This window comes from Streptomyces sp. MMG1121 (assembly GCF_001280015.1).
Taxonomy (GTDB): domain Bacteria; phylum Actinomycetota; class Actinomycetes; order Streptomycetales; family Streptomycetaceae; genus Streptomyces.
In genome coordinates this window covers 1-56963 of sequence record NZ_LGDV01000195.1, presented here as the reverse complement: position 1 = coordinate 56963, position 56963 = coordinate 1, and the positions used below count along the sequence as shown (strand labels likewise).

47 protein-coding genes, 1 pseudogene and 1 riboswitch (1 of these 49 running past the window's edge) are annotated in these 56963 nt (G+C 72.0%); of the genes and pseudogenes, 17 read left to right on the top strand and 31 right to left on the bottom strand.

All coding sequences use genetic code 11. From position 1 onward, the window contains the following. The 6 genes and pseudogenes from ADK64_RS22860 to ADK64_RS22835 all read left to right on the top strand — a co-directional run. A protein-coding gene (locus tag ADK64_RS22860) for a GcvT family protein (RefSeq protein ID WP_053661715.1) crosses the window boundary here: on the top strand, window positions 1-2233 show its 3' portion. 227 nt of this gene lie to the left of the window's left edge; the window shows 2233 of its 2460 coding nt (coding positions 228-2460); its start codon lies off the left edge, out of view; it ends in the stop codon at window positions 2231-2233. Between the two features lie 6 nt (window positions 2234-2239). Next, window positions 2240-2752 (top strand): annotated as a pseudogene (locus ADK64_RS22855) (FAD-dependent oxidoreductase); the annotation flags it as partial. A gap of 11 nt (window positions 2753-2763) precedes the next feature. Then, window positions 2764-3894, top strand: a complete 1131-nt coding sequence (locus ADK64_RS22850; protein ID WP_234384681.1) for an aromatic ring-hydroxylating oxygenase subunit alpha — start codon at window positions 2764-2766, stop codon at window positions 3892-3894. After that, a complete protein-coding gene (locus ADK64_RS22845) occupies window positions 3887-5353 on the top strand; it encodes an aldehyde dehydrogenase family protein (protein ID WP_053661713.1) in 1467 nt (488 codons plus the stop codon). The genes ADK64_RS22850 and ADK64_RS22845 overlap by 8 nt, the downstream gene beginning before the upstream one ends. A 19-nt stretch (window positions 5354-5372) precedes the next feature. Continuing rightward, a complete protein-coding gene (locus ADK64_RS22840; protein WP_053661712.1) occupies window positions 5373-6944 on the top strand; it encodes an APC family permease in 1572 nt (523 codons plus the stop codon). An 18-nt stretch (window positions 6945-6962) separates the two neighbouring features. Then, window positions 6963-8513 carry a GMC family oxidoreductase gene (locus ADK64_RS22835; protein WP_053661711.1) on the top strand — a complete coding sequence of 517 codons (1551 nt, stop codon included), beginning with the start codon at window positions 6963-6965 and terminating at the stop codon, window positions 8511-8513. Between the two features lie 3 nt (window positions 8514-8516). Here the strand turns inward: ADK64_RS22835 and ADK64_RS22830 are convergent, their stop codons facing one another. From ADK64_RS22830 to ADK64_RS22790, 9 genes are all read right to left on the bottom strand, one after another. Continuing rightward, entirely contained in the window at window positions 8517-13160 is a 4644-nt protein-coding gene (locus ADK64_RS22830) for a hypothetical protein (protein WP_053661710.1), read from the bottom strand. Window positions 13161-13232: 72 nt separating this feature from the next. After that, entirely contained in the window at window positions 13233-14111 is an 879-nt protein-coding gene (locus tag ADK64_RS22825) for a hypothetical protein (RefSeq protein ID WP_053661709.1), read from the bottom strand. Window positions 14112-14142: 31 nt separating this feature from the next. Beyond that, window positions 14143-15672, bottom strand: a complete 1530-nt coding sequence (locus tag ADK64_RS22820; protein WP_053661708.1) for a hypothetical protein — start codon at window positions 15670-15672, stop codon at window positions 14143-14145. A gap of 69 nt (window positions 15673-15741) precedes the next feature. Further along, window positions 15742-16449: a GntR family transcriptional regulator gene (locus ADK64_RS22815; protein ID WP_053661707.1), complete on the bottom strand. Its 708-nt coding sequence runs from the start codon at window positions 16447-16449 to the stop codon at window positions 15742-15744. Between the two features lie 120 nt (window positions 16450-16569). Continuing rightward, window positions 16570-17514, bottom strand: coding sequence for an SGNH/GDSL hydrolase family protein (locus ADK64_RS22810; protein ID WP_078992792.1), 945 nt, complete (start codon window positions 17512-17514; stop codon window positions 16570-16572). Continuing rightward, the gene (locus ADK64_RS22805) at window positions 17511-18686 is read right to left on the bottom strand and encodes a glycosyltransferase (protein ID WP_053661706.1); all 1176 of its coding nucleotides are present in this window, start codon (window positions 18684-18686) and stop codon (window positions 17511-17513) included. Before ADK64_RS22805 ends, ADK64_RS22810 begins: the two co-directional genes overlap by 4 nt. Next, window positions 18683-19810 (bottom strand): glycosyltransferase family 4 protein, encoded by a 1128-nt coding sequence (locus tag ADK64_RS22800; protein WP_053661705.1) that lies wholly within the window; start codon window positions 19808-19810, stop codon window positions 18683-18685. The genes ADK64_RS22805 and ADK64_RS22800 overlap by 4 nt, the downstream gene beginning before the upstream one ends. 187 nt (window positions 19811-19997) lie before the next feature. After that, window positions 19998-21416 carry a HEAT repeat domain-containing protein gene (locus ADK64_RS22795; protein ID WP_053661704.1) on the bottom strand — a complete coding sequence of 473 codons (1419 nt, stop codon included), beginning with the start codon at window positions 21414-21416 and terminating at the stop codon, window positions 19998-20000. 300 nt (window positions 21417-21716) lie between these two features. Further along, window positions 21717-22109 (bottom strand): ankyrin repeat domain-containing protein, encoded by a 393-nt coding sequence (locus ADK64_RS22790; RefSeq protein ID WP_053661703.1) that lies wholly within the window; start codon window positions 22107-22109, stop codon window positions 21717-21719. A 307-nt stretch (window positions 22110-22416) separates the two neighbouring features. On the opposite strand from ADK64_RS22790, the gene ADK64_RS22785 reads away from it, so the two are divergent. Continuing rightward, on the top strand, window positions 22417-22611 hold the full coding sequence (locus ADK64_RS22785) for a hypothetical protein (RefSeq protein ID WP_053661702.1): 195 nt from the start codon (window positions 22417-22419) through the stop codon (window positions 22609-22611). Window positions 22612-22679: 68 nt separating this feature from the next. After that, entirely contained in the window at window positions 22680-24287 is a 1608-nt protein-coding gene (locus tag ADK64_RS22780; RefSeq protein WP_053661701.1) for an ATP-binding protein, read from the top strand. Between the two features lie 40 nt (window positions 24288-24327). Here ADK64_RS22780 and ADK64_RS22775 read toward each other — a convergent pair whose 3' ends face one another. Continuing rightward, entirely contained in the window at window positions 24328-25830 is a 1503-nt protein-coding gene (locus ADK64_RS22775; RefSeq protein ID WP_053661700.1) for a PLP-dependent aminotransferase family protein, read from the bottom strand. Between the two features lie 102 nt (window positions 25831-25932). Between ADK64_RS22775 and ADK64_RS22770 the strand changes: the two genes are divergently transcribed. The 4 genes from ADK64_RS22770 to ADK64_RS22755 all read left to right on the top strand — a co-directional run bounded on the left by ADK64_RS22770 (window position 25933) and on the right by ADK64_RS22755 (window position 29415). Then, on the top strand, window positions 25933-26586 hold the full coding sequence (locus ADK64_RS22770) for a YczE/YyaS/YitT family protein (protein ID WP_053661699.1): 654 nt from the start codon (window positions 25933-25935) through the stop codon (window positions 26584-26586). Then, window positions 26583-27359, top strand: a complete 777-nt coding sequence (locus ADK64_RS22765; RefSeq protein ID WP_053661698.1) for a glycerophosphodiester phosphodiesterase — start codon at window positions 26583-26585, stop codon at window positions 27357-27359. Before ADK64_RS22770 ends, ADK64_RS22765 begins: the two co-directional genes overlap by 4 nt. 56 nt (window positions 27360-27415) lie before the next feature. After that, the gene (locus ADK64_RS22760; RefSeq protein ID WP_053661697.1) at window positions 27416-28762 is read left to right on the top strand and encodes an MFS transporter; all 1347 of its coding nucleotides are present in this window, start codon (window positions 27416-27418) and stop codon (window positions 28760-28762) included. A gap of 278 nt (window positions 28763-29040) precedes the next feature. Beyond that, entirely contained in the window at window positions 29041-29415 is a 375-nt protein-coding gene (locus tag ADK64_RS22755; protein WP_003977404.1) for an RNA polymerase-binding protein RbpA, read from the top strand. 81 nt (window positions 29416-29496) lie between these two features. Here the strand turns inward: ADK64_RS22755 and fxsA are convergent, their stop codons facing one another. The 4 genes from fxsA to ADK64_RS22735 all read right to left on the bottom strand — a co-directional run bounded on the left by fxsA (window position 29497) and on the right by ADK64_RS22735 (window position 33666). After that, window positions 29497-30048 (bottom strand): FxsA family membrane protein, encoded by a 552-nt coding sequence (gene fxsA, locus ADK64_RS22750; protein WP_053661696.1) that lies wholly within the window; start codon window positions 30046-30048, stop codon window positions 29497-29499. A 69-nt stretch (window positions 30049-30117) separates the two neighbouring features. Next, window positions 30118-30912: a polyprenol monophosphomannose synthase gene (locus ADK64_RS22745; protein WP_053661695.1), complete on the bottom strand. Its 795-nt coding sequence runs from the start codon at window positions 30910-30912 to the stop codon at window positions 30118-30120. Between the two features lie 560 nt (window positions 30913-31472). Next, a complete protein-coding gene (locus ADK64_RS22740; protein ID WP_053661694.1) occupies window positions 31473-33080 on the bottom strand; it encodes an amidohydrolase in 1608 nt (535 codons plus the stop codon). Between the two features lie 145 nt (window positions 33081-33225). Further along, window positions 33226-33666 carry an Lrp/AsnC family transcriptional regulator gene (locus ADK64_RS22735; RefSeq protein WP_053661693.1) on the bottom strand — a complete coding sequence of 147 codons (441 nt, stop codon included), beginning with the start codon at window positions 33664-33666 and terminating at the stop codon, window positions 33226-33228. A 244-nt stretch (window positions 33667-33910) separates the two neighbouring features. On the opposite strand from ADK64_RS22735, the gene ADK64_RS22730 reads away from it, so the two are divergent. After that, entirely contained in the window at window positions 33911-34342 is a 432-nt protein-coding gene (locus tag ADK64_RS22730; protein ID WP_053661692.1) for a hypothetical protein, read from the top strand. A gap of 13 nt (window positions 34343-34355) precedes the next feature. Here the strand turns inward: ADK64_RS22730 and ADK64_RS22725 are convergent, their stop codons facing one another. From ADK64_RS22725 to ADK64_RS22715, 3 genes are all read right to left on the bottom strand, one after another. Continuing rightward, window positions 34356-35447, bottom strand: coding sequence for a phosphotransferase family protein (locus ADK64_RS22725; RefSeq protein ID WP_053661691.1), 1092 nt, complete (start codon window positions 35445-35447; stop codon window positions 34356-34358). 11 nt (window positions 35448-35458) lie between these two features. Then, window positions 35459-36559, bottom strand: coding sequence for a hypothetical protein (locus tag ADK64_RS22720; RefSeq protein WP_053661734.1), 1101 nt, complete (start codon window positions 36557-36559; stop codon window positions 35459-35461). A gap of 344 nt (window positions 36560-36903) precedes the next feature. Beyond that, a complete protein-coding gene (locus ADK64_RS22715; RefSeq protein ID WP_053661690.1) occupies window positions 36904-38076 on the bottom strand; it encodes an acyl-CoA dehydrogenase family protein in 1173 nt (390 codons plus the stop codon). A gap of 332 nt (window positions 38077-38408) precedes the next feature. On the opposite strand from ADK64_RS22715, the gene ADK64_RS22710 reads away from it, so the two are divergent. Beyond that, entirely contained in the window at window positions 38409-39662 is a 1254-nt protein-coding gene (locus tag ADK64_RS22710; protein WP_053661689.1) for a glycoside hydrolase family 18 protein, read from the top strand. A 56-nt stretch (window positions 39663-39718) separates the two neighbouring features. On the opposite strand, the gene ADK64_RS22705 is transcribed toward ADK64_RS22710, so the two are convergent. From ADK64_RS22705 to ADK64_RS22690, 5 genes are all read right to left on the bottom strand, one after another. Continuing rightward, window positions 39719-40378, bottom strand: a complete 660-nt coding sequence (locus ADK64_RS22705; protein ID WP_053661688.1) for a TetR/AcrR family transcriptional regulator — start codon at window positions 40376-40378, stop codon at window positions 39719-39721. Window positions 40379-40459: 81 nt separating this feature from the next. Next, window positions 40460-40609 carry an SCO1431 family membrane protein gene (locus tag ADK64_RS45160; RefSeq protein ID WP_107093056.1) on the bottom strand — a complete coding sequence of 50 codons (150 nt, stop codon included), beginning with the start codon at window positions 40607-40609 and terminating at the stop codon, window positions 40460-40462. A gap of 54 nt (window positions 40610-40663) precedes the next feature. Beyond that, a complete protein-coding gene (locus ADK64_RS22700) occupies window positions 40664-42034 on the bottom strand; it encodes a peptidase C39 family protein (RefSeq protein ID WP_053661687.1) in 1371 nt (456 codons plus the stop codon). Window positions 42035-42224: 190 nt separating this feature from the next. Continuing rightward, the gene (locus tag ADK64_RS22695) at window positions 42225-43754 is read right to left on the bottom strand and encodes an amino acid permease (protein ID WP_234384680.1); all 1530 of its coding nucleotides are present in this window, start codon (window positions 43752-43754) and stop codon (window positions 42225-42227) included. A gap of 77 nt (window positions 43755-43831) precedes the next feature. Further along, window positions 43832-44788 (bottom strand): hypothetical protein, encoded by a 957-nt coding sequence (locus ADK64_RS22690; RefSeq protein ID WP_199829693.1) that lies wholly within the window; start codon window positions 44786-44788, stop codon window positions 43832-43834. A 263-nt stretch (window positions 44789-45051) separates the two neighbouring features. Here ADK64_RS22690 and ADK64_RS22685 point away from each other — a divergent pair, with 263 nt between their 5' ends. After that, window positions 45052-45672: a uridine kinase family protein gene (locus tag ADK64_RS22685; RefSeq protein WP_053661684.1), complete on the top strand. Its 621-nt coding sequence runs from the start codon at window positions 45052-45054 to the stop codon at window positions 45670-45672. A 428-nt stretch (window positions 45673-46100) separates the two neighbouring features. Next, window positions 46101-47963: an AAA family ATPase gene (locus ADK64_RS22680; RefSeq protein WP_053661683.1), complete on the top strand. Its 1863-nt coding sequence runs from the start codon at window positions 46101-46103 to the stop codon at window positions 47961-47963. Between the two features lie 91 nt (window positions 47964-48054). Here ADK64_RS22680 and ADK64_RS22675 read toward each other — a convergent pair whose 3' ends face one another. From ADK64_RS22675 to ADK64_RS22635, 9 genes are all read right to left on the bottom strand, one after another. Next, on the bottom strand, window positions 48055-49128 hold the full coding sequence (locus ADK64_RS22675) for a hemolysin family protein (RefSeq protein WP_053661682.1): 1074 nt from the start codon (window positions 49126-49128) through the stop codon (window positions 48055-48057). Beyond that, entirely contained in the window at window positions 49125-50459 is a 1335-nt protein-coding gene (locus tag ADK64_RS22670) for a hemolysin family protein (protein ID WP_053661681.1), read from the bottom strand. Before ADK64_RS22670 ends, ADK64_RS22675 begins: the two co-directional genes overlap by 4 nt. Window positions 50460-50705: 246 nt before the next feature. Beyond that, window positions 50706-51161 (bottom strand): PH domain-containing protein, encoded by a 456-nt coding sequence (locus ADK64_RS22665; protein ID WP_053661680.1) that lies wholly within the window; start codon window positions 51159-51161, stop codon window positions 50706-50708. Between the two features lie 14 nt (window positions 51162-51175). After that, window positions 51176-52024, bottom strand: a complete 849-nt coding sequence (gene hisG, locus ADK64_RS22660; protein WP_053661679.1) for an ATP phosphoribosyltransferase — start codon at window positions 52022-52024, stop codon at window positions 51176-51178. Between the two features lie 49 nt (window positions 52025-52073). Continuing rightward, entirely contained in the window at window positions 52074-52346 is a 273-nt protein-coding gene (locus ADK64_RS22655) for a phosphoribosyl-ATP diphosphatase (protein ID WP_007491392.1), read from the bottom strand. Between the two features lie 34 nt (window positions 52347-52380). Then, window positions 52381-52866, bottom strand: coding sequence for a 6,7-dimethyl-8-ribityllumazine synthase (gene ribH, locus ADK64_RS22650; RefSeq protein WP_053661678.1), 486 nt, complete (start codon window positions 52864-52866; stop codon window positions 52381-52383). A 24-nt stretch (window positions 52867-52890) separates the two neighbouring features. Then, entirely contained in the window at window positions 52891-54180 is a 1290-nt protein-coding gene (locus tag ADK64_RS22645; protein WP_053661677.1) for a bifunctional 3,4-dihydroxy-2-butanone-4-phosphate synthase/GTP cyclohydrolase II, read from the bottom strand. Next, window positions 54177-54818 (bottom strand): nicotinamide mononucleotide transporter family protein, encoded by a 642-nt coding sequence (locus ADK64_RS22640; RefSeq protein WP_053661676.1) that lies wholly within the window; start codon window positions 54816-54818, stop codon window positions 54177-54179. Before ADK64_RS22640 ends, ADK64_RS22645 begins: the two co-directional genes overlap by 4 nt. Next, window positions 54815-55423 carry a riboflavin synthase gene (locus ADK64_RS22635; protein ID WP_053661675.1) on the bottom strand — a complete coding sequence of 203 codons (609 nt, stop codon included), beginning with the start codon at window positions 55421-55423 and terminating at the stop codon, window positions 54815-54817. Before ADK64_RS22635 ends, ADK64_RS22640 begins: the two co-directional genes overlap by 4 nt. Window positions 55424-55580: 157 nt before the next feature. Next, a riboswitch (FMN riboswitch) is annotated at window positions 55581-55711 on the bottom strand. A 497-nt stretch (window positions 55712-56208) separates the two neighbouring features. Between ADK64_RS22635 and ADK64_RS22630 the strand changes: the two genes are divergently transcribed. Further along, on the top strand, window positions 56209-56961 hold the full coding sequence (locus ADK64_RS22630; protein ID WP_053661674.1) for an SDR family oxidoreductase: 753 nt from the start codon (window positions 56209-56211) through the stop codon (window positions 56959-56961). Window positions 56962-56963: the final 2 nt, after the last annotated feature.

Genomic DNA, 56963 nt, shown 5'->3' with positions numbered 1-56963 from the left:
CGAGAAGTTCCGTTCCCTCGACGTGGACGGCGTCTCCTGCTTCCACCGGGTCGGCGGCCTCGAACTCGCGACGACTCCCGAGCGCCTGGCCGACCTGCACCGCAGGGCCGGTTACGCCGCCGCCTGGGGCATCCGCGGCGAGATCGTCGGCACCGCCCGCTGCAAGGAACTCTGGCCGCTGCTGGACGAGTCGGTCGTCCTCGGCGGACTCCACACTCCCGACGACGGCCTCGCCAGGGCCGTGCTCGCGGCCCGCGCCCAGATGGACCGGGCCACCGCGCGCGGCGCCCGCTTCCTGGACCGCCACACCGTCACCGGCATCGAGCAGCACGGCGGCCGGGTCACCGGGGTCGTCACCGACCGGGGTGCCTTCCCCGCCGACCACGTCGTCTCCGCGGCCGGCTTCTGGGGGCCGGTCATCGGCCGCATGGCCGGCGTCGACGTACCCCTGCAACCTCTCGCGCACCAGTACGCGAGGACGCAGCCGCTCCCCGAGCTGGCCGGCGCCACGGCCGAGGCCTCCAGGCCGATCCTCCGTTTCCAGGACCGCGATCTGTACTTCCGCGAGCACACCGACCGCATCGGCATCGGCTCGTACGCGCACCGGCCGTTGCCCGTGGACCCGTTCGCCGTCCCGGCCTACGACGCGGCGCGTGCCCGGGACATGGAGATGCCGTCCTCGTACCCGTTCACCGCCGAGGACTGGGCGCCGAGCTGGGAGGACTGCCGCGAGCTGCTGCCCGCCCTGCGCGATGCGCAGATCGAGACCGGGTTCAACGGGGTGTTCTCCTTCACCCCGGACGGCATGCCGGTCCTCGGGGAGGCGCGGCGGCTGCGGGGGTTCTGGCTGGCCGAGGCGGTGTGGGTGACGCACTCCGCCGGAGTGGCGAAGGCGGTCGCCGAATGGATGGTCGAGGGGCGGCCGTCCGTCGACGTGCACGAGTGCGACCTCACGCGGTTCGAGGAAGCGCAGCGTTCACCGGCGTACGTCCGTGAGCGCGGTTCACAGCAGTTCGTCGAGGTGTACGACGTCCTGCATCCGCTCCAGCCGATGCAGCGGCCGCGCCCGCTGCGGGTCAGTCCCTTCTACGCCCGTCAGCAGCAACTCGGCGCCTTCTTCCTGGAGGGCACCGGCTGGGAGCGTCCGCACTGGTACGAGGCGAACGCCCCGCTCGTGGACGCCCTCGGCGACCTCCCCGAGCGCGATGCCTGGTCGGCCCGCTACTGGTCGCCGATCGCCGCCGCCGAGGCCCGGGCGACCCGCGAGCAGGTCGCCCTGTACGACATGACGCCGCTGCGCCGCCTGGAGGTGACCGGCCGCGGCGCCCTCGCCTTCCTGGACCGCATGACCAGCAACAACCTCCGCAAGAAGCCCGGCGCGGTCACCTACACACTCCTGCTGGACGAGACCGGGGGCATCCGCTCCGACCTCACCGTCGCCCGCCTCGCCCCCGACCGCTTCCAGGTCGGCGCCAACTCCCCCGCCGACCTGGACTGGCTGCTGCGCCACGCGCCTGCCGACGTGGGGATCCGGGACATCACCGCCGGCACCTGCTGCATCGGCGTGTGGGGGCCCCTGGCCCGTGACCTCGTCCAGCCGCTGACCCGCGACGACTTCTCCCACGCAGGCTTCGGCTACTTCCGGGCGAAACAGACGTACGTCGGGCACGTGCCGGTGACGGCGATGCGGCTGAGCTACGTCGGCGAGCTGGGCTGGGAGCTGTACACCACCGCCGACCTGGGCCTCAGGCTCTGGGACACGCTGTGGGAGGCGGGGCAGCACCTCGGCGTGATCGCCGCGGGCCGCTCCGCGTTCAACTCCCTGCGGCTGGAGAAGGGTTACCGCGCCTGGGGCACCGACATGACCGACGAGCACACCCCGTTCGAGGCGGGCCTCGGCTTCGCGGTGCGCGGGGACAAGGAGGACTTCGTCGGCGGGGCGGCACTCGCACGGGCCGAAGAGCCCGTCCGCCGGCTCACGCCGCTGCTCCTCGACGATCCCGCCGCCGTGGTCCTCGGCAAGGAGCCCGTCTATGTCGGCGGCCGTCCGGCCGGCTACGTCACCAGCGCGTCGTACGGCTACACGCTCGGCCGCTGTGTCGCCTACGCCTGGTTGCCGGCCGGTCTCACCGCCGGGACCGGCGTGCACGTCGAGTACTTCGGCGAGAAGGTGCCGGCCACGGTCGCCGACGAGCCCCTGTTCGACCCGGAGATGAGCCGGATCCGTCGCTAGGAGGCGCCCGTGTCACCGTCTTACGACGTCATGTACTGGTTCCAGCCGAAGGGCGGCACCGGGCCGTTCGTGCCGGACCACCATCCGGTCTGCCTCGGGGAGGACGAGGCCGGCGTCCGGGTGTACGGCTTTCCGGCCATCGACGGGCCCGCACTCGGCGCCAAGGTCGCCTTCTTCAGGAACGGCCCGGTCACGACGCCGGAGACGATCGACCGGACGGTGCACGAGGACGAGGTCCGGGCCATGGCGGATCAGATGTCCCGGTGCATCCCGGATCTGCCGGGCACCTTCCTGAAGGCCGCCACCTGTAGGTACACCACCACCACGGACGAGCACTTCGTGACCGCCCGACACCCCGTCCACCCGGAGTCGGTCACCGTGGCCGGCGGGTCCTCCGGGCACGGCTTCACGTTCGTGCCGGCCGTCGGCGAGATCCCGGCCGATCTGGCACTGACCGGCTCGACCGCCCACCCGATCGGCCTGTCCGACCCCGCCCGCCTCGCCGCCGCGCCCGCCTGAGGAGCCCGCCCGTGACGACGACCCCGACCTCCCCGAGCCTCATCGCGACACTCCCGGGCCGCTACTACACCGACCCGGAGATCTTCCGGCAGGAGCAGGAGAAACTCTTCGAATCCCTGTGGTTCTGCGCGGTCCGCAGCGCCGACCTGGACCGACCGGGAGCCTTCCGTACGGTCCAGGTGGGCCGCGAGAGCGTCATCATCACCCGCACGCGCACGGGTGCGCTGCGCGCCTTCCTGAACGTGTGCCGGCACCGGGGCGCGCGGCTGTGCACCGAGGAGTCCGGCGAGGTGCGCCGCAGTCTGCAATGCCCGTACCACGCATGGACGTACGACCTTGACGGCAGGTTGATCGCCGCGCCCAACTTGATCAAGATGCCGGACATTGATCGAGTCGAGTACGGATTGATCAAGGTGTCTCTGCGTGAATGGCTCGGCTACGCCTGGGTGTGCCTGGCCGTCGAACCGCCCTCCTTCGAGGACACCGTGATGTCCGCGGCCGTGGAGCGGCTCGGCGACGCCGCCGCCATCGAGCACTACGGCACCGAGCGCCTGGCCCTCGGCAAGCGCGTCACCTACGACGTACGGGCCAACTGGAAGCTGATCGTCGAGAACTTCATGGAGTGCTACCACTGCGCGACCATCCACCCCGAACTCACCGAGGTGCTCCCGGAGTTCGCGGACGGGTACGCCGCCCAGTACTACGTCGGCCACGGCGCGGAGTTCGGCGCGCAGATCAAGGGGTTCACGGTCGACGGCAGCGCGGGCTTCGCCAAGCTGCCCGAGGTCGGGCCCGACCAGGACCGCCGTTACTACGCGATCACCGTCAAGCCGACCGTGTTCGTCAACCTCGTCCCGGACCACGTCATCCTGCACCGCATGTTCCCGCTGGCCGAGGACCGCACGGTGGTGGAGTGCGACTGGCTGTACGCGCCGGAGGTGGTGGCGTCGGGCGCGGACGTCGAGAAGTCCGTGGAGCTGTTCCACCGCGTCAATGTGCAGGACTTCCAGGCGTGCGAGCGCACCCAGCCGGCGATGTCCTCGCGCGCGTACCGCGACGGCGGGGTGCTGGTTCCCAACGAGCATCACATCGGGATCTTCCACGAATGGCTCCGGCACCGGCTGGGAGACGCCCATGCCTGACCTCTTCATCGACGGCACGTGGCGCGGCGCCCTGGACGGGCGCACCCGGGAGATCCGCTGTCCCGCCGACGGCTCCCTGGTCGCCGTCGTGGACGAGGCCGGCGGCAAGGACACCGTGGAGGCGATCGCGGCGGCCCGGCGCGCCTTCGACACGGGCCCCTGGCCACGGACACCGGCGACGGAGCGCGGCGACCTGCTGCTGCGGGTCGCGGACCTCCTCGTCCGCGACAAGGACGCCCTGGCCCGCGCCGAATCTCTTGACACCGGCAAGCGACTGGTGGAGAGCCGGTACGACATTGACGATGTGGTCAACTGTTTCCGCTACTTCGCGCGGCTGGTCGCGTGCGAGACCGGCCGGGTGATCGACACCGGCCGCGCGGACGTCGACAGCCGCGTGGTGTACGAACCGGTCGGCGTCTGCGCCCTGATCACGCCCTGGAACTATCCGCTGCTCCAGACGGCGTGGAAGGTCGCTCCGGCCCTCGCGGCGGGCGATACCTTCGTGCTGAAGCCGAGCGAGCTGACCCCGCACACGGCGATCCACCTGCTCCGGCTGCTGGCGGAGGCCGGGCTGCCGCCGGGCGTGGCCAATCTGGTGCTGGGCGCCGGTCCGGAGGCGGGCGCTCCGCTCGGCGACCATCCGGACGTGGACCTTGTCTCCTTCACCGGCGGGCTGCACACCGGCCGCCGGCTGATGGCCGCGGCGGCCGGGACGGTGAAGAAGGTCGCGCTCGAACTCGGCGGGAAGAACCCCGACATCGTCTTCGCGGACGCCGACTTCGAGGCCGCGGTCGACATGGCACTGACGGCGGTGTTCCTGCACTCCGGACAGGTGTGCTCGGCAGGGGCCCGGCTGCTGGTCGAGGACGCGCTGCACGACCGGTTCGTGGACGAGATCGTGCGGCGGGCCCGGCGGATCCGGCCGGGCGGGCCGTTCGACGACCGCGCGCAGACCGGGCCGCTGATCTCGGCGGCCCACCGGGCGAAGGTCGAGGCCTACGTGGCCCGGGGGATCACGGAGGGCGCCGTGCTGCGCTGCGGCGGCGCCCGGCCCTCCGGACCCGGCTTTGACGAGGGTTTCTACTACCTCCCGACCGTCCTGGACGACTGCGCGAGCGGTATGTCGGTGGTCCGGGAGGAGTCGTTCGGACCGGTGCTGACCGTCGAGCGGTTCACCACCGAGGAGGAGGCCGTGCGGCTCGCCAACGACACGGTCTACGGCCTCGCGGGCGCCGTGTGGACCGGGGACGAGGCCCGCGCCGCCCGGGTCGCGGCCGGGCTGCGGCTCGGCACGGTCTGGATCAACGACTACCACCCGTATGTGCCGCAGGCCGAATGGGGTGGTTACAAGCAGTCCGGCTTCGGGCGGGAACTCGGACCGGCGGGGCTCGCCGAGTACCGCGAGACGAAGCACATCTGGCGCACCACCGCGCCGGCACCGCAGGGCTGGTTCGACTGACGGCCAGAGGAGTCCGCTGATGACAGCCACGAAGCAATCGCCAGGCCCGCACGACCACGACGACGCCGAACTCGCCGAGTTCGGCTACCGACCCGAACTCAAGCGCACGCTCGGCAATTTCCACACCTTCGCCGCCGGGATCAGCTACATCTCGATCCTGACCGGCACCTTCCAGCTGTTCTACTTCGGCTACGGCAGCGGCGGACCGGCCTACTGGTGGTCGTGGCCGATGGTGTTCGCCGGCCAGTTCGCGGTCGCCCTGTGCTTCGCCGAACTCGCCGCCCGCTACCCGGTGGCCGGCTCGGTCTACAACTGGTCGAAGAAGATCGGCAACGCCCACCTCGGCTGGCTGGCCGGGTGGATGATGTTGATCGCGTCCATCGTGTCCATCGCGGCGGTCGCGCTGGCCTACCAGTTGACCCTGCCGCAGATCTCATCCACCTTCCAGTTCGTCGGGGACGGTACCGGCAAGTACGACGTGGCCACCAACGCGGTCGTCCTGGCCACCGTGCTGATCCTGTTCACCACGCTGGTCAATGCGTTCGGCGTCAAGTTGATGGCCACGATCAACACGGCGGGCGTGTTCATCGAGTTGATCGCCACCGTCGTACTGATCATCCTGTTCGCCGTCCACATCACCCGCGGCCCGCAGGTCGTCCTGCAGACCAACCACACCGGCGCGGGCTACTCGACCGGCTATCTCGGCGCCTTCCTGGTGGCCTCGCTGGCCTCGGCGTACGTCATGTACGGCTTCGACACCGCCGCCTCGCTCGGCGAGGAGTCCCTCGACCCGTCCCGGAACGCCCCGCGCGCCATCATCCGGGCGATCGTCGCCTCCTTCGTCCTGGGCGGACTGGTGCTGCTCCTGGCGCTGATGAGCGTTTCCAACCTCAAGAGCGGGAAGCTCTCCACGGACGGTCTGCAGTACGTCGTGCTCGACGTGCTCGGTCCGACGGCCGGCAAGGCGATGCTGTGGTGCGTGCTGATCGCGGTCACGGTGTGCGCGCTGGCCGTGCACACGGCCGCCATCCGGCTGGCGTTCGCGATGGCCCGGGACAACAACCTGCCGGCGTCCTCGCTGATGGCCCGGGTCAGCCCGCGCTTCCAGACCCCGGTGCTGCCGGCCGTGATCATCGGCGTGCTGGCGCTGGCGATCCTCGTGGTCAACATCCGCCAGCCGCAGATCTTCACGGTCGTCACCAGCATCGGCATCATCATGATCTACCTCGCCTATCTGGGCGTCACCGCACCGATGCTGGTGGCCCGGCTGCGCGGCACCTGGCGGCCGGCGGGCCAGGGCAGGTTCTCCCTGGGCCGATGGGGACTGCTCGTCAACATCGTCGCGGTGGTGTGGGGCGCGGCCATGACGATCAACCTCATCTGGCCGCGCGGGGCGGTCTACAACGCGAGCGCGCCGTACCACTGGTATCTGCGCTGGGGCGCGGTGCTGTTCGTCGCGGTCATCGCGGGGGGCGGCTTCGCGTACTACTGGTTCGTCCAGCGCCACCGCACCGGCGTGCTCGCCGAACACCGCCTGGAGGCCACGTCCACGGCCCCGTCGAGTCCCCTCGCCGCCCCGGCGGCCGACTGATCCCGGCAAGGAGGTCACATGAGCATCGATGAGTTCGACTACGTGGTGGTCGGCGGCGGCACGGCGGGCAACGTGGTGGCGGCGCGGCTCTCCGCGGACCCGTCCGTGACGGTGTGCGTCCTGGAGGCGGGCCCGAGCGACGTCGGCGACGACGACGTCCTCAGACTGGAGCGCTGGATGGGGCTGCTGGAGTCCGGCTACGACTGGGACTACCCGGTCGAACCGCAGGACAGCGGCAACAGCTTTATGCGGCACGCGCGCGCGAAGGTGCTCGGCGGCTGCTCGTCGCACAACTCCTGCATCGCCTTCTGGGCACCGGCCGAGGACCTGGACGACTGGGCGGCCCACGGCTGCACGGGCTGGAGCGCGGCCGACCTGTTCCCGCTCTACCGCCGGCTGGAGAACAACGACGCGCCCGGCGGTCACCACGGCCGCACCGGCCCGGTGAAGCTGCGCACGCTGAAGGGCGGGGACCCGTGCGGCGCCGCCCTGCTGGAGGCGTGCGCGCAGGCCGGCATACCCACGGTCCCGTTCAACACCGGTACGACGGTGGTGCGCGGGGCCAACTGGTTCCAGATCAACTCCGACGAGAACAACACCCGCCAGTCCTCATCGGTCGCCTATCTGCACCCGGTGATGGGAAAACGTCCGAATCTGGACATCCGCACCGGGGCGCGGGCGAAGAAGCTGGTGCTGGAGGGCCGACGGTGCGTGGGCGCCGAGTACCTGGACCCCGACCTGGTGCACACCCGCACGGTACGGGCCCGGCGCGAGGTGATCGTCTCGTGCGGCTCGATCGACTCCCCGAAGCTGCTGATGCTGTCCGGCATCGGACCGGCCGGGCAGTTGCGCGAGGTGGGCGTGGAGGTCGTCGTCGACTCCCCCGGTGTCGGCGAGAACCTCCAGGACCACCCCGAGGGCGTGATCATGTGGGAGGCGAAGCAGCCCATGACCACCACGTCGAGCCAGTGGTGGGAGGCGGGCATCTTCTACGACACCGAGCCCGGCCTGGACCGGCCCGACCTGATGTTCCACTACGGCTCCGTGCCCTTCGACATGAACACCGCGCGCTGGGGCTACCCCACCTCGGAGAACGCGTTCTGTCTGACGCCCAATGTGACGAAGGCGAAGTCGCGCGGCACGGTTCGGCTGCGCACCCGGGATTTCCGGGACAAACCGAAGGTGGATCCGCGGTACTTCACGCACGAGCACGATGTGCGGGTGATGACCTACGGGCTGAGGCTGGCCCGCCGTATCGCCGCGCAGCCCGCGCTCGGCGGCTGGACCGGCGCTGAGCTGGCGCCGGGTCCGGACGTGCGGACGGACGACGAGCTGCTGGACTACATCCACAAGACGCACAACACCGTCTACCACCCGTCCTGCACGGTGAAGATGGGTGCCGACGACGACCCCTCGGCCCCGCTGGACCCGCGGCTGCGGGTCAAGGGGGTCGAAGGACTGCGGGTGGCCGACGGGTCGGTGATGCCGGACCTGATCGCCGTCAACCCGTGCATCACGACGATGATGATCGGCGAGAAGTGCGCGGACCTGCTGAAAGAGGACGCGTGACCCTCACACCTGCTTCTTGAACATCCTCGTCGCCGTGATCTCGCTGTGCACCGCTTCTCCGGCCCGGGGCTGCTGCGGCAGCCCGGGCCTGAGGTGCTCCTCCACGCTGATGTACTTCAGGCCCGCCCTCAGGTCGGCGTCGTTGCGCAGGCGGATGACCAGCGGGAACTCGGCGAGCGCGGTCGTGTCGAACAGCCCGGTGGTGTACAGCAGCTGCACGCCGAGGGCGTCGGACACGGCCCGCTGGAGTTCCAGCAGGTACGTCGCGTTGGCGCGGCCGATCGGATTGTCCAGGAACAGCGTGCCGGCGTGCCGTTGCTTGTCCCTGCCCCGGTCATTGCTGCGCAGTGCGGCCATCGTGCAGTACAGCGCGATGGCCGCGGTGAGCAGCTGACCCCCGGAGAACACGTCGCCCATCTGGCCGACGGGGACCCGCTCGGCGCGCAGCACGGCGTCGGGCTTGAGGATCTCGACCGCCACGCCCTTCGGCTGGAGCGCGGCGGCGGTGCCCCGCAGCAGCAGGGACATGCCGTCGCGGCGCAGGTCGGAGTTCTTCTTCACGGCCGCGCGCGTGGCCTCGTCGATGACCTCGCCGAGGCGTTCGGTGAGCGTGGCCTGGTTGGGTTCCTCGAAGCGGATGCGCAGGAACTCCTGCCCGGACCACTCACCGAGCCCCTCGGGCAGCCGGGAGAGCCGCTGGGCGGAGCGCAGCGTGGCGAGGGCGGATTCGACCAGCCCGCGCAGCCGGTCCACGATCGACTCCCGGTTGCGCTCCAGCTGCGCCAGCTCGTCGGTCAGGACCCGCAGTCGGGGCGCGAAGGCTTCGGCCCACTTCTGGGCGTGCTCGGGCAGTGCGGCGGCGGGCAGTTCACGGATCTGCTGCCGGGCGGGGGTGCGGACCTGCTCGTAGCGCGTGGAGTTGGCGTGCCGGACCAGGACGTCGCTCGCCTCGCGGACGGCCGCCTCGGCGGCGGACAGGTCGGCGGCGCAGCCGCGCAGCGAGCGGCGGGCCTCGGCCGCGGAGTGCCGGGCCTCCTCCAGGCTGCCGGGGTACGGCTCCGGCTCCTCCTGGTCCTCCTCCGGGACGTGCTCGCGCAACAGGTCACGGAGCATCGCGGCGATCTCGTCGAAGCCGCCGGCCGCGTCCTCGGCGGCCCGGTGCGCGTCCAGCAGCTCGGCGTGCGCCTCGCGGGCCTCCGCCAACGCCTCGGTGCGGGCCGTGAGTTCGGCTGTCGCGGTGCGCAGGAGCGCCTGCGCGTGCTCGGCGTCGCGCGGGACGAGTTCGTCGGCCAGCTCGGTGTGTGCCTCGCCGTCCTCGGGCGCGTGCCGCTCGGCCTCGCCACGCAGCCGGCCGAGCTGCTCGCTCGCGGTGGACATACGGGTCTCCAGGAGCTGCACCAGCTCCTCCGCGCGCGCGGCGGCCGCCTGCCGGGAAGGACCGTCGGAGCCGTCGGGCGACTCCAGCAGCTGCTCGGCGCGGGTGCGGACCTTGTTGCTGAGCCGGTCCAGCTCGGCGCGGGCGGCGCTCTCGTCGCTCTCCGCGCGCGCCTGCTCGGCACGCAGGTCGGCACCGACACCGACCTTCTCGTACACCTGTGAGGCAGCCCGGTAGGCCTCGCGGAGCGCGGGCAGGGACGCCTTCGGGGCGTCCGCGCCGTCCTGCGGTACGTCGTCGGGGGCGCCGGCGATCTCGGAGCGCTCGGCGCGCAGCGCACGGGCGGTGCGACGGGCGTCGTCGGCGGCGCGCTGGGCGGCGCGGCGGTCCTCGTCGGCGGCCCGGGCACGGTCCAGGCAGGACTGGGCGCGGGCCTCGGACTCGGCGGCGTCATCGGCCAGTTCGCGCAGCTTGACCTGCCAGCCGGCGCGCTCGCGGAGCCGGAAGGCGAGGCCGGCGAGGGCGTCGGCGGCACGGCGGGCCTTCTGCGCGGCCTCCTGACGCTCGTCGCGCACCTGGGCGGCCTCGGCGGCGGCCTCGTCGGCCTCCGTGCGCGCGGAGCGGGCCTCGGCCAGTTCCGCCTCGGACTCCTCGGCGAACGCGCGGGCCTCCTCGGCGGCCCGCGCCAGTTCGATGAGACGTCCGGCGGGGCATCCGGAGCGCCAGGAGGCGAGCCGGGCGGCCAGTTCACGGTCCTTGCCGAGCCGCGCGGCCAGGGTGCGGATCTCGTCGTCGCGCTCGGTGGCCCGCGCGCGCAGCGCGTGCCGCTCCTCGTCGGCGGCGAGTTCGTCGTGCATGGCCGGGTTCGGCGGTACCAGGAAGACGTCACCGGAGGAGGCGTCGGCGGCCGGGGGCGGAGCGAGCAGGGCTGCGGCCGTGCCGACGGCCACGGTGGAGCGGGGCAGCAGGGCGGCGGCGCCGAGGGTCTCGCGGGCACGCGCGTGCGTGTCCGGGTCGGTGATGATCACGCCGTCGACCAGTTCCGGCCGGGCGGCGAGCACGCGCGCGTGGTCGGCGGGATCGACGGCCTGCGCGAGATAGCGCCAGCCGGGCAGGGCGGGGATGCCGTGCTCGCCGAGGAACTCCACCGTGGCCAGCACGTCCGGGCCGGGCGGCAGCAGCCCGCCGTCGCCGAGCGCGCCGAGGATCCGGGCGTCGTCGGCGGCCGCGGTGCGCAGTTCGAAGAGGTGTCGTTCGGCGGTCGTCACGGCGTCGTCGAGGAGTTCGCGCAGCTCGTCCGCGAAGCGGTCGAGTTCCTCGGCCAGGAGGGGGCCCTCGGTGGCGGAGCCCGTCTCGGGGGCGGAGCCCCCCCGCGTGTCGTCGTCCGCGTCGGTCCGGGGGCCCGGCACCCGCGCCCGGCCCGGCGTACCCGGCAGGCTCAGCAGTTCGGCGAGCCGCTCCTCGGCGGCCAGCGACTCGGCGAGCCGCTGTTCGGCCTCGTGGGCCCGTCCGGCCGCCGTCGCCGCATCCGCCGCGCGGGCCGCCGTCAGTTCCGCGCGGGACTCGGCGGAGGCCGCCTCGCGCGCGTGCTCGGTGACCTTGCGGGCGGCCTCGCGGGCCGCGTCCCAGGCGGCCACGGCGGTCTTCTCGGCGTCGCTGGCGGCGAGCGCGGCCCGGGCCGGGTCGGCGTCCGGGGCGCTGTCGTCGAGCCAGCCCGCGCGGACCGCCTCCGCGGTCTCCTGCTCGACCTCGGCGAGGCGCTGGCGCAGGTGTCCGGCCTCACTGCGGGCACGCTGCGCCTCGGTGGCGGCGCTGGTGGAGTCCCGGTGGGCGCTGTCGCCGGCCTCCTGGAGAGCGGCCGAGCGTTCCTCCCCCTCGTTGGCAAGGGTCTCGGCGCTCTCGGCTGCCGCGTGCAGGGCCCGTACGAGATCCACGGCGGCCTTGGCGCGGGCGGCGAGCGCGGGCGCGGCGTCCCGCTCGGCCTCCTGGATGGCGGCGGAGACGCGCGCGACACGGTCGGCGGCGGCGCGGTGCCGCAGCGCGGCCTCGGCGGCCTGCCAGGCGGAGTGCAGGGTGCGGGCGTCGGCCAGCTCGCGCTTCTGCGCGGCGGCGGACTTCTCGGCGGCGGCGAGCGCCAAAGAGGCGTGCCGGTAGGCGAGTTCGGCGGCGATCAGGGCGCTGCGCTCGCGCGCGCCCTCCGAGTGGGTGACGGCGTACGCGGCGGCCGTCACGCGCTGCGCGAGGTCGCCGGCCCGCACCCGCTCCCGCACCGCGCGGGCCGACAGCCGCCGGGCCAGCGTGCGGGTGCGGCGCTCGGCGCCGGCGTGGACGTCACGCGCGCGTGAGCGCGCCTCGGCGGCCTCGACGATCCGGCCGAGCAGGTCGACCGACCCTGCGGTGAAGTCCCGTTCGGCGATCAGCTCGGCGCGCCGGCCGAGCTTGTTGCCGAAGCCGCTGACGAGGTCCGCGAGACCGTCGGTGTCCCGGGTGTCGGTGACCGCGCGCAGCAGCAGGTCGGTGAAGTCGGAGTCCTTCTTGACCGCGAAAAGGCCGGCCGCCTCGCCCTCGTCGGCGTTCATCTCCCGCTGGTAGCGGAAGAGTTCGGGGTCGAGGCCGAGGTCGCCGAGGTGCTCGATCCAGCGGTCGTGGATCTCCTCCCAGTGCACCTCCAGGTGCGGGTAGGCCTTGCCCGCCTCCATGAGGGCGTCGCGGAAGCCCTTCATGGTGCGGCGCCGGCCCTGGGCGCCCGAGGCGCCCTCGACGGGCGGCCGTACGGCGGTGGACTCGGCGACCGGCAGGTTGTCCAGGCTCAGGCCGGGGCCGGGCCGGAAGGAGTACCAGGCCTCGGCGAACTTGCGCGGGTCGTTGGAGACCTGCCGTCCGCGCCACTCGCTGGCCTTGCCGACGACGACGCACTCGCCGGTCTGCACATGCTGCCACTCCAGCGCCACGTGCCCGCAGTCGTCGGCGAGCAGGAACTTGCGCAGCACGCCGGAGCTGGCGCCGCCGAGGGTGTTGCGGTGGCCCGGCAGCATCACCGAGAAGATCAGCTTGAGCAGGACGGACTTGCCGCCGCCGTTCTCCAGGAACAGCACGCCCGCGGGCGCGGGCCGGCGCGGCGGGCCGGACGGCTCCTCCTCGAAGAACTCCGCCTGCGTGGGCGCCGGGTCAGGCACGGGCTCGCCCACGCCTCGCAGGTCAAGCACGGTGTCGGCGTAGCGCGCACCGGCAGGACCGATGGAGTAGAGGCGGACCCGGGACAGCTCGTACATGGCGGACTCTCGTAAGTCTGGTGAAAGGTGCGGTGGTTCAGGAGCTTTTGGGGCGGGGCGCCCCTGGGAGCGTCAGGAGTGGAACGGCAGTCCGGCGTCGGCCACCAGCTCCAGGTCCGCGGTCTCCTCGGCCGGCATCAGGCTGGCCGTGCCGTCGGTCACCGGGACGACGCCCAGCTCGAGCAGTTCGGCCATGGCGGCGGTGCCGGCCATGTCGCGGACCTGGAGCTGGTAGCGGGCCGTGGTGCGGTAGGTGCCGCCGCTGTCGTCGCCGGTGCGCTGCAGGAAGCCCGATTCGGTGAGGAACGCCAGGGCCTTCGCGACGATGCCGGTGGTGGAGGCGGCCGGCCGGCGGGCGTCCTTGGTGGCGCCGGTGGCACTGCGTCTGGCCCAGATCCGCCAGGCGGCCTCCAGGTCCGGCGCGTCGGTCGCCGGGTCGGTGTTCTCGCCCTGCTCCTCGGCCCGCTCCTCCAGACGCCGGCAGGCCTGCCGGACGAAGGCGTCGACTCCGTTGACCGTGACGCGGCCGATGTAGGAGTCGTCGGCCAGGTCCTCCGGGCGCGGGAACGCCAGCGCGGCGACGGCGAGATGGGCGAGCCCGTGCAGGAAGCGGTCGCCGGCGTCGGCGGCGGTGCGACGCGCGTAGTCGCCCATGCGGACGGCGAACACCGAATCCTCGGCGGCCGTGACGGCCATCCCCGCGCGCGGGGACACCTCCAGCACGACGAGCCCCAGCCCGGCGGCGACGGCGTCGGCGAGCCGCGCGAACGCCGGGTCCTCGCGGTACCGGCGCAGCAGTTCCGTGTACTCCTGGTCCCGCGCGGGCTGCAGTTTGGGCTGCAGTCCGAAGGCGACGAGCCGCGCCGCGTCGGCGGCGTCGGCGGGGGTGACGGCGGAACCGGCCGGCGCGGCGGCGGGCTCGGGCTCACTCCGGTCGACGTGCTCGGTCACGGTTGGGGCTCCTTGTCGCGTGCTTGCTCACTCATGCTGCTTCCGTCCGGTCCGCCGCCATCCCCGCCGCGTCCAGCAGCGCGGTCCCGACGATCAGGTCGGCACCGCCGAACTCGGGATCGTCCAGCTCGGTCCCGTCGTCGACGGCGAACAACAGCTTCTCCTCGCCCTGCCGGTAGGCGGTGCCGACGGCGGGACTGGCCGCGTGGACCGCCAACAGGGCCACCAGGTAGGCCAGATCGGGATCCCCGGTGCGCCGGGCCTCGGCCAGCAGCCCCGACAGTCTGCGCGGCGCGTCGGCCGGAAGGTCCAGCAGTTCCGTCGCGGCGGCCAGTTGCTCCTCGCTGAACCGGCTGTCGTCCGGTGTGGCGATCAGGTCGGGCTCGGGCATCTCGGCGCCCAGGTGCTCCCGCTCGACGGGCGGCGTCAGCAGTATGTCGACGAGGTCCGCCACGCGCACGCAGACCGGTGTCCGCAGTCCCGTGCCCTGGGCGAAGAACGCGTCCGTGACCCGGATCGCCTGCTCCAGGGGCAGTGGCAGGACGGGGGCGAGGAGATGGCCGTACAGGTCCGTCCCGGACGTCGTGGCCGGCGTGGCGAAAGCCTGCCGGTCCTGCTCGGCGCGGAACAGCGGGCCCGCCTCCAGCAGGCGCGACTGGAGCTGGGTGTGGCGGCGGATGCAGTCCTTGACGATGTCGACGAGTTCGGCGGCCCGGCGCTTGTGCTCGGGCTCCTCGGTCTCGTCGCGGGCCTTGCGGATGTTGGTGAGGATCGCGTTCTCGTGCCGATAGCGGTCGGCGACGTGCTCCAGGGCCTCGGCGATCATGTCGGGCACGGCGCTCAGCCAGTCGACCGCGCGGACGTTGCGCCGGGTGGCCTCCAGGGCCCGGCGCAGGGTCTCGGAGTACTGCACCGTGCGGTAGCGGGCCTGTTCGGCGGCGAGCTGGGCGTCGGCGAGGCGACCGCGGCTGATCAGCACCTCCAGCTTGACCTCGGCGGCGATCTGGGCGCTGGTGACGTCGGTGTCCAGGGCGCCGACCAGGACGTTGACCGCCTCGTCGGTCGTGCGCAGGTAGACAGTGCCGCCGGGGCCGGGGACCTCTTCGATCAGCTTGAAGTCGTAGTCCCGGCGCACGTACGTGCCGTCCGGGCCGAAGGTGCCGTACACCGCGCGGAAGCCGCGGTCGACACTGCCGACGTTGATCAGGTTCTCCAGGACCCAGCGGGCCACGCGCTCGTGCTCGGCGGCCGGCCGGTGCGGGGCCTGGGCGGCGATGCGCGGGATCAGCCGGGCCACGATCTGCTCGTGGTCGGCGCCGGTGTCGAAGTCCATGTTGAGCGTGACGAGGTCGATGGCGGCGAGGGCCACCTCGGCCATCCCGTACACCGAGTACTCACCGGCCAGGTTGGCCTTGCGCGCGTCCAGGTCGTGCAGCGGCGCGGTGCAGGCGAGCGCGCGCAGCCGCCGCGCCAGCCCTTCGTCGGCGGCCGGGCCCGGAGCCGGGCGCGGCCCCGCGCTGAGCTGGGGCGGAACGCTGTCCGTCGATGCAGGCGAAGTCACGGTGCACAGACTAGGTCCTCGGTCTGACATCAACCCAAACGACGCAGAAGCGACGGGGGTCACAGCAGCTCAGGAGGGTCCGGCGGCGTCCTCGCCGACGCGCCGCCGGTACACCTCCACGACCCGTTCCAGCGAGTCCGCGAGATAGGTCTCCAGCAGCCGTTCCGCCGCGTGCCGGTCGCCGGCCTGGAGCGTCTGAAGGATCTGGCGGTTGCGGGCGAGGTACGGCTCGTGCAGCCGGCGCGGGTCGTCCACGACGTGGAAGGCGAGCCGCAGCTCGGCGAAGACGCTGCGCATCAGTTCGTCGGTGCGTTCGCTGCCGGCGAGGGCGACCAGTTCCCGGTGGAAGTGGATGTTGGCGGTGCCCAGCACCTTCCAGTCGCTGCCGGCGGCCGCCTTCTCGCCCTCGGCGACCGCCGCGGCGAGCGCGTCCAGCGGGTACGGCGGCTCGCCGAGTCCGCGGACGACGGCGCATTCGACCAGGGCACGCGCGCGGTAGATGTCCTCGACGTCCTCGACGGTCAGGACCCGGACGAACACGCCCCGGTTGAGCTCGTGCACCAGCAGGCGTTCATGGGTGAGCAGCCGGAAGGCCTCGCGCAGCGTGTTGCGGGAGACCCCGAGCGCCCCGCCGATGCCGTCCTCCGACAGCCGGGTGCCGGGCGGGAAGTACCCCTCGGCGATACGGCTGCGGAGGATGTCCGACACCCGCTCCGCCGTGCTCGTACGCCCGAGGAGCGCCCGGTCGCCGGCCAGTCCCGTCAGCTGCTCTGTCATGCCGGGAATTCAATCGCAGACAGCCGGAACGAGACAACATGGGGATCGCCGGATCGTTGAACGATTCACTATCCGAGCCGTGCGGCCCGGCATCCCGGCCCTTCGGCCCCGTACGCTCCGCTACCCGACGCCGTTCGCCACCACCTCCGCACCCTCGCGGTGGGCGGTGCCCTCGGGCGCCGCGGTGCGGTTCGGGACGGGGACGGTGCGGCGCAGCGTGACCCCGGCGTCCTCGACCGGTGGCTCCGGCAAGGCGGCCAGGGCCGCGGCCACCGCCGCCGACGCGCTCAGGTCGAGGTGGGCACCGGTCCCCTTCGCCCGGTGGCGCATCTCGTCGGCGGCGAGGCGCAGCAGTTGGGGCAACAGGTCCTTGCACCGCCGGACCACCCAGCCGGTGCCCGCGGTGGCCAGCCACAGCAGGCTCGCTGCGCGGGTCGGTACGGGGAACTCCGGCTCGGACGAGGGCGGTTGGCCACCCGCCCGGCCCGCCTCGGCGAGCAGGGCGTGGAAGCGGACGGCGAGCTGCCGGTGCCCGCGCTCGCCCGGATGGAGCCGGTCCGCGCTCCACAGGGCCCGGTCGGTGATCCAGGCGCCGCCCGCCGCGTGCAGGTGGACGGCGCCGTACCGCTCGGACAGCGCGTGGACGACCGTGTTGACCGCGCGCTGCCGCCGGGCCAGCGGGCGGGCGAGGGCGCCCGGGAGGCCCAGCATCGCGCCGGGGTCGGGCAGACAGGCGGTGAGCAGGGTGGCGCCCTGCCGGGTGAGGGCCGCGTAGGCCTCGTCGAGATGGGCGGCCACCGCGCGGATGTCGAAGGTGTGGCGCAGGGTGTCGTTGACGCCTATGACCACGGACGCGATGTCCGGGCGGAGTTCGAGGGCGGCCGGGGTCTGCCGTTCCAGCACGTCCCGGGTCTGCGCCCCGCTGACGGCGAGGTTGGTGAACTCCACCGCCCCGGCGAGCGACGGCGCCAGCAGCGCGGCCCAGCCCCGCCACCCTTCGGTGACGGGGTCGCCCACGCCCTCGGTCAGGGAGTCACCGAGGGCGACGAAACGGACGGCTCTCATGCCACGCCCTCCGGCACGGTGCGTCCGGTGTCCACGCGGCGCAGCACCTCGGCGTCGTGGGCCGCCAGGAACGCCTCCACGGCCGTACCCCAGCCGAAGCACTCCGCACGCGCGCGTGCGGCCTCACGGCGCTCGCGCTCGCCCCGGTCCAGGAGCGTGTCGACGGCGTCGGCGAAGGCCTCGCCCCGGTCGGCCGCGGTCGCGCCCGCGGCGCCGATCACCTCGGGCAGCGCGGAGGACGCGCTCGCCACGACAGGCGTGCCGCAGGCCATGGCCTCCAGGGCGGCCAGCCCGAAGGTCTCCGCGGGCCCGGGTGCGAGGGCGACGTCGGCGGATGCCTGGAGCGCCCCGAGCAGGGCCCGGTCGGAGACGTGCCCGAGGAAGGTCACCGGCAGCCCCCGCTCCCGCGCGCGCTGTTCCAGCCGGGCCCGCAGCGGCCCGTCCCCGGCGACCACCAGCACCGCCCGCCGTCCGCGCCGCAGCAGTGCCTCCAGGGCGTCGAGGGCGGTGCCGGGACGCTTCTCGACGGACAGCCGCGAGCACATCACGAGCAGCGCCTCGTCCACGCGCGCGTACTCGCCACGCACCCCGGGGTCGCGCAGCGCGGGGTGGCGTGTCATCAGGTCGACGCCCAGAGGGGCGCGTACGACGTTGCGCGCGCCGATGCGCACGAACTCGCGCTCGGCGAACTCCGTGGTGCACACCACCCGCGAGTAGACGTGCGCGGTACGGGTGTTGAGGGCGTCGGCGGCCCGGCGGGACAGGTTCTGCGAGAGGCCCCAGGTGCGCAGCACGCCGTCGGCGGTCTCGTGGGAGACCATCACGGCGGGCACGCGCGCGCGGCGGGCCCAGCGGCCGGTCCAGCGCAGGGTCGTCCGGTCGGAGACCTCCAGCCGGTCCGGGGCCAGCTCCTCCAGGACGGCGGCCACGCGCCGCTTGTCGGTGAGGACGCGGTAGCCGCCGGTGCCGGGCAGCGACGGGCCGGGCAGGGTGATGACCCGACCCTGTTCGGTGTCCTGGTCGGTGTGCCGTTCGCCGGGCACGATCAGCACCGGCTCGTGGCCGGCGGCCCGGAAACCCTTGCCCAGTTCGCGCAGGGCGGTGCGCAGGCCGCCGGAGGCGGGGGCGACGAAGTTGGCGAGCCGGACGATGCGCAGGGACGGGCCGGTCATGCCGCCACCGCCGTCCTGCGGGCCGCGAGCACGTCGTCGTAGTGGCCGATCAGCTGGTCACCGACGGCGGCCCAGGTGCGGCCCTCGACCATCGTGCGGGCGGCGACGCCGTGGGCGGCCCGCCGTTCGGGGTCGGCGGCCAGGGTGCGCACCGCCTCCGTGACGGCGGCGGCGTCGCACGGCGGGACGAGCAGTCCGGTGCGCCCGTGGGCGACCAGGTCGAGCGGGCCGCCGGCGGCGGGCGCGACGACCGGGACGCCGCTGGCCATGGCCTCCTGGACGGTCTGGCAGAACGTCTCGAAGGGGCCGGTGTGCGCGAACACGTCCAGCGAGGCGAAGATCCGGGCGAGCTCGTCGCCGGTGCGGCGGCCGAGGAACACGGCGCCGGGAAGCGCCTCGGTCAGATGGGCGTGGCTCGGCCCGTCGCCGACGACCACGACCCGCACGCCCTCCAGCCCGCAGACACCGGCGAGCAGTTCGACGTGCTTCTCAGGGGCGAGCCGGCCGACGTAGCCGACGATCAGCTCGCCGTTCGGGGCGAGTTCGCGGCGCAGTGCCTCGTCACGGTGCTCTGGCTTGAAACGTACGGTGTCCACGCCGCGCGGCCACAGCCGCACCCGGGGCACGCCATGAGCCTCGAGGTCGGCGAGGGCGGCGCTGGAGGGGGCCAGGGTGCGGTCGGCCGCGGCGTGCACGGAGCGGATCCGCCGCCAGGCCGCGGCCTCTCCGGCACCCATGTACGTACGCGCGTACCCGGCGAGATCGGTCTGGTACACGGCGACGGCGGGGATGCCGAGCCGGGCGGCGGCGGCCATGCCGCGGACGCCGAGGACGAAGGGACTGGCGAGATGGACAAGGTCGGCGCGGTGATCGAGCAGAGCCGCGGCGAGGCGTCGGCTGGGGAGGGCGACGCGGACCTGGTGGTAGCCGGGAAGGGGGAGGGAGGGGACACGGACGACCGGGCACGGGGCGTCCGTGTCCGGTGCGCTGCCGGGGGCTGTGGCCGGCGCGACGACGAGCGGGGAGTGACCGCGATCTACGAGGTGCCGGGCGGTCTGGAGCGCGCAGTGGGCCACGCCGTTCACATCGGGGGGAAAGGATTCGGTCACGATGACGACACGCATACGGGTGTTGTCGCCGCGCTGGACGTGGCCGCGTCAACGTCGATCTTTCCGCTCGGGGAACGTCCCATGAGCGTTGGGCTGCACACCCGAGCGGGTCAGCCGGCCGTCATGGCCGCCTGACCCGCGGGTCACCCGCTGTTCATCCGGCGGGCGGTCGTCCGCCCGGGCCGTATGCGTATCTGGGGTGTCAGCCGGTGGCGGCGTCGGGGCCGATGCGGCTGCGTACCGCCGTCTGTACCTCGTCCTCCTCGGCCGGGTCGGCGGCCAGGCGGCGCAGGCGCTCCACGACCCGGGCGTCGCCGGTCTCGGCGTGCCGGGCGGCGATCTCGCGGGTGGTCTCCTCGCAGTCCCACAGGCATTCGACGGCGAAGCCGGTGGCGAAGGAGGGATCGGTGGCGGCCAGGGCGCGGGCGGCGCGGCCGCGGAGGTGGGAGGAGGCCGTCTCACGGTAGACGTGGCGCAGGACGGGGGCCGCGCAGGCGATGCCGAGGCGTCCGGCGCCGTCGACGAGGGTCCACAGGGTGGGTGCGTCGGGTCCCTCCCCGCGTACGGCTTCGCGGAGGGCGCCGAGGACCAGGTCGCCGTCGCGCGCGGCGCCACGGCAGGCGAGGATGCGGCCGGCGGCTGCACCGAGGGGGTCGGGGCGCTGGGCCCAGCGGCGGGCGCGGTCGACGGCGGCGACGCTGCGCATCCGTTCGAAGGCGTCGACGGCGGCCTCCACGACGACCGTCGTGCCGTCGGCGACCGCGGCCTCGATCAGGTCGAGGGCGTCGGAGTCGTTGCTGTCGGCGAGGTAGCGCAGGGCGGTGCAGCGGGCTCCGTCGGTGCCGGTCCGGGCGGCCTGGACGATCTCCGGCCGGTCCTCGGGGCCGGCCACGGCGACCAGACAGCGGGCGGCCGGCACATGGAGGGCGGCGCCGCGGTCCATGCCCTGCTGGGCCCACTCGAAGACGGCACTCACGCTCCATCCGGGCCGGGGACCGGTGGGCCGCATCTGCCGCTGCCAGCGGTCGAAACAGCCGGTCTCCTGCGCGGCACGCACACGCGTGGCGATCGATTCGCGCGGATCCTTGGCCCACAGCCGCCACGGCCGCGGCTCGAAGGCGTCCCGGACGGCGACGGCCAGCTCGGCCTCGCCCTCGGGATCGGTGGCGAAACGGGCCAGGACGGGGGCGGCGAGGGCACGCAGGCCCGCGTCGTCGTCCCTGAGGGCCAGTTCATCCAGGGCCCAGGCCCAGCTGGAACCGTGGGCGGCGTACCTGCGCAGCAGTTCGAGCGCGTCCCGCCTGCCGTAGGAGGCGAGGTGCCCGAGCACGGCGAGGGCGAGGCCGGTGCGGGACTCGTCGGTGTCGAGGACGTCCTCGGGACCGAAGAGGTGGTCCGCGATCGCGTCCAGCTCGCCATTCAGGTCGAGGTACAGGCGCGCGTAGTAGAGGGAGCGGTTCTCCACCTGCCAGTCCTGGCGGGGGTCGCGCAGCACGCACTGGTTCAGCGCCGCGAGCGCTTCCACGCGCGGGGCGGTGAGCGCGTGCAGCGTGCCGTCGCCGCGGCCCCGCTGCAACAGGCCGAGCAGCGTACCGCTCGGCGCTATGAACGGATCGAACATGGGAAACAGCCTCACATCAAGCGTCGACGCAACCGGGGAACACGCACTACCTGGCCGCGTGACACAACGTCGGAGCGCCCGCCGTCTCTTGCTTGCTGTAGACCATTTCTCTCTGCCTCTCGTCGGTGGCCCATGCGGACCGCATCACGGCCCGCGCGGTGCGGCAACACCTGCCCAGCCATCGCGTCCGTGAATCACGTCGCCATGATGACCCGCGGTGTGTGCTGCCGCGACCGTATTTCCGGCGGCCCCGTACCGCCTCCCCCGTTTTCCTTGTCGTACCTGGTCAGGACATGTGCATCAGTGCGCGCCGAACAGTTCCAGGAGTTCCGTCTTGCCGAACATCCGGGCGGTGTCGACGGCCGACGGCGTGCCCGCCGCGGGGTCGGCTCCGCCTTCCAGGAGAGCCTTGATGACGTCGGTCTCGCCCTTGAAGACGGCACCCGCGAGCGGGGTCTGGCCTCGGTCGTTGACGTGGTCCGCCGCCGCGCCGCGGGCGAGCAGCGCGCGCACCGCGTCGGCGTGGCCGTGATAGGCGGCCAGCATCACCAGTGAGTCGCCGCGGTCATTGGTGAGGTTGGCCGGAACACCCGCGTCGACGTACGCCACGAGCGCCTCGGTCTGCCCCTGCCGGGCCAGATCGAAGATCTTGGTCGCCAGCTCCACGACCTCGGGGTCGGGGGCTTCGCTCATCAACGGGACCGCCTCTCCTGGAAACTTCGGTGACTGCACGGAGCGTACGGCAGCGAGCGGAACACGGCCGTACGAGTGAATCGACAGCGTACTGGCTCGCGCGGCACATGACCCGATGTGCCCGAGGTAAAGATCCCCCTCAGCCCCATCGGGCGACATCGACCCTGCTCAACGAGCTGAACCGTTCCGCCAACCGGGGGAAATATGCCGGATTTAACCCAATTGCACCTTTAATCGTATGGATACATCCTGTGATCCTGGAAGAACTCATGGTGACTGTCCCCACCTCGACACCAGGAGGTCTCAAATGATCCTCTCCATGTCCGGCGTCATGATTCTCGGCGTCATCGTTTTCCTGTTCTTCCGCAAGGACGGGCTCAAGGGCACGCACGCCACGGTGACGGCCCTGTTCGGCTTCTACCTCGCCAGCACGGGCATCGCCCCGAGCATCAAGGCCGGCGGCGAGAGCCTGGCGAGCCTGCTCGGCGGCATCAAGTTCTGACCCGGCCCGTCCCGTCCGCACGCCCGCACGCCCGCACGCCCGTACGCACACACCAACAGGAGACAGCAGTGGCCCGGCGCCCTCTCCCCCGCATTCTGAGCAAGGACAGCGCCCAGATCGCCCGGACGCAGATCGCCCGGAGCCGGGAGCTGGCCCGGACGGCGGCCGACAGCGCCACCGACGTCCTCCACCCGCTGATCACCGTCACCCGGGGGCTGCGCCGGCTGGCCTCGGCCGGGCGGCGCAAGTGGGCGGACACCCCCAAGGACAGGCGTGGGCCACTGCTGTTCCTGGTGGCCTCCGTGGTCATGGTCGTCGCGCTGGTGCCGTTCGGACCGCTGCTCGCCGTCATCACCGTGATGGCGACGGCGGCCTGGCACGGCCGCGAGCGCACCCCGCCGGCCCCCGAGGGGCCGGACGAGGCCCAGGTCGAACGGCTCCAGTCCCTCTACGAGGCACTGGTGCCCTACTTCTCGAGCCCCGAGGACCCGGCACCGCTGTACGCGTACGACGGGGAGTGGGAGAAGGCCTTCGCGGACTGCGAGTTCGACGACGGCGGACGTGTGGGTCATCTCGTGATCCGCTACCCCGCCTACTTCCCGGACGGCGAGCCCGAGGCCCGCGCGCGGATCGAGCAGTTGCTCACCGCGAAGGCCGGCCGGGGCCGCGAGTACCGCTTCGCATGGGACGAGGAGGCCAACCGGCTCACCGTCACCGCCCTCGCCCCGCTGCCCACCGACATCGCCGCCCAGCACTTCGTCACCACGCCGGGCGAGACCGTGCTCGGCTTCACCGATCCGGGCGAGGTCCAGCGCACGCTTCCCCTGTCCTACGGAGAGGAACAGATCGACGTCCCGCCGGTCGTCTGGCGCACCGGCGTCCGCTCCACCGAGCCGCACCTGCTGGCCATGGGCCACCCCGGCAGCGGCGTGTCGACCCTGCTGCGCACCGTCGCCGTGCAGGCCCTGCGGCACGGGGACGTCGTGATCGTCGACGGCGGCGGCACCGGCGAGTACGCGTGCCTGACCGGCCGGGACGGCGTCCTGGCCGTCGAGTGCGCCCTCCCCGGGGCGCTGGCGAGTCTGGAGTGGGCCACGCAGGAGACCGAGCGGCGGCTCATCGCCATCAATCTGGCCCGGCAGGCGGGCGACCCGCCACCGGCGGACACCCGGCGGCCCCTGTGGATCCTGCTGGACCGCCCGTCCGTCTTCACGCACCTCGCGGCCTCGGAGGGCCGCGAGGACCCGCAGGCGCTCCTCCAGGTGCCGCTGCGGCACGGCCGCGCGGCGAACGTGACCGTCGTCGTGGCCGAGCAGTTCGAGGCCGCGGAGGCGCTGAGCGACGCGGTCCGGCAGCACACACGCGCGCGTGTGGTGCTCGGGACCGCCGCGTCCCGGCAGGTGGAGGCGGTGCTGGGAGTGCCGCCGCACACGACGCCCCTGGGGCAGGTGCCGCCGGGGCGCGGGTACGCCCGGCTGGGCTCCGGCCCGGTGCACCGCCTTCAGGTGCCGCGCACGCCGGATCCGTACGACGACGCCACGAGCGATGCCGACCGGGCGGCGGTGCTGGACCTGCTGCCGCCACGGGCCATCGCCGTGACGGCGCAACCTCCGGAGCCGACGGATCTGACGAAGCCGACGGTGAGTGCGGAGGCGGTGCGGGTGGAGACCTCGTGAGGCACCGGTGCTCAGCACCCCGTACGGGCGCGCCTTCGGTCTACGCCACAAACGTCCGCGGTGCCTCCGCGCCTCCCGTCGCCCCCGTCTCCACCAGCCGGGCCGCCGCGGCCAGCCGGACCGCCGCCTCCTCCGCCACCGCTCCCCCCACGGTGAACGGCAGCCGCACATAGCCCTCGAAGGCGCCGTCCACGCCGAAGCGGGGGCCCGAGGGGACGCGGACGCCGGTTCGTTCGCCCGCTTCGGCGAGCCGGGATCCGGAGAGGCCGCCGGCGCGCACCCACAGGGTCAGACCGCCCTGCGGGACCGCGAACTCCCAGCTGGGCAGTGAGCGGCGGAGCGCCGCCACCAGCGCGTCCCGGTTCTCCCGGGCCTGGGCCCGGCGCAGCTGCACCGCCTGCTCCCAACCACCGGTGCTGAAGAGCCAGTTGACGGCCAGTTGTTCCAGCACCGGGGTGCCGAGGTCTGCGTACGCGCGCGCGGCCACCAGGCTGCGGATCACGTCCGGAGCCGCGCGCACCCAGCCGATGCGCATGCCCGCCCAGAACGCCTTGCTGGCCGAGCCGACCGTGATCACCGTGGAGCCGGCCGGGTCGAACCCGCACACCGGGCGCGGCATGCCCGCGAAGTCGTCGTCCAGCCACAGTTCGGACATCGTCTCGTCGGCGACGAGCACCGTGCCGGCCGAGCGTGCCGCGTCCACCAACCGGCGCCGCTGGTCGTCGTCGGCGAGCGCGCCGGTGGGGTTGTGGAAGTCGGCGACCACATAGGCGATGCGCGGTGCGGCCTCGCGCAGCACCTGGCGCCAGCGGTCCATGTCCCAGCCGCTGAGGCCCTCGGCCATCGCGACGGGGACCAGGCGGGCGCCGGCCTCACGCATCAGCTGGAGGATGTTGGCGTACGACGGGGACTCCACGGCGATGCGCTCGCCGCGGCCCGCGAACAGGTGGCAGATCGCGTCGATCGCGCCCATCGCGCCGGTGGTCACCATGATCTGCTCGGGCATGGTGGGGATCCCGCGCGCGGTGTAGCGCTCAGCGATCATCGCGCGCAGGGCGGGCAGCCCGGCCGGATAGTCGCCATGTGTGTGGGCGTACGGCGGCAGTTCCTCCAGGGCGCCCTGCACGGCCCGGGTGAGCCAGGGCTCGGGGGCCGGCAGCGAGGCACAGCCCAGGTCGATCACCGAGCCCAGCGCCTCCGGGGGCAGCGGTTCGAGACCGCGGGCCGGAATCGGGTTCCCGGCCGGTACGGCCGTCCAGCTGCCGGCGCCGCGCCGGGACTCCAGGAAGCCCTCGCTGCGCAGCGCCTCGTACGCGGCCGCGACGGTGGTGCGGCTCACGGACAGGGCGAGGGCGAGTTCACGCTCGGCGGGGAGGCGGGCGGCGACCGGCACGCGCCCTTCGAGCACCAGCAGCCGGACGCCGTCGGCCAGGGCGCGGTAGGCGGGCGGGCGTCGGGTGCCGGGGCCGGCCGGGCGGTCCTGCTGGGAGTTCAGCAGCCGGGCGAGTTGCGCGGCACCCATCGCAGAGGTCCACTGCGCCATGACAATCAGTCCACCTTCCCCGAATTGGCCATGGATGACTCTCCATCCCACGCCACAGAGTGTCATGTGTCAGGCCACCGCCACCACCCAGGGGGGTATCCCGTGTCCACTCCGGACCGTCTCGGACGACGGTTGATCCAGCTGTACGCCGGCCTCGCGCTCTACGGCGCGAGTTCCGCGCTGCTCGTGCGGGCGGGTCTGGGCCTGGAGCCCTGGAACGTGCTGCACCAGGGGCTCGCGGAGCTGACCGGGCTGACCATCGGCGTGGTGTCGATCATCGTGGGCGCGGCGGTGCTGCTGCTGTGGATCCCACTGCGCCAGCGCCCGGGCCTCGGCACCGTCTCCAACGTCTTCGCCGTCGGCCTCGCGCTGGACGGGACCCTCGCGCTGGTCCCGGACGCGCACTCCCTCGCCGTACGCGTCCCGCTGCTGCTCGCGGGCATCGTGCTGAACGGCGCGGCGACCGGTCTGTACATCTCCGCGCGCTTCGGACCCGGCCCGCGCGACGGGCTGATGACCGGGCTGCACCGGCGCACCGGCCGTTCGGTCCGGCTGATACGGACGTTGCTCGAGGTGGCGGTGGTGGCCACCGGGTTCGCCCTGGGAGGCACCATCGGGATCGGCACCGTGCTGTACGCGGCGTCCATCGGCCCGCTGGCCCAGCTCTTCCTGCGGGTGTTCGCCGTCCCTGCGGCATCGACCCGAAGCACGGTCGTTGCCGCAGCGACACCGGAACGAGTGATACTGCGTCCGTGACCCTCACGACACCGCCGCGCCGCCACCCGTACCTCGACCACCCGGGCCCCATAGCCTTCGCCCACCGGGGCGGGGCCGCAGACGGGATCGAGAACACCGTGGTGCAGTTCCGGCGCGCGGTCGAGATGGGCTACCGGTACATCGAGACGGACGTGCACGCGACCGCCGACGGCCGGCTCGTCGCCTTCCACGACTCCACCCTGGACCGGGTCACCGACGGGGCGGGCCGGATCGCGGATTTGCCCTGGGAGGACGTGCGGCACGCGCGCGTGGGGGGCCGTGAACCGGTGCCGCTGTTCGAGGAGTTGCTGGAGACCTTCCCCGAGGTCCGCTGGAACGTCGACGTCAAGGCGGAGCCCGCTCTGCGGCCCCTGCTGGACCTGATCGAGCGCACGGACGCCTGGCACCGGGTCTGTGTGGGCTCCTTCTCCGAGGCGCGCGTGCTGCGCGCCCAGCGGCTGGCCGGGCCGCGCCTGGCCACGTCGTTCGGCACGCGCGGGGTGCTCAGCCTGCGCCTGCGCTCATGGGGCCTGCCGGCCGCCGTGCGCCGCTCCGCCGTCGCCGCCCAGGTGCCCGAGGCCCAGTCCGGCGTGCCGGTGGTCGACGAACGCTTCGTCCGCGCCGCCCACGCGCGCGGGCTGCACGTGCACGTGTGGACGATCAACGAGCCGGAGCGCATGCACCGGCTCCTGGACCTGGGCGTCGATGGCATCATGACCGATCACATCGACACGTTGCGCAAGGTCATGGAGGACCGCGGCGTCTGGGTCTGACCACCCGGCCGCCAGGGCCCGAGCCTTCGCAGGAGCACGGGGAAGCGAGGGCACGGGTGGGAATCGACACCGTGCGCACGGGGGCGGCGGACGAGACCGGCGCCCTGCGACGCGAGCAGCGCGGCTGGTACGTCTACGACTGGGCCTGTTCGGTCTATTCGACCAGCGTCCTGACGGTCTTCCTGGGGCCCTATCTCACCGCGGTCGCCGAGCGGGCCGCGGACGCCGACGGCTATGTGCATCCGCTGGGCGTACCGGTCCGCGCGGGCTCGTTCTTCGCCTACTCGGTGTCCCTCTCGGTGATCCTCGCCGTCGTGCTGATGCCGCTCGTGGGCAGCGCGGCCGACCGCACCGGTCGCAAGAAACCACTGCTCGCGGCGGCGGCCTACACAGGTGCTGCCGCGACGACGGGCATGTTCTTCCTCGACGGTGACCGGTATCTGCTCGGCGGGGTGCTCCTCGTCGTGGCCAACGCGGCGCAGGCCGTCGGGATGATGCTCTACAACTCCTACCTGCCGCAGATCGCCCCGCCCGAGGAGCGTGACGCGATCTCCTCGCGGGGCTGGGCCTTCGGCTACGCGGCGGGCTCCACGGTCCTCGTGGCCAACCTGGTGCTGTACACCGCGCACGACTCCTTCGGCCTGACCGAGTCGGCGGCCGTGCGCATCTGCCTGGCCTCGGCGGGTCTGTGGTGGGGCGCGTTCACGCTCGTACCGCTGCGCCGGCTGCGCGACCGGCACACGCGCGTGGAGCGCGCCACCACCCCCGGGCTGCGGCAGTTCACGGCGACGTTCAGGGACATGCGCCGGTATCCGCTGACGCTGGCGTTCCTGCTCGCGTACCTCGTCTACAACGACGGCATCCAGACGGTGATCTCCCAGGCCTCGGTGTACGGCTCCCAGGAGCTGGGGCTCGGGCAGTCGACGCTTATCGTGGCCGTGCTGCTGGTGCAGGTGCTGGCGGTGGCCGGGGCGCTGGCGATGGGACGGCTGGCGCGGACCCACGGCGCGCAGCGGACGATCCTGGGCTCGCTGGTGGCCTGGACGCTCACGCTGGCGGCCGGCTACTTCCTGCCCGCGAAGGCGCCGGTGTGGTTCTTCGTGCTGGCGTCCGGGATCGGTCTGGTCCTCGGCGGCAGCCAGGCACTGTCCCGGTCGCTGTTCTCCCATCTCGTGCCGCCCGGCAAGGAGGCCGAGTACTTCTCGGCGTACGAGATGAGCGACCGCGGGATGAGCTGGCTCGGGCCGCTGCTGTTCGGCGTGACCTACCAGCTGACCGGAAGCTACCGCTCCGCGATCATCTCACTGGTGGCCTTCTTCGTCATCGGTTTCGCCCTGCTCGCCCGGGTCCCGGTACGGCGCGCGATCGGCGAGGCGGGCAACCCCGTTCCGGGGAAGATCTAGCGCGGATTTAGCGCTCAGCACGAAAGGGCGGTAGTGTACGCGTTTGGCCTGCCAGGCGTACCGTTACTGCGCGTCAAAGATGCAGAAACGCCGGGTGACATCTGCTAGTAGATGTGACAAACCGGGCGCTGGTGGGTACAACAAGGGGCGGCTACGACGGCGACGCATGACCCGGAACGGGACTCGGAACGGGAATCTTTACCGCCGACCGGACGTTGACCGGATGACGACGACAGCGACACCTGTCCTGTGGGCGACAAGCCCGGGAGGCACGATTCATGAGTGAGCGAGCTCTTCGCGGTACGCGCCTCGTGGTGACCAGCTACGAGACGGACCGCGGTATCGACCTGGCCCCGCGCCAGGCCGTGGAGTACGCATGTGAGAAGGGGCATCGCTTCGAGATGCCCTTCTCGGTCGAGGCGGAGATTCCGCCGGAGTGGGAGTGCAAGGTCTGCGGGGCCCAGGCACTCCTCGTGGACGGCGACGGCCCTGAAGAGAAGAAGGCCAAGCCCGCGCGTACCCACTGGGACATGCTGATGGAGCGGCGCACCCGTGAGGAACTCGAAGAGGTCCTCGAGGAGCGCCTGGCGGTTCTGCGCTCGGGGGCGATGAACATCGCGGTTCACCCTCGGGACAGCCGTAAGTCCGCATAGCACCGCATACGAGTACACCGCGGGCGCCGTACGTGAATCCCACGTACGGCGCCCGCGGTTTTGTACGGGTTCGGGAGGCGCTCAGCGCGTCAGCGGCGGATACTGCCCGCCCGGCTCGGGCCGGTCCTCGCGGATGACCTCGCCCTGCACGACCTTGCCGTCGGGGCGGTGCATACGGGCCTGCTGGAAGGCGTCGCCCAGGCTGCCCGGGGTCGCCGTGCGCAACCGCTTCTCCAGGGCGTTCTCCGCGAAGCGGCTCACGGCCTTCTGGACCGGGGGCAGGAGCAGCAGGAGACCCGCCACGTCGGACACCATGCCGGGGATCATCAGCAGCAGGCCGCCGAGCATCATCAGGCCGTTGCCACCACCGCGCTCCGGGGAGCCGCCCTGCTGAAGGGCCTCGTTGAGGCTCTGGAAGGCGCGGCGGCCGGCCCGCTTGATGACCACGGAACCGGCGACGAAGCCCGCGACGAGCAGCAGGAACACGGTGAGACCGCCGGCCGCGCCCGCGACCAGGGTCAGCAGCCAGATCTCCAGCACCAGCCACGCGGCGATCCCCAGCGGCAGATACCTGCGCAGCCTGGACCGCCGGGGCCGGGTCGTGTACGGAGAGGTCGGAGCGCCAGTCGTCATACTCCCAGTGTGCCTGGCGCCGGCTCAGCACGGGATAAGGGGTTGATCAGCCGCGGCCTGTGCCTGCCGTCAGGCCGGCTTGCCCTTGCCCTTCAGCTTGGCGATGCGGTCCCCGGCACCCCAGGCGGTGACCCGCCACAGCGCCTCGACGAGGATGTTCTTGCTCATCTTCGAGTCGCCGAGTTCGCGCTCGACGAACGTGATCGGCACCTCGACGACGTGGAAACCGGCCTTGACCGCACGGCGGGCCAGGTCGACCTGGAAGCAGTAGCCCTGCGAGGCGACCTCGCCCAGGCCCAGACCTTCGAGCGTCTCGCGCCGGAAGGCCCGGTAGCCGCCGGTGATGTCGCGCAGCGGCAGGTCGAGGGCAATGCGGGAGTAGAGGCTGCCGCCACGGGAGATGAACTCGCGGGACTTGGGCCAGTTGACCACCCGGCCGCCGGGCACCCAGCGGGAGCCGAGCACCAGGTCGGCGCTCTTGAGGGCGGTGAGCAGCCGGGGCAGTTCCTCGGGCTGGTGGGAGCCGTCGGCGTCCATCTCGATCAGCACGCCGTAGTCGTGCTCCATGCCCCAGCGGAAGCCCGCGAGGTAGGCGGCGCCGAGGCCTTCCTTGCCCTTGCGGTGCATGACCTGGACGTGATCGTCGGAGGCGGCCAGTTCGTCGGCGAGCTTGCCCGTGCCATCAGGGCTGTTGTCGTCCGCGATCAGTACGTGCGCCTCGGGGACGGCCTTGCGCACCCGGCCGACGATGGTCTTGATGTTCTCCGCCTCGTTGTAGGTCGGAATGATCACCAAGGCCGTGCCGAGCGGCCCGAACTGCCTCCCCTGGCCCTTGGCCTCGAGGGTCCCGTCGCCGTCGTTCACTGCTGCCCCTTCTGGTCGTACACAGGGGTCCCACCATAGTGGTCGCGGCCTGGCAAGACGCGCCGACATCGTTCGTATGGGGGTGTCGATTCCACAAGAGCGGGGTAAGAACGCGTTTTTCGGCACCTTTCCGCCACGCGTCCGGTACCTTTCCGCCACGGCGGATGGGGGCCCGGCGCCCTTCGGGCCGACCTGGGACCCGCTGGCTGCGGATCGACCGAAAGCCGTTGTCTACTGAGCACCCGGGCCCCACCCGGGTCACACCTTGCCGACCGGCCGGAACGTTCCCTCGCCGGCGCGGGCGCTGAGCCTGGCTCCCAGTGGCGGTGCCCCGCTGCGGCACACCGTCCCTGACCCAGCGGCGCTGCGACGAGTCACGTGAACGCTCCCCGGTCGGGCGTCCGGTGGTGGACTCGAACGAACCTACCGGCCCCCGGGCGCCGACTGTCAACAGCCCTCTGACCAGCTACGACGGTCCGGATGCCGGGTCTGCCCGGGAGGATGCGCAGGTCGGGCGGCGCGGCGGCGGCGAGCGGCCGGCGCCGCGCCACCCCCGTAGATCACTCGCCCGGCCCTACGAACACCGTCCGTCCGCCCACCACCGTGCGCAGGCAGACCGGCAGGGCGCGGCCCGGGGTGAGGTCGGGCAGGCCCGGGGTGCCGGAGCGCGGGTCGGTCGACCAGCGGGCCACCCGGTCGTCGGGAGCCTGGACGACCAGCTCGTCGGTGCGCCAGACCGCGTAGTCGGCGGGGGCTCCGGGCACCAGGACGCCCGCGTCGTCCCGGCCGACGGCCCGCCAGCCGCCGCGCGTGTGCGCCGTGAACGCGGCGCGCACGGAGACCCGGTGCTCGGACGTGTGGTGGAACGCGGCGGCGCGGACGGTGCCCCAGGGGTCGAGCGGGGTGACCGGGCTGTCCGAGCCGAAGGCGAGCGGCACGCCGGCCCGCAGCAGGGCCGCGTAGGGGTTGAGGGTGCGGGCCCGCTCGGCGCCCAGCCGTCGGGCGTACATGCCGTCCTCGCCGCCCCACAGCGCGTCGAAGGCGGGCTGCACGGAGGCGATCAGGCCCAGTTCGGCAAAGCCGGCGACGGTCTCCGGGGTGAGCATCTCGGCGTGTTCGACGCGGTGGCGGGCGGCGCGGATCCGGGCGAGGCCGAGTTTCTCGGCGGCGGCGCGCACGCCGTCCACCACGGCGGTCAGGGCGGCGTCGCCGATGGCGTGGAAGCCGGCCTGCAGACCCGCCTCGGTGCAGGCGACGACGTGGGCGGCGACCGCCTCGGCGTCCAGGTAGGCGGTGCCCGAGTGGGCGGCGTCGGCGTACGGCTCATGCAGGCAGGCGGTGTGCGAGCCGAGGGCCCCGTCGGCGAAGAGGTCGCCCGCGGCGCCGACGGCGCCCAGCTCACGCGCCCTCTCGGCATTCTGCTCGGCCCAGTAGCCGACGACCCGCGGGCCCGGCAGTTCCGCGGCGAGCGCGAGCAGGCCGGTGAAGTCGTCCTCGGAGGAGATGTTCGGGCCCCCGCACTCGTGGACCGAGCCGATACCGAGGGAGGCCGCGTGCACCAGGGCGGTGCGCTGGGCCTCGGTGCGCTGGGCCGGGGTGATGGCGGCGAGCGCGGCCTGGCGTACGGCGTGGTGGTCGTCCTTGGTGAGCGGGGCGTCCGTGCCCGGGACGTCGCCGGGTACCAGGTCCAGCAGGGCGGTGGTGACGACCGCCGAGTGCACGTCGATGCGGGAGAGGTACAGCGGGCGGCCGCCGGTGGCCGCGTCGAGTTCGGCGCGCGTCGGCGGGCGGCCGCCGGGCCAGCGGGCGGCGTCCCAGCCGTGGCCCAGCAGGACGCGGTCGTCCGGGCGGGCGACCGCGAACGCGCGGACCGAGGCGAGGGCGGCCTCCAGGGACGGCGCGCCGGAGAGGTCGAGGCCGGTCAGGGCGAGGCCCGTGGCGGTGGTGTGCACATGGGCATCCGTGAAGGCCGGGGTCACCAGGGCGCCGTCGAGGTCGACCACCTCGTCCACCCCGTCGGCGAAGGCGTCGGCCGCGCCCTCGGAGCCGACCCAGGCGACTTGGCCGGCCTCGACGACCATCGCTGTCGCGAACGGGTCCGCGGGGCTGTGCACCTCGCCGCGGCGCAGGAGGACGGTCTTGGGGGGCTCGGCGGTGCGGTTGCTCATAGCCGACAGTTTCTCCTGCCGACCGGGCCCGGCCGCACCTGGGGCGTGTCGAAGCCGTGCCCGCGGCGGGGGCGCCGCACGGCAGTCGGCAGGCAGCGCGCGCCGACAGCGGGCTGCGCACGGCAGGCCGTGCGAGGGTGAGTCGTCAGACCTTCGGCGGGCGTGCCTCGTACGGTGTCGACAGCACGACCGTCGTCCGGGTGGAGACCCCTGCCAGGCTGCGCAGCCTGGCCAGCAGTTCCTCCAGTTCGTGCGGGGTGGCCACGCGGACCTTGAGGATGTAGTTCTCGTCGCCGGCGACGCTGTGACAGGCCTCGATCTCGGGGACGCCGGCGAGGCGGTCCGCGATGTCGTCGGGCGCGCTGGGGTCGAACGGTTTCACCGAGATGAAGGCGGTGAGCGGCAGCCCGACGGCCTCGGGGTCGACCACCGCGGCATAGCCGCGGATGACGCCACGCTGTTCCAGCCGTCGCACCCGCTGGTGCACGGCCGACGTGGACAGGCCCGTGGCCTTGCCCAGGTCTGTGTAGCTCATCCGCCCGTCCTTGACGAGCAGCTGCACGATCTGTCGGTCCAGCTCCTCCATGGCGCCAAAACCTACAGTGCGCTTGATCTCCTGGGATAGCCGAGAGCGCAGGTCATAGCCGGTTCGATACAAAAAGCGCCGCGAAGCGCCCACAATGCGCACCTGCGTGTGGCATGTGACGAACGCCACACAGCTCGAACGGGCTCCGTGATGTTCTCGTGATTACCTCCGAGACCGGACGGGAAGTGCTTGGTGTGGTCGAGGCCGCAGCGCCTTCACGGCGCAGCCTTAGGGGGAGAATCCCATGCAGAGTGTCCATCGCCCTGGACGTCCCACGTCCAAGCCCCAGCCGGTCGTCGAGCCCGAGCCGGAGGGCGTCGAACCCGACGCCCTCGACGAGGAACTGGACGCCTACGACACCTTCGAGATGTACCGGGTGATCTGCCCGGACTGCGCGCAGCCGATCGCGCTGCTGGCGGACGAGGAGATCCTGCCGGAGCACGCGCTGTGCGTCTCGCCGTGGAACCCGTTCGGGCTCACGGTCTGTGCGGGTACGGGCCGGGTGGCGGCCGACGCCCGCCCCGCCGACGAGTCCGTGGAGCCGCAGGAGCAGGACACCGCCCTGCTCCTGACGCTCCCTCAGGGCCTCGACTGGCGCACGCAGCCCTTCTCGCACGTCGGCGGCCCGGGCTCGCGCCCGATGCGCGTGCCGGCGATGCGCGGCCAGGCCGCCTGAGTCGCCCCGCCGCTCACACGTACGTGCCCTGCACCATGGCGCGCAGGCTGTCGTGGTGCAGGATCAGCGTGTCCGGGTCCGCCGGGACGGCGACCTCCCCGAAGTACGCCTGGCGATAGGCGATGCGCAGCATGACGATCGCGTGCCGCAGGGCGGCGTACAGGACGTAGAAGTCCATGTCCCGCGGGGTGTGCCCGGTCAGCCGCGCGTAGCGGGCCTCGACCCGGTCACGGCGCAGGAGTTCGGGCAGGCCGCGCTGACCGGAGGCGACCGTGAGGTCGTGGAAGAAACGGTGCAGGTAGACCGTCCAGCCGAGGTCGACCTCGCGCGGGGCGAGCGCCGCCATCTCCCAGTCGAGGACGGCGACGGGCTCGAAGCCGTCGTAGACGACGTTCCCGATACGTGCGTCGCCCCAGGTGAGGACGGGTTCGCCGGGCTCGCTCGGCCACAGTTGCTCCAGCCGGTCGAAGGCGGCCTCGATGAGCGGTGAGCGGGCGAGGCCGCCGATCACCCAGGTGTAGTAGGCGCGTTGGGCCGACACATGTCGGCGTAGGGCGTCCCCGTCGCCGGGCAGGGAAAGGAAACCGGCTTCGCCGACCGGGACTTGGTCGTGCAGCCGGGCCAGCAGCCCGATCGTGGCCGCTTCCAGCCGCGCCCGCTCCGCCTCGCTCGCCGCGTGCAGCCAGCTGCCCTCGTAGGTGTACGGCATGACGTCGGGGGGCACGCGGCCGGTGACCCGTTCCATGACGAAGAACGGCGCTCCGAGCGGCTGCGGGTCCTCCTGAAGCCAGAGCACGCGCGGAACGGGAACATCGCTGTGGTCGGCCACCAGCCGCAGGGTGCGGTACTGACGGGCCATGTCGTACTCCGGGAAGACGGTGTACGCCGACGGGTCCGCCGCCAGCCGCAACGCGCAGGCGCGCAGGGGTGGTTGAGGATGTTCGATGTCGAACAGCAGGGTCTCGCTGGACATGCCGTTGGAGGCCGGGACGGTGACACCGGTGACCTTGGCGCCGGGCAGCCGGTCGCCGAGCCAGACCGTGAGGCGCCGGCCGAGTTCCTCGGGGTCGCGCGTGGTGGTGCGGGGGCGTGGTGCCGTGGCCATCTCGTCCTCCCTCACGGTGCGACCGAGTCGAAGCCGGTGAAGCCGCTCGGGTCGTGCCGGCCGAACGAACCGTGCTCGAAGATGCCGTGACCGGTCCGCCCGTCCAGCCGGAAGCGGGCGGAGTGGTCGGTGACGCCGTAGGCGGCGAGCGGCTGGGGCAGGGTCAGGTCGTAGGTACGGCGGTCCGACCAGCCCGGTCCCCGCCAGGTCCCGTGCTGCCAGTCGTCGGCGGGCGGGTAGCCGGCCCCCACGGCGAGCGGCGACGAGGCCAGGATCTCCGCCTCCAGTTCGAGCGGCTTGCGCGGATCGCCCATGTGGATGAGGGCGCGCTCGGGGTGACGGCTGCCGGAGCGGTAGGCGATCTCGGCCTGGGGCCAGCCCAGTTGGCGGTCGCGGTGGCCGGGGCGGACCAGGGTGGCGTCGTTCAGGGAGCGGTAGCCGTCGGCGTCCTCCTGGATGACGACCATCAGGAAGCGGTCCTCGAAACGGACCGGGCACCAGATCCAGTGGAAGCCCTCGGTGGGGTGGCCCTCGGCGAGCGGCCCGCCGTCCTCGCCCGGGATCGGCCGCACGCCCCAGCTGCGGTCCCGGGTCCCGGTCCAGCCCTGCGGGGTGACCTGGAACTCCGCTCCCTGGGCCCGGATCACGCCCTGTGCCGTGCCCGCCTGGACGAAGCGGCGGCCCTCCAGGGTGAGCCGGTCGCCCCGGCGCTGGAGGTGGTGCGGCTCCCACAGGGCCGGGAAGGCGGCGGTCCAGGTGATGTCGTAGCCGAGCTGTTCGTCCTCGCAGACCAGGCGCAGCCGGCGCAGCGGTTCGGCGACCTCGATGCGCAGCGGGCCGACGGCGAGCCGCATCCGGTCCTCACCGAGAGCGTCCGAGGCACGGACGGCGTGCAGGGTGTCCCCGGTGCGCAGGGTGGCGTAGGCGTCGATCACGCCCAGGTTGGGGTAGACGCCGAGGCCGAGGATGAGCAGGGCACGGCCGGCATGATCGAAGACGTGAAAGATACAGCGGTCGTAGGCGTTGCGGTCCCCGGTCGCCACATGCTTCATGGACAGCGGCACCTGGTGCACCGGGTACTCGTCGAGCGGTACCGGTCGGTCGTCGGCCACGGACACACCCCCTGGTGGACAGTCCGCTGACGGTACGTCAGACCGTGGGAGGAGACCAGGGGCGGAGCGGGACATGCGTGAACTGACGCCCGATTCCGCCGGAGGGTGACCTGTCCGGCTGATCCCGCGTTGCCCAGGCATGACCCTCTTGTACGCGGCCACCGGGCGTCAGCGCCGCATCTTCGTCCCGCGCCCCGCGGAACCGGTTCCGCCGCCCGTGCCGCAGGATCCGCCCATCTACCGCGCTCTGCTGCGGGCCTGGGCGGACGGGGGCCGCACCCTGCCGGGCCGCCACGACCCGGAGTGGGTCCAACTGGCGGCCCCGACGGTCCTCAGGGGGCAGTTCAGCGACCCTCGGGTCCCGCCACGTGACGGGCGATGACCATGCGCTGGATCTGGTTGGTGCCCTCGACGATCTGCAGGACCTTGGCCTCGCGCATATAGCGCTCGGCCGGGAAGTCGGCGGTGTAGCCGTAGCCGCCGAGTATCTGTACGGCGTCCGTGGTGACCTTCATGGCCGTGTCCGTGCAGTGCAGCTTGGCCATGGCGGCCTGCTTGGCGAACGGCTTGCCCGCGTCGCGCAGCCGGGCCGCCGCGAGGTAGAGCGCGCGGCCGGCCTCGATCTGGGTGGCCATGTCGGCGATCATGAAGCGCAGGCCCTGGAAGTCGGCGATGGGGTGGCCGAACTGACTGCGCTGGGTGGCATAACCGACCGCCTCGTCCAGCGCGGCCTGGGCGAGGCCTATCGCGCAGGCGGCGATGCCGAGGCGTCCGGAGTCGAGGGCGGACAGCGCGATGAAGAAGCCCTGGCCCTCCTCGCCGAGGCGCCGGTCGTCGCCGACCCGGACGCCGTCGAGGTGGACCTGCGCCGTGGGCGAGCCCTTCATGCCCATCTTCTTCTCGGGCACGGCTCCGCTCAGGCCTGGGGCGTCACCCGGGACCAGGAAGGCGGTGATGCCGCGCGGGCCGTCCTCGCCCGTGCGGGCCATCACGGTGTAGAAGTCGGCGATCCCGCCGTGCGTGATCCAGGCCTTGGTCCCGTCGAGCACCCAGCCGTCGCCGTCCCGGACCGCCTTGGTACGCAGGGAGGCGGCATCCGAACCGGAGGACGGCTCGGAGAGGCAGTAGGCGCCGAGCAGGCCGCCGCCGAGCATCGCGGGCAGGTGCTCGACCTGCTGTTGCTTGGTGCCGTAGGTGGCGAGCGCGTAGCAGGCGAGCGTGTGCACGCTGACGCCGAGGCCCACGGTGAGCCGGGCCGTGGCCAGCTCCTCCAGCACCTGGAGGTAGACCTCGTAGGGCTGGTCGCCGCCGCCGTACCCGGAGTCGTACGGCAGACCGAGCAGGCCGGACTCGGAGAGCAGGGTGAAGACCTCACGCGGGAAGCGTCCCGCGTCCTCCTCCTCCGCGGCCTTCGGCGCGATCTCGCGCTGGGCGATCTCGCGGACGAGGGACAGCAGGTCCCTCGCCTCTTCCGTGGGCAGTTGACGCTCCACGGGCTGCGGGTCGCGGTCGGACATGGCGTCGGTCTCCTCCCTGTTCGGGCACGGGCGGGTGGCCCGTGGGATGGGGGCGGCTCCGCCTGATCGTTCCGGTGGGCCACAGGCGGCAGCTCCCGGGTCCCGGAAGCTGCTGACCAGCGGCTGCGCTGTGAGTATGCCCGATCAGGGACCTCGCGTCACCAGTTAACGACCGCTTACTTCAGGAACCCGGCCGGAACGTCCCGCACCCCTGAAATTGGTCCGAACCATTGACGTAGTGGTCTAGTCCTCCTACGGTGCATGACCAACGCTTTGCCGCGTTCATGCCAATCGGCACGCGTTCCCCTCTCCCCCACGAGGAGACACCCGATATGCACACTCCCCACCGTTCCCGGCACCGCTCCCGGCTCCGGGCACTCGTCGCCGCCGCGTGTACCGCCGTCCTCGGCGCGGGTCTGCTGGCCGGCGCGGGCAGCGCGACCGCGGCCGCCCCGGCCGCCCCCGCCTCTCCCCAGGTCCAGGCCGGCTCGAAGGTCGTCGGCTACTTCACCGAATGGGGCACCTACGACCGCAAGTACTACGCCAAGAACATCGAGACCTCCGGCTCCGCCGCCAAGCTCACCCACATCAACTACGCCTTCGGCAACGTCACCGGCGGCAAGTGCGCGATGGGCGACTCGTACGCGGCCACCGACCGCGCCTACACCGCCGCCGAATCCGTCGACGGTGTCGCCGACACCTGGGACCAGCCGCTGCGGGGCAACTTCAACCAGTTGCTGAAGCTGAAGAAGAAGCACCCGGGCCTGAAGATCCTCTGGTCCTTCGGCGGCTGGACCTGGTCCAGCGGCTTCGGGGAGGCCGCGAAGAACCCGGCCGCGTTCGCCCAGTCCTGCTACGACCTGGTGAAGAACCCCAAGTGGGCGGGGCTGTTCGACGGTATCGACATCGACTGGGAGTACCCGAACGCGTGCGGCAACAGCTGCGACACCAGCGGGCGGGAGGCCTTCAAGAACCTGGTGGCGGCGCTGCGTTCGAAGTTCGGCAGTGGTTCGCTGGTGACCGCCGCGATCACCGCGGACGCGAGCAGTGGCGGCAAGATCGACGCGGCGGACTACGCGGGCGCGGCCCAGTACGTCGACTGGTACAACCCGATGACGTACGACTTCTTCGGCGCCTGGGACGCGGCCGGCCCGACCGCCCCGCACTCCCCGCTGACGTCCTACCCGGGCATCCCGAAGGCGGACTTCAACACCTCGGCGACGATCGCCAAGCTCAAGGGCCTCGGCATCCCGGCCGCGAAGCTGCTGCTCGGCATCGGCTTCTACGGCCGCGGCTGGACCGGCGTCACGCAGGCGGCGCCGGGCGGCACGGCGACGGGCCCGGCGGCGGGGACGTACGAGCAGGGCATCGACGACTACAAGGTGCTCAGGACCAAGTGCCCGGCGACCGGCACCGTGGGCGGCACGGCCTACGCCAAGTGCGGGAGCGACTGGTGGAGTTACGACACCCCGGCCACCATCGGCACGAAGATGACGTACAAGAACCAGCAGGGCCTCGGCGGCACCTTCTTCTGGGAGCTGAGCGGCGACACCGCGAACGGTGAGCTGATCAAGGCCATCAACTAGCCCCTGACCGGGGGGACTCGGGAGCGGAGGACCACGCGCCTCCGCTCCCCCGTGCGTCAGGCGTCGCGGCGGGCCGGCTGCGGGGCGGGGTAGGCCGGGTCCAGCTCCTCGACGGCGCGCAGGGCTCCGCCGAGTGTCTTCACGAGCAGTTCGCGCATGGTCTCGCGGGACAGCGACAGCTCGGGATGGTCGATCCAGTCCAGGGTCGCGCCCTCGACGCTGCACACCCAGGCGAGCAGGCTCATCCGGGCCAGCGGGGAGATGTCCCGGCGGCCGTAGGCACCTTCGGCGATGGTCGCGACGATCGCCTCGCGCACGCCGTCCCGGATGCCGTGCACCTCGGTGTCGAAGCCGACGCCACCGCTGACTATGGTGCGGTAGGCGGCCTGGTGATGCTCGGCGTAGCGCAGATAGCTGTCGACGGTGCGGTGGACGCGGTCCACCGCGGCCAGTTCGAGTCCGCTCGCGGCGAAGGTGACCAGGTCGGCGACGGAGTCCTGGATGATCGCCAGGTAGTAGCCGCGCTTGGACTGGAAGTAGTAGTAGATCAGCCCCTTGGCGACATGCGCCTGACGGGCGATGTCGTCCATGGACAGCGCGTCGTAGGACGTGTCGGCGAACAACTTCCGCCCGATGGCGATGAGTTCGGCGCGGCGCGCCACCGAGCGCTCGGTGCCGCGCACCCGGGGACGGGCGGCGGCACGCTGGTGCGGCATAGTCAATTTCGACCCTGTTCCAGGCGGTCGGCGGGACCTCCGCAGTATGTCAGAACATGCCGTACGTGTGAGCGGATCGGTTCAGAGCAGGCCGAGCTGGGTCACGAGCATCGCGACCACCACGACGAGGACCCAGCCCAGGACGTGCTCGGCGATCTTCGGGCCGTCCTCCTGGGGCCCGCCGGTGCGGGCGCGGACGCGGGTGGCGGTGACCGGGTGTGCTGTATCCATTTGTCCACCTTGCCACCCGTGACGGCGTTTGCGGTGATGAGCTTGCTCACACGGTCAGCACACGCCGACCGCCGCGAGGGCCTTGCGCTGGCGCGGGGTCGGACGGGCCGGGAAGTAGAGGTAGCAGACTCCCCCGGAGCCGGAGACGACCTTGCCGGAGGCGTTGTACCGCTTGGTCCTCAACCAGATGTTCTCGAACTCCCGGCGCAGATAGACCCGTCGTACGGCGTCGTCGCCCGGCGAGGCCGGGTCGTTGGCGATCACATCGCCGTCCGCCGTGAAGCCGATCACGGTCATCAGATGGCCGGAGGTGCCGTAGCCCGCGCCGGTCAGCTCGGTCGCCAGGAAGGACTGGGACGTTATGGCCGGGATGCCGGCCGCGATCAGCGTCTCCAGGTCGGAGAGCGAGGCGAGCCGGGTGACCACACCCTGGAGGCCCTCGAACGTGGCCGCGTAGGCGGCGTTGAACGGCCAGTTGCCGCAGCCCTCGTACTGGTAGTCGTAGGTGAAGCGGGCGGCGTTGTCGACCTGCGGGTCGGCGTAGGAGGGGTCGACCCAGGACAGCTGTGCGGGGGTGAGCCGGCCGCCCCAGTACTCGATGATCATCTGCGAGGAGGTGGGGCTGCACCAGGCCTCGCCGCCGTTGTCGTACTGCGGGTACTGCCCCTTGTGGATCTCCTGCGAGTAGCGCGGGACGGACAGTTCCTGGGCGAGGCCGGGGGCGGAGGCGGGCACCGTGAAGCGGTCGGGGATGTCGGAACCCATGGCGCCGAGCCGCCAGACGGTGGGGCTCAGCCGGGTGCCGGGCTTGCGGTAGAGGGTCAGGCGCAGCCGGTACGAGGTCAGACGCAGGCCGGTGCTCGCGTCGTCGATGGCGAAGGTGTCGGTCGAGATGCCGCTCCTGCCGTCCCCCTGGCCGTCCACCGAGGTCCGCCTGATGTCCTGGTCACCGGCCGCCCAGCGGCCCATCACGTACCAGGGGGTGGCGGTGCCGTCGGAGTACGTGCCCTGGAGCTCGACCTGGATCCAGGTGCCGTCGGGGGTGTGCGCGTTCCAGGAGGCGACGACCTCGGTGGCCGGGACGGCGAGCCGGTGGACCGGGCCGGTCCAGACGGCGTACTCCCAGGTGGCGGTCGTACCGGTGTGCGGGTCGGTGTAGTCGACGCGACCGGCGGGAGTGCCGAGCACGACGCCGGGACGGGCGCCGGCGACGGCCCGGACGCCCTGGGCGGCGCCGAGACGCCACTCGCGGTACGTGGTCCACGCGTGGTAGTCGACCGCGCGGGCCTGCGCGGGGTCGTCGGCGGTGGTGGCGGGCCGCTGCTCCGCGGCGGCGGGGCCCGTGGCGCCGGCCACCGCCGCGGCGGCGACGGCGGCGGCGGCGGAGAGGACGGTTCTGCGGGACGGCTGTTGGGCTCTGCTCATGGGCGCGGTTACCCCCAGGTGTCCGGGTCGGGGCTGGTCCGGTGCATGGTTTGCGCCAACTATGAAGCAGGCGGCATGCCCCTGCCAGCACTTCGGCGCATGCCACGCGATGAATATTGGTCTTGGCCACTGGAAGGACGGCGGTGCGCACCCGGACAAGGCGCGCAACCACCCGGACCGAACCGCTTCGTCAGACGAGATCCATCGCGGCGACCTCGTCGGGCCGCCCGTAGCTGACCGGCCCCTGGAAGCGGCGGCGGGCCGTGGCGAACCACCACACCGTTGCCACGAGCAGGACGACGGCCAGCGCGATCGGCGCGTAGTTGAACGAGTCGACGGTGATCGGTGAGGCCTGCGGCAGCATGAACAGGACGCTGCTGAGCAGGATCCAGATCACCGCGAGCCACCCGATCGGCTTGCCCCAGCGACCCAGGTGCCAGGGCCCCGGCTCGAACGCGGTGCCGAGCCGGAGCCGCAGGAAGATCGGCACGGCGTAGGCGAGGAAGAGTCCGACCACGTTGACGCTGACGATCGCGGTGAACGCCGTGTGCGACCACCAGCCGGGCACGACCAGCGCCAGCGAGCAGGCCACCGCGAGCCAGACCGCCTTCACGGGCGTACGGGTGCGCGACGAGACCGTGTGCCACCAGCGGGAGCCGGGCATCGCACCGTCCCGGGAGAAGGCGAAGATCTGCCGGGTATTGCTGGTGAGGTTGGCCAGGCCGCAGAAGAGCATCGCACCGATGACGATGAGCAGCATGACCTTGGCGGCGCCGAGACCGAGGCCGTCGATGAGGATCTGGACGGGCGGCGCGTCCGAGGAGGCCACCTTCGCGTAGTCGCCAATGCTATAGACCAATGCCAGCATCAGGATCAGACCGGTGATCGCCGAATAGCCGATGGCCCGGGTGATCCCCTTGGGGGCGTTGACCGTCGCGTGGACCGTTTCCTCGGACATGTGGAAGCTGCCGTCGAACCCGGTGAAGGTCCAGCTGGTGACGAGCAGACCGAGCATGCCGCCGTAAAGCCCGCTCGTGAAGCCGGTGTTGTTCTCGAAATGGGTCACGAACGAGGCCGGCTGATGATGATCGGGCATCACTATGAGTGCGCCCACGATCACGACGAGTCCGATCAGCAGCCACCACACGGAAATACGGTTCAGTATGGCGACGAGCTGGACGGTGTAGGTGTTCGCGAGTCCCTGGAGCACGATGATCAGGGCCGTGATCAGAACCGTTTGATGCGCGGTCGGCTGGTAGGAGGCCCACTGCAGGTGCACGAACGCCTGGATGAAGGTGGCGGCCGCGTAGCCGGTGGCGGCGGTGCCGCCGATCTGGCCCACGAAGTTCAGCCAGCCCGTGAACCAGGACCAGGCACCCTTGTGCCGCTTGGCGAGTTTGCCGGCGGAGAAATACAGGGCACCGCTCGTCGGATAGGCCGAAGCGACTTCCGCCATGGCCGCGCCGATGAGCAGCACCATGACGGAAACGCCGATCCAGCCGAATACGAGAATGCGGGGTCCGCCCGCACCCATACCGAATCCGAAGGAGGAGAAAATACCCGAGAGGATATTGATGATGGTGAAGGAGATCGCAAAATTGTCGAACGCCTGGAAACGCCGGGTGAGTTTCCGCGGATAACCCATCGCATGCAGGGTCGCGTCGTCGTCGAGCGCGACCGGGCCGTCGCCCGCGCGGGCCTTCGCCCGTGGAGCCGACATCCGTTCCGACACAGTTCGGCCTTTCTCTCGATGGGACTCTCGGTGGGACTCTCGGTGGGGGCGGAGCACGTGCGGGGTCAGGCGGGTCCCGGGGCGGGCAGGCCACAGCCGCGCCGGGCCCGGGAGAGCTGCTCGGCGGGGTCACCGAAGGCGCTCCAGGGCATGCGCGAGGCGTACGGTCCCATCGCCGTGAACACCGCCCGGGCCTCGAACTCGCACTGGGCCATGACCAGTGCGTGCGCGAGGTAGGCCAGGTCGAGCACCGGGGTGAAGCGGTAACCGGCCACCGCGGGCAGCCAGTTCTGGTAGATCGCCAGCGCGGCGGAGCGCCACTGCGGCTGTTCCCAGACGTGGTCGGCGAGCAGCTGGGTCGGGTTGTAGCTCTCGACGAGGGCCACGAGGGGCAGCACCCGCAGGACGGAGTCGGCAGGAGCTCGCTGGCTGAGGAAGGCGGCCACGTCCCAGGCCGCGTTGACCGAACCGCCGTACCGGGTGAAGAAGAACGACAGGAAGCGGTGGTGGGCCTCGCGGTGCCAGGGGTCCAGGGAGAGGACGTGCGCGAACAGCCGCCAGGGGCCGCGCGGTGCGGTGAGCAGGCCCTGCGGCGCCGGGTCGCGCAGCCGGTGCAGCCGGGCCATGGCGAGCCTGGCGACCCAGGGGGTGGGGTCCTCGGGGGCCAGGGCGGCGGCGCGGTCGCAGGCGGTCAGCGCTATGCGCTCCAGCGCCTCGGCGCGTTCGTCGCGCGCGTCGGCGGCCCGCAGCGCGCGCTGCACCGCGACCCGGGCCCACATCAGTGTGGACTCGGGGGTCGGTTCCTCGGCGAGCCAGCGTTCGACCAGATCGGTGCCGGCGGCCTCGGAGGCGAGGACCAGCGAGCGATGGGCGCGCAGGCCGAAGTCGGAACGCGTCTCGGCGAGCGCCTCGTACGCGTATCGATAACGTCCGGCCCGCACATCGACGCATACACTCGCCAGCACACGGTCGTCGGCCGCCGGATGCCACACGTACTGTCCTTCGAATAACTCAGCGGCCATGTCCCCCTGCCAGTCCCCGTACGACGCATGGTCAGTTGCGCTGGAGGCACCCTACTCAGCGGCGGGCGGCCCCGGAACGTCGAATTCGACATATCGGTCAGGCGATTCGGGAATGTTTATCCGGGCCATTGACTGGCCGCCAGCCGATGGTTCAAACCTCGACCTTTTCCGGCCGCAAGGCCGCGGCGGTCCGCCCCCCTATGGGTCACTACTACACTGTTTCCGGAAAACCACCCGCATCGCCCCACACCTCGGGAATCACCATGCGCGACCTCGCCGCCCGGCTGCGCCGGCTTCCCCCCTCCCTCGGACCGGTCCGGCTGATCGGCGTCGACGGGCACGCCGGCTCCGGGAAGTCCACGTTCGCCGGACAGTTGGCCGCGGCGCTGGACGGGGCACCGGTGCTGCACCTCGACGACATCGCGAGCCATGAGCAGCTCTTCGCGTGGACCGACCGGATCATGGCCCAGGTGCTCCGCCCGCTCGCCCACGGCGAGAGCGCGCACTACACCCCCTACGACTGGCAGGCCCGTGCCTTCGGCGCACCGCGCCCGCTGCCGGTCGCGCCCGTGGTCCTGCTGGAGGGCGTGGGCGCCGGCCGCCGCACGCTGCGGCCGCACCTGGCCCGGCTGCTGTGGATGGAGCTGCCCCGCGAGGAGTCCTGGACCCGCGGCCGGCAGCGGGACGGGGCGGAGCAGCGGGAGTTCTGGGACGGCTGGGTCGAGGCGGAGCACGCGCACTTCGCCGCCGACCCCTCACGCCCCCATGCCGATCTCCTGGTGTCGCAGACGCCGAAGGGGTACGAGGTGCTGCCGGGGCCCGGGTCAACGCCTGGACCGGACCAGAATGTGACCCTCAGTGATGGACCGTCCGCGTTGTGGTGAAGTTGTGAAGGCGCCGGTGAGCGAACTTCTTCGAGTGCCTCAACTGTGCTTGACCCGGGGCCCGTACAGGACTTACGTTCTCAATGAGCGGTCATTCCGAACCGCCCACCGACGCGAAGCCCCCGGTTGTTCCCCCGTGACCGGGGGCTTCGTTCTGCCCTTATCCGGCTTTCCGGGCGCCCCCCGCACCGATCCGCTCACCCTCGGTCACGAAGGCGTGTGCGCCCCGTCTGCTCCTACCTCGTCAAACGGCCTGTACGGCACCCTTCGGCACGCGGTCCCGGCGCGGGTACGATGCCCCTGGTGCGACCTTCTGGCGACTGCCTCGCGCACCTGCAACTCCGGTCCGCGGCACGGCGGTTCGACCGCGGCGGCCCCGGGCGACCGCCCGGTGGTGAACCACGGGGGCACGGTCTGTGGGGGGACGGATGGACTTCGGCACGCAGGGCCCCGACGCCCCGGCCGACCTCGCCTGGCTGCGGGGGGTGGACGCCTACACGATGGGTGCCTATCCGCAGGCGGAGGAGGAGTTCCGCACCGCGGTGCGGATCGATCCGGGGATGGCGGACGGCTGGCTCGGGCTGCACGCGCTCCGGGTCGACACGACGACCGCGCTGCTCAGGATGTTCCGGCACCGCGACCGCTTCGGCGAACAGCGCGCCCGGCACCGTAGAACCATCAACTCCTGGTACTGGCTGGGCTGGTGGGTGCAGCCGGTGCTGGAGAGCCCGCGCGATCTGCTGCTGGCGCACGCCTCGCACTGGCTGGACGGCCGGCACGTGCCCGAGCTGGACCGGGCGCTCGCCGGACTCCCCCCGGTCGACACCGACCCCCAGGTCCGTTTCCTGCACGCCTGCCGCGCCTATCTGGTCAAGGACTGGGATCAGCTGGTCCGGCACACCGACCCGCTGCTTGACGATCCCATGCTCGGCATCGAGGCGGGCCTGTTCGGCGGCATGGCCCGGGTCCGGCTGGAGACGTACGGTCAGGCCGAGCCGCTGCTCTCGGCGGCACTGATGCGCTGCCGCAGCGAGCAGCCGCAGCGCAAGGAGCTGCGCTACTGGCTGGCGCGGGCGCACGAGGGAACGGGACGCTCGGCGGCCGCGCTCCCCCTGTACCGCGCCGTGCACCGGGTCGATCCGGCCTTCATGGACACCTCGGCACGGCTCGCCGCGATCGCCGAGGGGGACGGCTACGACGACACCGCCGACCTCGCCGCGATCACTCTCACCGGAGCCGGGCAGGACAGCATCGACGGGCCCGACGGGTTCGATCCGTTCTTCGGCACCGAAGGCCGTGATCTGCGGCTGACGGAGCCGGATCTGCCGACCGGGCCGCTGCCGTCGGTGAGCGATCCGGCGGTGCGGATGAAGACCGGTGTCACCTCCTCGCCGATCCCGGCCGGACCGACCGATCCCGCTCTGCTGGAGGAGGCGCTCGCCGAGCTGGAGCGCATGGTCGGGCTGGAGCCGGTCAAGCGCCAGGTCAAGGCGTTGTCCGCGCAGTTGAACATGGCGCGGCTGCGGGCCGGGCAGGGACTGCCGGTACAGCCGCCGAAGCGGCACTTCGTCTTCTCGGGACCGTCCGGGACCGGGAAGACCACGGTGGCCCGGATCCTGGGCCGGGTCTTCTACGCGCTCGGCCTGCTCGGCGGGGACCATCTGGTCGAGGCCCAGCGGGCGGATCTCGTCGGCGAGTACCTCGGACAGACCGCCGTGAAGGCCAACGAGCTGATCGACTCCGCGATCGGCGGCGTCCTGTTCGTGGACGAGGCGTACTCGCTGTCCAACTCCGGTTACGGCAAGGGGGACGCGTACGGCGACGAGGCCCTGCAGGTGCTGCTGAAGCGGGCCGAGGACAACCGGGACCATCTGGTGGTGATCCTGGCCGGCTACCCCGAGGGCATGGACCGGCTGCTGGCGGCGAACCCGGGCCTGTCCTCCCGCTTCACGACCCGTGTCGACTTCCCCTCCTACCGGCCGCAGGAACTCACCGAGATCGGCAAGGTGCTGGCGGCGGAGAACGGGGACGCGTGGGACGACGAGGCACTGGAGGAGCTGCGCTCGATCGCCGGGCACGTGGTCGACCAGGGGTGGATCGACGAACTGGGCAACGGCCGCTTCCTGCGGACGCTGTACGAGAAGAGCTGCGCGTACCGGGACCTGCGACTGTCCGCGTATCCCGGCGCCCTGTCCCGGGAGGATCTGGCGACGCTGCGGCTGCCGGACCTGATGCAGGCGTACGGGGAGGTGCTGTCGGGGCGGGGGCCGCAGGATCCGTCGGCCATGTGAAGCAACGCCCCGAAGAGGCGCGGGACTGCAGGGGCATGCGGCTCCGCCGCGCGGGCGCGACCTGCCTCCCGGCGGCGGAGCCGGCAACGGACTACGTGGCGAGCACTCCCTCCGGCTCCCCGCTCACCCGCGGCTCCGGCATCTCCCGGTGCGCCGGGTCCCGTACCTCGCCCACCAGCAGCTCCAGTACGTCCTCCAGGGCGACCAGCCCCAGCACCTTGCCGGCGGCGTCGGCCACCTGGGCCAGGTGGGTCGCCGCCCGGCGCATCACCGTCAGGGCGTCGTCGAGCGGCAGCTCGGCCCGCAGGGTGGCCATGGGGCGCCACACGTGCTGCGGGACGGCACGGTCGGAGTGCTCCAGGTCCAGGACGTCCTTGACGTGGACGTAGCCCATGAAGGGGCCGTGGTCCGTCGCCGAGACCGGGAAGCGGGAGTAGCCCGTGCGGGCCGTCAGCTCGACGATCTCGCCCGGGGTGACCGCAGGGGTCACGGTGACCAGGGACTCCCGGCGCAGCAGGACGTCCGTCACCAGGCGCGAGCCCAGTTCCAGGGCGTCCTCCAGGCGTTCCCGCTCCTCGGGGTCGAGCAGGCCGGCCTGGCCGGAATCCTCCAGCAGGCGGTTGAGCTGCTCACTGGTGACGACCGCCTCCACCTCGTCCTTGGGCTCGACCCGGAACAGGCGCAGGATGGCCTGGGCACAGGCGCCGAGGGCGACCGTGATCGGCTTGCACAGGCGGGCGAAGTAGACGAGACCCGGGCTGAGCCAGAGCGCCGCCTTCTCGGGGGCCGCCATCGCGAGGTTCTTCGGCACCATCTCGCCGATGACCAGGTGGAAGAAGACCACCGCCATCAGGGCGATCACATAGCCCAGCGGATGGACCATGCCGTCGGGCAGCCGCACCGCCTCGAAGACCGGCTCCAGCAGCCGCGCCACCGTCGGCTCGGCGACCGCACCGAGCGTCAGGGAGCACATGGTGATGCCGAACTGGGCCGCGGCCATCATCTGCGGCAGGCGCTCCAGGCCGTACAACACCTGGCGGGCCCTCGCCGTACCCAGCGGTTCGATCTGGCTGCGGCGCACGGAGACGAGCGCGAACTCGGCGCCGACGAAGAAGCCGTTGGCGAGCACGAGCAGCGCGGCGAAGACCAGTTGGAGAACGCTCATCGGGCGGCCTCCATGACCGGGGCCGCCGGGGCCGTCCTGACCAGGCGGACCCGTTCGGCGCGGTAGTGGCCGACCTGGCGGACCGAGACCCGCCAGCCGGGCAGTTCGGCCCGGTCGCCGGGGGCCGGGATACGGCCGAGCAGGTCGGCGACCAGGCCGGCGACGGTCTCGTACGGCCCCTCGGGCACGTCCAGGCCTATGCGCTGGAGGATGTCGACGCGGCAGCTGCCGTCCACGTCCCAGGCGGGCCTGCCGTCCTCGGGCGGGGCGGCGGCCAGCTCGGGAGCGTCCTGTCCGTCGTGCTCGTCGCGGACCTCGCCGACGAGTTCCTCGACGATGTCCTCCAGGGTGACCACGCCGGCCGTGCCGCCGTACTCGTCGACGACGACCGCGATGGGTTGCTCGGAGCGGAGCCGGGCGAGCAGGGGCTGGACCGGCAGGGTCTCGGGGACCAGCAGCGCCTTGCGGGCGATGCGGCTCACCGGGGTGCGCAGCCGGTCGTACACCGGGACGGCGAGGGCGTCCTTGAGGTGGGCCATGCCGACGATCTCGTCGATCTTCTCCCGGTAGACGGGGAAGCGGGACAGGCCGGTGGCCCGGGTGAGGTTGACGACGTCCTCGGCGGTGGCCGAGTCCTGCAGGGCGCTGACCTTCACACGGGGGGTCATGACGTGCTGCGCGGTCAGCTCGCCCAGGGACAGGGTGCGTACGAACAGGTCGGCGGTGTCCTGTTCCAGGGCGCCGGCCCGGGCGGAGTGCCGGGCCAGGGAGACGAGTTCGCCCGGGGTGCGGGCGGAGGCCAGCTCCTCGGCCGGTTCCACGCCGAGGGCACGCACGAGCCGGTTGGCGACCGTGTTGAGCGCGGCGATCACCGGCCGGAACAGGCGCGAGAAGTGGTGCTGCGGGCCGGCCACGAACCGGGCGACCTGGAGCGGCTTGGACACGGCCCAGTTCTTGGGCACCAGCTCGCCGATGACCATCTGGATCGCGGAGGCCAGCAGCATGCCGACGACCACGGCTATGCCGGAGACGGCACCGTCGGGCAGGCCGAGCGCGGCGAACGGGCCGTGCAGCAGCCCGGCCAGGGCCGGTTCGGCGAGCATGCCGACGACCAGGGAGGTGATGGTGATGCCGAGCTGGGTGCCGGAGAGCTGGAAGGACAGCTCCTTGAGCGACTCCACGACCGTACGGGCGCGTCGGTCGCCGTCGGCGGCGGCCTTCTCGGCCTCCGGGCGCTCGACCGTCACCAGGCCGAACTCGGCCGCCACGAAGAAGCCGTTGGCGAGGATCAGCAGGAGGGCCGCTGCGAGGAGCAGCAGAGAGGTGGTCACGATGCCGCCGCCTTCCCGGTATGTCGGGTGGGGGCGGCGCAGGTACTACAGGACGATCCGTCCATCGCTGGAGGGAGTCACTCCTCGGGTAGCAGGAACCCCTGGGCGCCGGGCGGCGCGCAGGGGCGGAGGCGCAGCGAAAAGGCCTCCGGCACCAGATTAATCAAGACAGGGCCGCTCGGGCAGGGTGGGCGCCCCCGAGTCAGCCCCGATCTGTCCCCGAGTGAGCCCGGATCCGCCCCCGGGTCAGCCTCGCTCGTCGGCTCCGGAGACCGTCGAGCGGGCCTCGGCGAGCGCCCGCAGGGCCCGCGCGTCGGCGATGGCGCGCTGCTTGGCGATGCCCGGCTGGATGCCGAGCGCGGGCAGGCTGGTGCCGTCGCTGAGGTTGAGGAACACCCACGGGTCGCCCGGACGGAGGTTCACCTGAACGATCTCCGCCCAGTCCAGACGCCGCTTGCTGGCGATGTTCACCACGGTGACGCCGGACTCGTCGGCGTCGACGCGCACCCGGGCGAGCAGGGTCAGCACCCAGAAGACGAGCGCGCCGGTGACGACGAAGCTGAGCCGCTCCCCGGGGCCGAGCTGCTCCAGCAGCAGCCCGATCGCGGAGATGGTCAGGAAGATCACCACACCGGCGGTGAGCAGGATCGCCCGGGTGTGGCCCGGCCGGAAGGTGACGGGAAGGACGGGAGTGTCGGACATCGCTGGCGTACCCCTCAAAGGCGGCAGGCGTGGATGGCCGTCGTCAGGATGGCGCGGGCGCCGATGGAGTAGAGGTCGTCCATGATCCGCTGCGCCTCCTTGGCGGGGACCATGGCGCGGACCGCGACCCAGCCCTCGTTGTGCAGCGGGGAGACGGTCGGGGACTCCAGGCCTGGGGTGAGCGCGACGGCCTTCTCCAGCTGCTCGACCCGGCAGTCGTAGTCCATCATCACGTACGTCCGCGCGACCAGGACGCCCTGGAGGCGGCGCAGGAACTGCTGGACCTTCGGTTCCTCGGCGTCGGCGCCGGTGCGGCGGATGACGATCGCCTCGGACTTCATGATCGGCTCGCCGAAGACCTCCAGACCGGCGTTGCGCAGGCTGGTGCCGGTCTCGACGACGTCGGCGATGACCTCGGCGACGCCCAGCTCGATCGCGGTCTCCACGGCGCCGTCGAGGTGGACGACGGAGGCGTCGATGCCGCTGTCGGCGAGGTGCTTGGCCACGATGCCCTCGTAGGAGGTGGCGACCGTCCTGCCCTTGAGGTCTTCGACGCCGTTCGCCGTGCCGGGCTTGGCGGCGAAGCGGAAGGTGGAGCGGGCGAAGCCGAGCGGCAGGATCTCCTCGGCGTCGGCACCGGAGTCGATCAGCAGGTCGCGGCCGGTGATGCCGATGTCGAGCCGGCCGGAAGAGACGTAGATCGCGATGTCGCGGGGGCGGAGGTAGAAGAACTCGACCTCGTTCTCCGGGTCGACGATCCGCAGCTCCTTGGACTCGCGGCGCTGCTGGTAGCCAGCCTCATGCAGCATGTCCGCCGCAGGGCCGGACAGGGAACCCTTGTTGGGGACGGCGATGCGCAGCATGAGGTCGGCTTCCTTTGCGTGATGGGGTGTGCTGGGTGAGCTGATGGGCTTACAGGTGGGCGTAGACGTCGTCCAGGGAGATCCCGCGGGCGACCATCATCACCTGAACGTGGTACAGCAGCTGCGAGATCTCCTCGGCGGCCGCTTCCTTGCCCTCGTACTCGGCGGCCATCCAGACCTCGGCGGCCTCTTCGACGACCTTCTTGCCGATGGCATGGACGCCCTTGCCGACCAGCTCTGCGGTGCGGGAAGTGGCGGGATCGCCGTGGGCGGCCTTGTGCTGGAGCTCGGTGAAGAGCTCCTCGAACGTCTTCTTGGACATGGTGTGCCCCACCCTAGCCGTTGCGACGGCCGACCTAGTGCCAGGGTTCGGATACTGAGCGCAGCGTCGCCGCGGTCGCCACCGCGGCGGTCACCGCCTCGTGCCCCTTGTCCTCGTTCGAGCCCTCGATGCCGGCCCGGTCCAGGGCCTGCTCCTCGGTGTCACAGGTGAGCACGCCGAAGCCGACGGGGACGCCGGTCTCGATGCTGACCTGCGTCAGGCCCTGGGTGACGCCCTGGCACACGTAGTCGAAATGGGGGGTGCCGCCGCGGATGACGACGCCGAGCGCGACCACCGCGTCGTAGCCGCGGCCCGCGAGGACCTTGGCGGCGACCGGCAGCTCGAAGCTGCCGGGGACCCTGATCAGGGTCGGCTCGTCGATCCCCAGTTCGTGCAGGGCGCGCATGGCGCCGTTCACCAGACCGTCCATCACCTGCTCGTGCCACTGCGCCGCGATGACGGCGACCCTGAGGTCGCTCGCGTTGCGTACGGACAGCTCCGGTGCACCCTTGCCGCTCACGTCTCTCCCTAAGTGCCTTCTTGCTTACTGGTTGCCGCAGGCTGTCACGGCGGGCGTGTCCAGCCACGGCAGGTCGTGCCCCATCCGGTCGCGCTTGGTGCGCAGATACCGGAGGTTGTGCTCGCCGGCCTCGATCGGCATCGGCTCACGGCCGGTGACCTTCAGGCCGTGGCGCAGCAGCGCGTCGGTCTTGTCCGGGTTGTTGGTCATCAGCCGGATGCTGCGCACGCCGAGGTCGGTGAGGATCCGGGCGCCTGCGCCGTAGTCCCGGGCGTCGGCGGGCAGGCCGAGTTCGAGGTTGGCGTCGAGCGTGTCGCGGCCCTGCTCCTGCAGTTCGTAGGCGCGCAGCTTGGACAGCAGGCCGATGCCGCGGCCCTCGTGTCCGCGCAGATAGACCACGACTCCCCGGCCTTCCTCCTGGATGCGCTCCAGGGCGGTGTCCAGCTGGGGGCCGCAGTCGCAGCGCAGGGAGCCGAAGACGTCGCCGGTGAGGCATTCGGAGTGGACGCGGACGAGGACGTCGTCGCCGTCGCCGATCTCGCCGTGCACGAGGGCGACGTGTTCGACGCCGTCGACGGTGGACCGGTAGCCGTAGGCGGTGAACGTGCCGTGCCGGGTGGGCAGGCGGGTCTCCGCCTCGCGGCGGACGGTGGGCTCGCTGTCGCGGCGGTAGGCGATCAGGTCCTCGATGGAGATGATCGTCAGGCCGTGCTTGCGGGCGAACGGGATCAGTTCGGGCAGTCGCAGCATCCGGCCGTCCTCGCCGGCGATCTCCACGATGGCGCCGGCCGGGCGCAGGCCCGCGAGCCGGGCGAGGTCGACGGCGGCCTCGGTGTGGCCGTTGCGGACGAGGACGCCGCCGGACCGGGCGCGCAGCGGGAAGACATGGCCGGGGCGCACGAGGTCGGTGGGCTCGGCGGTGCCGCTCGCCAGCAGCTGGAGCGTGGTGGCGCGGTCGGCGGCGGAGATGCCGGTGGTCACGCCGTGCGCGGCGGTGGCGTCCACGGAGACGGTGAACGCGGTCTTCATCGACTCGGTGTTGTCCTCGACCATCTGCGGCAGGCGCAGCCGGTCGAGTTCCTCGCCCTCCATGGGGGCGCAGATCAGCCCCCGGCACTCGCTCATCATGAAGGCGACGATCTCGGGGGTCGCCTTCTCGGCGGCGATGACGAGGTCGCCCTCGTTCTCCCGGTCCTCGTCGTCCACGACCACGACCGGGCGGCCCGCGGCGATGTCGGCGACGGCCTGCTCGACGGGGTCGAGCCGGAAGTTCTCGATGGTGTCGGTGTCGTAGAGCAGGGATGCCGAGCTCATGCCGGCGCTCCTTCCAGGACGGGCTGCGGGCTCTTGCGGGAGCGCAGCCACCAGTCGCGCATGCCCCACAGGACGAGTGCGCCGTAGATGACGTAGACGAAACCGGAGAAGGCGTAGCCGTTGGTGAAGTTGAGGGGGACGCCGACGAGGTCGACGAGGAGCCAGGCGATCCAGAACTCGACCATGCCCTTGGCCTGGGCGTACATGGCGACGATGGTGCCGACGAAGATGTACGCGTCGGGCCAGGGGTCCCAGGACAGGCTCGGGTACGCCTGGAAGAACAGGGCGACGGCGACGGTGCCGGCGGCGGCGAAGGCGAGCATGGCCGCGCGCTCGCGCCAGGTGGCGAAGCGGGGGGCGATGTGGCCGTCCGCGGACCGGTTCTTGTTCCGCTGCCACTGCCACCAGCCGTAGAGCGCCACGGCCATGACGACGGCCTGCTTGCCGGCGCTGCCGGTCAGATGGCCGTAGAAGGCGGCGAAGAGGACGAGGCCGGAGAGGAACTGCACGGGCCAGGTCCACAGGGAGCGGCGCCAGCCGAGGGCGAGGGTGATCAGCCCGAGGATGTTGCCGACCATGTCCGACCAGATGATGTGCTGGCCGAAGAGGGTGAACGCCTGGGAGTTCAGCCAGTTCACCGGTCGGCCCCCTGGGCGCGGTCGCCGAGGAGCCGCTCGACGTACTTGGCAATGACGTCGACCTCCAGGTTGACCGGGTCGCCGGGCTGCTTCACGCCGAGCGTGGTCAGGGCGAGGGTGGTCGGGATGAGGCTGACGGTGAAGTGGTCCGGCCCGGCGTCGACGACGGTGAGGCTGATGCCGTCGACGGTGATGGAGCCCTTCTCGACCACGTAGCGGGCGAGGTCGGCGGGGAGGGAGATCTTCACGATCTCCCAGTTCTCGGAGGGCTTGCGCTCCAGCACCTCGCCGGTGCCGTCGACGTGGCCCTGCACGATGTGCCCGCCGAGGCGCGCGCCCACCGCCATGGGGCGTTCCAGGTTGACGCGGGAGCCGACGGTGAGCACGCCGAGGCTGGAGCGGTTCAGGGTCTCGGCCATGACGTCGGCGGTGAACTCGTCGCCCTCGTGCTCGACGACGGTGAGACAGACCCCGTTCACGGCGATGGAGTCGCCGTGCTGCGCGCCCTTGGTCACGACGGGGCCACGGAGCCGGAAACGGGAGGCGTCGTCGAGGTTCTCGACGGCGGTGATCTCACCCAGCTCTTCGACGATTCCGGTGAACACTTCCCGGGTCCTCCTGCCTCATTCGGGCACGGACTCCGGGGCCTGTCGATGACGACAGAATGTACGAGTGAGCACACCGGGGCGACGCCGAAGGGGGACCCGTCCGCGTGCGAACGCGTCCAGATACGGCGACGCGCACGACATACGTGCCCGCCCGCCGCGCACTGCCTCCCATCCGGACTTTAACCGTCGGTCCAGGAATTTCACCTGGTCAACCGGCCGCTGGAAGCGACCGGGTCGCGGACTGTAACCGCCGGTTCGGACTTTCACCGACCCCGGAGTGCGCTGCTTCTGGTACAGGGCCAGTGTGCCACGCCGGACCGTCCTCCAGACAGGTGAGGAGTGTGGGCTCCCTCACAGCACGTGTCGCCACCCTTGTGCGGTGCGGTCGAGCGGTACAACTACCGCGCTCAGAGGGCGGGTTGAGGGTGGTCCGGACCCATTGACCCTGCTGGTCTAGTCCTTTTAGGGTGCGGACGGGTCCGGTGGCGGTGACGACGGCCCTTGCCCGCCGCCGGACCGCCAGGGCGCGCGCAGGCCGCTCCCGCCGACTCCGGCCGACCCCGGGCCCGGCAGGCCGTCGGAGGTCGCCACGGGCTCCGGCGGCGCCGGTCGGTGCCGTCGAAACCACGGATGAGCGTCCCGTGCCGCGCGAGGCGTTCGGCCACGCCCATCGGGAGATCGCGGTCGGCCGGCGCATGTCACGTCTTCCGGGGGCTGCTCGGTCTGACCTGACGAGGGGTGCTCCGGCCGGGGCGCCCGGAGTCCGGAGGGACGGGAACAGCATGACCACGATCCTGGTGACCGGCGGGACCGGCACGCTCGGCCGCCGCGTGACGCAGCGGCTGCGGGCCGACGGGCACGAGGTGCGGGTGCTCAGCCGCCGCGCACAGCCGTACGCCGTCGATCTGCGGGCCGGCACAGAAGGCCTCGACGCCGCGCTCGCGGGGGTGGAGACGGTGGTCCACTGCGCGAGCAGTCCGCGCGGCGGGGACGAGCGGGCGGCCGGGCATCTGATCGCGGCGGCGCGGCGGGCCGGGGTGGGCCATCTGGCCCACATCTCCATCGTCGGGGTCGACCGGGTGCCGTTCGGCTACTACCGGTCCAAGCTCGCCGTGGAGCGGCTGGTCGAGGCGTCGGGGCTCGGCTGGACGGTGCTGCGCGCGACCCAGTTCCACGACCTGCTGGTGACGCTGCTGAGCGGCCTGGCCAAGCCGCCGGTGCTGCTGGTCCCGGCCGGGGTGCCGGACCAGCCGGTAGAGGTGACCGAAGTGGCCGACCGCCTGGCCGAGTTGGCCCTCGCCGCACCGGCCGGCCGGGTACCGGACATGGGCGGCCCGCAGATCCGCTCCCTCGACTCCCTGGCCCACGCCTACCTCAAGGCGACCGGCCACCGCCGCCCCGTGGCCCGGGTACCGCTCTTCGGCGCGACGTACCGCGCCTTCCGCGCGGGCGGACACCTGGCGCCGGAGGGGGCGGTGGGGAAGGTGACGTTCGATGAGTACGTGGGGCGGCGGTTCGGGGGTGCGGGGGCGTAGGG

What these genes read in the sequence shown, in the direction of transcription:
- ADK64_RS22630 (WP_053661674.1), top strand. Translation starts at nt 56,209, where the DNA reads ATGACCACGATCCTGGTGACCGGCGGGACCGGCACGCTCGGCCGCCGC.
- hisG (WP_053661679.1), bottom strand. Translation starts at nt 52,024, where the DNA reads ATGCTGCGCATCGCCGTCCCCAACAAGGGTTCCCTGTCCGGCCCTGCG.
- ADK64_RS22830 (WP_053661710.1), bottom strand. Translation starts at nt 13,160, where the DNA reads ATGTACGAGCTGTCCCGGGTCCGCCTCTACTCCATCGGTCCTGCCGGT.
- ADK64_RS22810 (WP_078992792.1), bottom strand. Translation starts at nt 17,514, where the DNA reads ATGAGAGCCGTCCGTTTCGTCGCCCTCGGTGACTCCCTGACCGAGGGC.
- ADK64_RS22665 (WP_053661680.1), bottom strand. Translation starts at nt 51,161, where the DNA reads ATGTCCGACACTCCCGTCCTTCCCGTCACCTTCCGGCCGGGCCACACC.
- ADK64_RS22845 (WP_053661713.1), top strand. Translation starts at nt 3,887, where the DNA reads ATGCCTGACCTCTTCATCGACGGCACGTGGCGCGGCGCCCTGGACGGG.
- fxsA (WP_053661696.1), bottom strand. Translation starts at nt 30,048, where the DNA reads ATGACGACTGGCGCTCCGACCTCTCCGTACACGACCCGGCCCCGGCGG.
- ADK64_RS22710 (WP_053661689.1), top strand. Translation starts at nt 38,409, where the DNA reads ATGCACACTCCCCACCGTTCCCGGCACCGCTCCCGGCTCCGGGCACTC.
- ADK64_RS22685 (WP_053661684.1), top strand. Translation starts at nt 45,052, where the DNA reads ATGCGCGACCTCGCCGCCCGGCTGCGCCGGCTTCCCCCCTCCCTCGGA.
- ADK64_RS22705 (WP_053661688.1), bottom strand. Translation starts at nt 40,378, where the DNA reads ATGCCGCACCAGCGTGCCGCCGCCCGTCCCCGGGTGCGCGGCACCGAG.
- ADK64_RS22735 (WP_053661693.1), bottom strand. Translation starts at nt 33,666, where the DNA reads ATGGAGGAGCTGGACCGACAGATCGTGCAGCTGCTCGTCAAGGACGGG.
- ADK64_RS22790 (WP_053661703.1), bottom strand. Translation starts at nt 22,109, where the DNA reads ATGAGCGAAGCCCCCGACCCCGAGGTCGTGGAGCTGGCGACCAAGATC.
- ADK64_RS22680 (WP_053661683.1), top strand. Translation starts at nt 46,101, where the DNA reads ATGGACTTCGGCACGCAGGGCCCCGACGCCCCGGCCGACCTCGCCTGG.
- ADK64_RS22645 (WP_053661677.1), bottom strand. Translation starts at nt 54,180, where the DNA reads ATGAGCTCGGCATCCCTGCTCTACGACACCGACACCATCGAGAACTTC.
- ADK64_RS22730 (WP_053661692.1), top strand. Translation starts at nt 33,911, where the DNA reads ATGCAGAGTGTCCATCGCCCTGGACGTCCCACGTCCAAGCCCCAGCCG.
- ADK64_RS22690 (WP_199829693.1), bottom strand. Translation starts at nt 44,788, where the DNA reads ATGGCCGCTGAGTTATTCGAAGGACAGTACGTGTGGCATCCGGCGGCC.
- ADK64_RS22755 (WP_003977404.1), top strand. Translation starts at nt 29,041, where the DNA reads ATGAGTGAGCGAGCTCTTCGCGGTACGCGCCTCGTGGTGACCAGCTAC.
- ADK64_RS22775 (WP_053661700.1), bottom strand. Translation starts at nt 25,830, where the DNA reads ATGGCGCAGTGGACCTCTGCGATGGGTGCCGCGCAACTCGCCCGGCTG.
- ADK64_RS22655 (WP_007491392.1), bottom strand. Translation starts at nt 52,346, where the DNA reads ATGTCCAAGAAGACGTTCGAGGAGCTCTTCACCGAGCTCCAGCACAAG.
- ADK64_RS45160 (WP_107093056.1), bottom strand. Translation starts at nt 40,609, where the DNA reads ATGGATACAGCACACCCGGTCACCGCCACCCGCGTCCGCGCCCGCACC.
- ADK64_RS22740 (WP_053661694.1), bottom strand. Translation starts at nt 33,080, where the DNA reads ATGAGCAACCGCACCGCCGAGCCCCCCAAGACCGTCCTCCTGCGCCGC.
- ADK64_RS22815 (WP_053661707.1), bottom strand. Translation starts at nt 16,449, where the DNA reads ATGACAGAGCAGCTGACGGGACTGGCCGGCGACCGGGCGCTCCTCGGG.
- ADK64_RS22785 (WP_053661702.1), top strand. Translation starts at nt 22,417, where the DNA reads ATGATCCTCTCCATGTCCGGCGTCATGATTCTCGGCGTCATCGTTTTC.
- ADK64_RS22800 (WP_053661705.1), bottom strand. Translation starts at nt 19,810, where the DNA reads ATGCGTGTCGTCATCGTGACCGAATCCTTTCCCCCCGATGTGAACGGC.
- ADK64_RS22715 (WP_053661690.1), bottom strand. Translation starts at nt 38,076, where the DNA reads ATGTCCGACCGCGACCCGCAGCCCGTGGAGCGTCAACTGCCCACGGAA.
- ADK64_RS22700 (WP_053661687.1), bottom strand. Translation starts at nt 42,034, where the DNA reads ATGAGCAGAGCCCAACAGCCGTCCCGCAGAACCGTCCTCTCCGCCGCC.
- ADK64_RS22795 (WP_053661704.1), bottom strand. Translation starts at nt 21,416, where the DNA reads ATGTTCGATCCGTTCATAGCGCCGAGCGGTACGCTGCTCGGCCTGTTG.
- ADK64_RS22675 (WP_053661682.1), bottom strand. Translation starts at nt 49,128, where the DNA reads ATGAGCGTTCTCCAACTGGTCTTCGCCGCGCTGCTCGTGCTCGCCAAC.
- ADK64_RS22725 (WP_053661691.1), bottom strand. Translation starts at nt 35,447, where the DNA reads ATGGCCACGGCACCACGCCCCCGCACCACCACGCGCGACCCCGAGGAA.
- ADK64_RS22805 (WP_053661706.1), bottom strand. Translation starts at nt 18,686, where the DNA reads ATGACCGGCCCGTCCCTGCGCATCGTCCGGCTCGCCAACTTCGTCGCC.
- ADK64_RS22835 (WP_053661711.1), top strand. Translation starts at nt 6,963, where the DNA reads ATGAGCATCGATGAGTTCGACTACGTGGTGGTCGGCGGCGGCACGGCG.
- ADK64_RS22840 (WP_053661712.1), top strand. Translation starts at nt 5,373, where the DNA reads ATGACAGCCACGAAGCAATCGCCAGGCCCGCACGACCACGACGACGCC.
- ADK64_RS22695 (WP_234384680.1), bottom strand. Translation starts at nt 43,754, where the DNA reads ATGTCGGCTCCACGGGCGAAGGCCCGCGCGGGCGACGGCCCGGTCGCG.